The following is a 54,124-nucleotide window of genomic DNA, read 5'->3' on the forward strand; positions in this document are numbered from 1 at the left end:
TTCCTTGTTGCGATCCTCAGGTATGCGGCCGATGCCGGCAGTAATCAGGCTTTCGACGCCGATTTCGGTGACCGGCTGTCCGAACAGCAGGATCTCCCCGCTGCTCAAGCCGGTAAGTCCGCTGACGAGATGGCTGAGCGTCGCCTGGCCATTGCCGGAGACGCCGATAATGCCGAGCGTTTCGCCGGCATGAAGCTGCAAGCTGATTTCCTTCAGCCGCTCCTGGCCGCTGTCGTAAACGGTGACGCCGACGGCTTCGAAGACGACAGCACCGGGCGTTGACGCCTCACGCACGGGGCGTGTCACCCGCCTGCCGACCATGAGTTCTGCGAGCTCGGACTTGCTGGTCTGACCGGTCAGCCGTTCGGCGACGACCTTTCCGCCGCGCAGCACGACGACGCGGTCAGCTGCGCTGATCACCTCGTCCAGCTTGTGTGAGATGAAGATCAGCGACAGCCCCTGCCGCGCCATTTCCCGAAGCGTCCGGAAGAGACGTTCCGCCTCGATGTTGGTCAGCACCGCCGTCGGCTCGTCGAGGATCAGGATGCGGGCGTCGTTATAGAGCGCCTTGAGGATTTCGACGCGCTGCTGTTCGCCGACTGAGAGATCGCCGAGCCGGGCATCGGGATTGACGTCGAGGCCGAAGCGCGAAGAGATCGACAGCAGTTTAGCACGGCCGGCCGCCTTCTCCGACTTCCAGGACCAGAGCTTTTCCGTTCCCGTCATGACGTTTTCGAGCACCGTCAGGTTCGGCGCCAGGGAAAAATGCTGGTGCACCATGCCGATGCCGGCGCGGATCGCCGCCCGCGGCCGGCCGGCCGGCAATTCGGTGCCCTCGATATGGATCGTTCCCGCATCCGGTACATAGTGGCCGAAGAGGATGCTCATCAATGTCGTCTTGCCGGCGCCGTTTTCGCCGAGCAGCGCCAGCACTTCGCCCTTGGCGAGGCTCAGCGAAATATCCTCATTGGCCTGGATGGCGCCAAAGCGCTTGCTGATGCCGGCAAGCTGAAGCACGGGAGCTGATGTCATGGGGCAAGTCCCGCAATGGCATGGGGATGGATCCAACGTTGCTCGGCTTCCAGCCGCGAGGCAAGGGCAAGCAATATGGGTTCCCCGCCCATTGGTGCCATTAGCTGAAGGGGAAGCGGCATTGCGTCCGCATCGTGTCCATAAGGCAGGGTCAGCGCCGGAAAGCCGGATATATTGGCAAGGCAGGCGAGCGGCGCAAAGCGCGCCATGCGGTTCAGATGCAGCTCCGTTTCGTGATGATCGGTCGGAAAAGAGCCGATCGGCAGCGGCGCTGTGGCAAGCATGGGTGTGAGCAGGCAATCGATGCCATCGAACAGCCGCCAGAGATCATGGCTGACATGCGGCATGGCGCTGAGGGCCTGCCAGAGCGCGGTCGGCTCAAGCGCTGCCCCACGCGCCGCAAAGGCGGCGGTCAGCGGCTCGGCTTTCGAAACGTCGAGATGCAGGCTTTCGACGAGCCATGCCAGATTGATCGAAATGATATCTGCGAAAATGGCGGCACTTGCAGCGACGCTTGCTGCAAGCCGCTCCCATTCAACGGTGACGATCTCATGCCCGTCCTGTTCGAGGCTGCGGGCCGCGGCTTCGACGGCTTCCTGGCGTGCCGGCTCGGTGGGGAAATCGCTGCTGGTCTGCGTCAGCAGGCCGATGCGCAGGTGGAGTTTTTCGTTCTTCTCGAGGGCCGGTTCCGCATAGGGACCGGCGGGTTTTCCGCGCAAGGCTTCGAAGATCGCACCTGCGTCGCGAACGGAACGGCAGACGGCGAGCTCGCTGGCGATGCCGCCGAGATGATTGACGAAACCCGGACCGCCGGGAATGGCGCCGCGGCTGGCTTTCAGGCCGACGAGCCCGCAGCATGCCGCGGGCACGCGGATCGAGCCGCCGGCATCCGTTGCGTGGGCGATTGCGACGATACCGGCTGCGACGGCCGCAGCCGCACCGCCGGAGGAACCGCCCGCCGTGCGGGAGGGATCGAGCGGATTGCGACAGACGGGCCCGCGCACCGGCTCGCTTGCAAGCGAGAGGCCAACTTCCGGGCTGGTGGTAAGGCCAAACAGGCTGAAACCGGCCTGCCGGAAGCGCGCCGCGAGGTCGGAATCGGCCGACGGATCGAGCATCCCGTCGAAGAGCCGCGAGCCGGCACGAACGGCCAGCCCCTTGAATGGGCCACCGAGATCCTTGGCAAGCGTCGGCACGCCGGCAAAGCGCCGGGCGGAGAAAGTGGCGGGATTGTTTCTGAATTCGCGATCGAGCGCAGCGGCATCCGCCGTGCCTAGCGCTTCGTCGATATGACAGATCGCGCCAAGCGCCTCGTTGGCCCTGGCGGCTGAAATCGCCTGCTTCATCGCCTCGGCACAACCAAGTGCATCGCTCCTGATCCGGGCGGCGAGCGCAATCGCGTCGCCGCCCGGTATCGAGCCCTTGCTTGCATCAGTCCCGTTCATGTGGATGCCGGCTTATTTCGGCTCCTCGGGCATGATGGGCACTTCGAAGGCGCCGGACTTGATGGCGGCGCGCTTGGCCTCCATCGCCGCTTCGGCGTCCGCCGGTGCGACGCCCTTGACGTAGACGATATCGCTGCCGCCTTCCTTCATCAGGCCGAAGCGCGTGTAATTGTTGCCGGTCGGCTTGCCGGCCTTCACATCGGCGATCGCTGCATTGAGGATCGGACGGAAGCCCCAGATGGCGTTGGCAAAGACGGTGTCCGGATAACGCGGCGTATAGTCGATCAGCGAACCGACGGACTTGATGCCGCGCTCCTTGGCGGCGTCCGCCGTGCCGATACGTTCGCCGAACAGGATGTCGGCGCCGGCGTCGATCTGGGCGAGGCCCGCTTCGCGCGCCTTTGGCGGATCGAAGAAGGTGCCGATGAAGGCCACCAGATGCTTTGCGTCCGGGCGGACTTCCTTCACGCCGGCGGCAAAAGCGTTCATCAGCATGTTGACCTCGGGGATCGGCAGCGCGCCGACCGAGCCGACGATGCCGGACTTTGTCATTTTACCGGCGAGCATGCCGGCGAGATAGGCGCCGTCATGGTTCCAGGTGCCGAAGACGCCGAAATTGTCGCCCGATGCTTCGCCGCTCGAACCCAGCATGAAGGCGGTTTTCGGATAATCGGCAGCAACCTGGCGGGCTTCCCGCTCGACGGCATAGGCCTCGCCGACGATCAGCGCGTTGCCCTGTTCGGCATATTCGCGCATAGCGCGGGGATAGTCGGTGCCCGAAACGCCTTCCGAGAAGACATAGTCGATCACGCCTTCGGAAGCGGCATCCTGCAGCGCCTTGTGCAGACAGGAATTCCAGGCATTTTCCACCGGCGAGGCATGGATGCCGGCAACTTTGAGTTTTTCCTGCGCCCAGAGCCTGGGTGCAAAGGCGGTCGCGCCGAGTGCCATGCCGGAGGCGAGCACCGTGCGGCGGGAGATAGTGATCTGATTTTTCATGAGTTCCCCTCTTTTTTACCAGATGGATAAAACTCTATGGATCGCCCAAAATTGTGTCAAGTAATGCTGCTGCGCAAAAACTAGACAATGGTTATGAGCGCCCGCGCTCTGAGGCCAGAGAGAGGAGAAAAGGCCCGCTATTATTGGTGCTGCATGACACTCAAGCCGCCGTCGATCGTCAGGCAAGTGGCATTCATGAAGCTGCATTCGTCCGAGATCATGAAGACTGCGGCCATGGCGATTTCCTGCGGCGTGGCGATACGCCCACCCGGATGCAGCTTCATCGTATCGGCCTTGGCCTTTTCCGGATCGGGGAAACTGTTCCAGTAATCGATGACCTTCTGGGTCGAGACGTAGCCGGGAGCAATCGCGTTTACCCGCACGTTTTGGGGGGCATATTCGATGCCGAGAGACTTGGTCATGCCGAGCAACGCATGTTTGGCGAGCGGGTAGGGGAAGGTGTGGGGAATGATGGTGAAGGCGTGCGTCGAGGCGATGTTGAGGATCACCCCGCCGCCTTCCGAAATCAGGTACGGCAGAACCGAACGGCAGCAGTGCCAGGCGCCCTTGAGATTGATGTCGAAGCAGCGCTGCCACTCTTCGTCCGTCGTCTGCAAGGGTTCGGCAAAGACGTTGACGCCGGCATTGTTGACGAGGGCATTGATGCTGCCGATCTGCTCTTCCGCCTTGCCAACGGCCGCCTCTATAGCCGAAACATCGCTGATGTCGGCCGCCTGAAAGCCAAGTACAGTGCCCTTTGATGCGAGTGCTGCGGCTGTCTCTTCGAGCAGCGTTTCATCGCGGTCGACGAGGAAGAGGCGGGCATCCTCGGCGGCATATGCTTCAGCGATCGCCTTTCCGATCCCTTGCGCGGCACCCGTGATGAAGACCCGTTTTCCGGAAAGGCGGTTTGTCATCGTCTGTCTCCTCTTTACGCTCGTTCTCTTGTGATCAGGATATGGCCTGCGGCTGCAGGCGGATCGAGCCTTCCAAGCTTTCGCCCGGCTGCAAGACCTTGAGATCGCCCAATCCGGGAAGATTATGCCCGTTGGCGAGATGGGACATCGGTTCGAAGCAGAAATAATCCTGGCGGAATCCGGGGTCGAAGCGCTCGTCCGACAGGAAGACGACCGCGTGGCGGAAGATCGGGTCTGCCGCCAGGTCAAGCGCGGCACGGCTCTCGGGCCAGGTAATGCGCGCATTACCGCTCCAGCCCTCGAAGCCGTTATTGATCCAGCGCCGCGGCAGGGGCGCGGGCTGCGAGAAATCGAGATCGGCAGGGATCTTGGCCGGTTCGCCTGGCAGCCAGCCCTCCGTCTCGGTCCAGAAGCGCTGTGCCTTGGCAAGAAGCGTCGTCTGTTCCGTTAACGGAAAGAACGGATGCCAGCCGAGCCCGAAGGGCAGGGCCGCCTCACCGGTATTCTCCACGCTCATATGCAGCTTTAGCCCCTTGCCCGACAATCTGAAGCTCTGCTTCGCCTTATAACTGTATGGCGAACCGTCCGCCCGGTGGCGGAAACCGAGCTCAGCCTCTGTGGCACTCTCGGAAAGAAGCGCCCAATCGGCCAGCCAGCCATCTCCGTGGAGGTAGTGTGGGTCCCAGAACGTGTTCGGCTGAAGGCTGTAGTCGCGTCCTTCGAAACTGAAGCGATTGTTCCTCACCCGATTGCCGAAGGGCACGAGCGGATAGCAGGCCGACGACAGTGCATCGACGTCATCGGCTGCCGGCCTCAGAAGCGGAATTTTCCGGCCATCCCGCATCCAGGAGAAATCAAGGAGCACACCGCCGGCCGTCGAGAGACGGGCCGAAAGTGCACCGTCCTGCAAATCGATGATCGCCATGAAACAATGCCTTCCCCACGGATCGAGGCTGATCCGGACTGAGGCGGCACCCTATAATCGGTCGATTGATTGTCAATATAGATAGGATTTATTTTGCATATCCGGCGGCGTTCGAGCCTAAGTTTCTGGTGATTTCGGCGAGTTGAGCCACGCCAATATGAATTTAGTCGGCTTTTCACCCGCTGAATCGCATAAATAATCATACATAAATCTTGACTGGTATGATGTTTCTTTTTATTCAATGGCTGCTGCCGAGTGAGCGGCAGATCGAGATTTTAGGGAGAGAGATTATGCGCTTCTTCAAAGCAGCCATCCTCGCTGGCGCCTTTGCCGTTCTGGCCGCCGGCTCCGTCCTGGCGGAGGATGTCAAGATCGGTTTCATCGTGAAGCAGCCGGAAGAGCCCTGGTTCCAGGACGAATGGAAATTCGCCGACCAGGCCGCCAAGGAAAAGGGTTTCACCGTCGTCAAGATCGGTGCCGAAGATGGTGAGAAGGTCCAGTCGGCGATCGACAATCTCGGTGCGCAGGGCGCTCAGGGCTTCATCATCTGCACGCCTGACGTCAAGCTCGGCCCCGGCATCGTCGCCAAGGCCGCCGCCAACCAGCTTAAGCTGATGACGGTCGACGACCGTCTGGTCGGTGCCGATGGCAAGCCGCTGGAAGACGTGCCGCATATGGGCATTTCCGCTACCAAGATCGGCGAAGGCGTTGGCCAGGCAATCGTCGACGAAATGAAGAAGCGCGGCTGGGACATGAAGAATGTCGGCGCAATCCGCGTCTCCTATGACCAGCTCCCGACCGCCGTCGATCGCGTCGAAGGCGCGATCTCGGTGCTGAAGGCCGCCGGCTTCCCGGCTGAAAATATCTATGACGCGCCGCAGGCAAAGACCGATACGGAAGCAGCGCTCAACGCTGCGACGACCGTTCTCAACAAGCATGCCGACGTGAAATACTGGGTCGCCTTCGGCCTTAACGACGAGGCCGTGCTCGGCGCCGTGCGTGCCTCGGAATCGGTCGGTATCCCCACCGACAACATGATTGGCGTTGGTATCGGCGGTGCGGAATCGGCGATCAACGAGTTCAAGAAGCCCTCGGCCACCGGCTTCTTCGGCACGGTCATTATCTCGCCGAAGCGCCACGGCTATGAGACCGCGCTCGACATGTATGACTGGATCGCCAACGGCAAGGAGCCGGCAAAGGTGACGTTGACCTCGGGTTCCCTGGCGTTGCGCGGCGATTATGAAAAGGTTCGCAAGGACCTCGGCATCGAATAATCATCCCCTGATAATTTCATCCCGGCGGCATTTCAGGCCGCCGGGTTCATTCCCGGTGGAGCGATGATGGCTTTCCTCGAATTCCAAACCATTTCCAAGGGCTATCCGGGCGTTCAGGCGCTCTCCAACGTCTCCTTCGGCGTCGAAAAGGGCGCCGTACATGGTCTGATGGGCGAAAACGGCGCCGGCAAGTCCACCCTGATCCGCGTACTCTCGGGCGACCAGTCAGCCGACGAAGGTAGCATTCTCATCGATGGCGTCGAGCAGAAATACAGCTCCGTCCGCGATGCCTTCCATGCCGGCGTCATCGTCATCCATCAGGAACTTCAGCTCGTTCCGGAACTGACGGTTGCCGAAAACCTCTGGCTTGGTCGCTTTCCAGGCAAGGCCGGTGTCATCAATGGCAAGACGCTGATCGAGACGGTGAGCGCCAGGCTCGACGAGATCGGCATCGACGTCGATCCCACGGCAAAGGTGTCTTCTCTTTCGATCGGCGCCCGCCAGATGGTGGAGATCGCCAAGGCCGTCATGCTCGATGCGCGCGTCATCGCGCTCGACGAGCCGACCTCGTCGCTATCCTCGCGCGAAAGCGAAATCCTGTTTTCCCTGATCGGCAAGCTGAAAGCCAAGGGCATCGTTATCCTCTATGTCTCTCATCGCCTCGACGAGATCTTCCGGCTCTGCGACAGCCTGACCGTCCTGCGTGACGGCAAGCTTGCCGCCCACCATCCAAAAGTCGCCGAGACGACGCGCGAGCAGATCATCGCCGAAATGGTGGGGCGTGAGATCAACAATATCTGGGGCTGGCGCGAGCGCCCGCTTGGCGAGACGCGTCTTGAGGTCAAGAACCTCGCCGGCTCGAAGCTCCGTAACCCCATCAGCTTTTCCGTCCGCAAGGGCGAAATACTCGGCTTCTTCGGCCTGATCGGTGCCGGGCGAAGCGAAATGGCGCGCCTGCTCTACGGCGCCGACCGCCGTCATCAGGGCAGTGTTGCGATCGATGGCGTTGCTGTTTCTCCCAACAATCCGAAGGCGGCGATCAATGCTGGCATGGTTCTCTGCCCGGAGGACCGCAAGTTCGACGGCATCATTCAGGGCCGCTCGATCGAGGAAAATATCGCGATCTCCTCGCGCCGGCATTTCTCGCCCTTCGGTGTTCTGAACCCGAAGAAGGAGGCCGCCGTCGCCGACCAGTTCATCGCCAAGCTTCGAGTGCGTACGCCCTCGCGCAAGCAGGACATCATCAATCTCTCCGGCGGCAACCAACAGAAGGTCATTCTCGGCCGCTGGCTCTCGGAACAGGGTGTCAAGGTGCTGGTCATCGACGAGCCGACGCGCGGCATCGATGTCGGCGCCAAGTCGGAAATCTATGAAATCCTCTACGAGCTCGCAGCCGGCGGCATGGCGATCGTCGTCATCTCAAGTGAACTGCCCGAAGTCATGGGCATTTCCGATCGCATCATCGTCATGTGCCAGGGCCGCGTTGCCGCCGACGTGGCGCGCGCCGATTTCAACGAACGCAGCATTCTGACCGCGGCCCTCCCCGACAAGAATGCCGCCGGTACCATCTAATTCAGGAACAGCAGTGATGAACGCGTTGAAAAAAGTCCTTCTCGGCGAACAGGGTCTGGTAGTGATCTTCGCGATCGCTTTCGTGATCGTCTCACTGACCGTGCCGAGCTTCCTGACCGAACGCAACATGCTGGGCCTGCTGCAGTCGGTGGTAACGATCGGCATCGTCGCCTGCACCATGATGTTCTGCCTTGCCTCGCGCGACTTCGACCTTTCGGTCGGCTCGACCGTCGCCTTTTCCGGCATGATCGCCGTCATGGTATCGAACGCGACCGGCTCCATTCCGCTTGGCCTGCTGGCAGCGCTTGTTTGCGGCAGCATCGTCGGCGTCGTCAACGGCGTCGTCATCGCCCGTTTCCGCATCAATGCGCTGATCACGACGCTCGCGACCATGCAGATCGTCCGCGGTCTGGCGCTGATCGCCTCTGACGGGCGCGCCGTCGGCATCAACGATCCGGCCTTCTACCAGCTGGCGCTGTCGCGCTTTTTGACGGTGCCGACGCCGATCTGGATCATGGCTCTGCTCTTCATCATCTTCGGCTTCGTCTTGAACCGCACCGTCTTCGGCAAGAACACGCTGGCGATCGGCGGCAATCCGGAGGCTTCGCGCCTCGCCGGCGTCAATGTCGTCACCATGCGCATCTGGATCTTCGCACTGCAGGGCTTCGTCTGCGCCATCGCCGGCATTCTGCTCGCCTCGCGCATCACGTCCGGCCAGCCCAATGCGGCGACCGGCCTGGAACTCTCCGTCATCTCGGCCTGCGTGCTCGGCGGCGTGTCGCTTGCCGGTGGCCGCGCGGCGATGACCGGCGTCATCGTCGGCGTGCTGATCATGGGCATTGCCGAAAACGTCATGAACCTGCTCAACATCCAGGCCTTCTATCAATATGTGGTGCGCGGTCTTATTCTTCTGATCGCCGTCCTGCTCGACAATATGCGCTCGTCGGCTGCCGGGCGCGGCAGTCGCGCGTGATGACCAGATTTCTTGGGAGAAGCCCACTGAGCCTATTGTTGCACATTGATGAGAAAGCATGGCGCTGCTCATGGTGACAACGAGACCAGCGGTACGGGGGACGTTATGAGCACGCGATCAGGACTTCTGCGAACGGGGACTACGTCAGCCAACCTGGAACAGGGGCGGCGCACGGTGCGCGAGGAGCTGTTGAAGAAGCTCATCGGGCAGATCGTATCCGGTGACATTGCCGAAGGCTCGCTGTTGCCGAACGAAGCGGAGCTTTCCGAGGTCTATGGCGTCAGCCGCACCAGCCTTCGGGAGGCGATGCAATATCTGTCGGCTCTCGGCATGATCCGCTCCCGCACGCGTGCCGGCACCAGCGTGCTGCCGCGCGAGAACTGGAACTATCTTGATCCGATGGTCCTCGATGCGACGCTCGAATTCAGCGACGACCGCAGCTTTTACGATTCGCTCCTCGATGCCCGTCAGCTTCTGGAGCCCGCAGCAGCCGCACAGGCGGCTGCGAACGCCACAGCCAAGCAGCTCGCCCAGATCGCCGAAGCCTTCGAGGACATGGTGGCCGCCAACGCCCGTGACAACGAGGCCTGGAGCCAGGCCGACCTCGAATTCCACACTGCCATCATCAATGCCAGCGGCAACTGGGTGTTCCGCCAGTTCGCCACCGCCATCCGCGCTGCCCTGCTCGCAAGCTTTCGCCTGACCAACCGGGCAAGCCAGAGCCATGACTATGCCATCGCCCGGCATCAGGATGTGCTCGACGCCATCCGTATGCGGCGGCCCGATGCGGCGCGTTTTGCCATGGAGCAGCTGATCGGCACGGCGCGGATGGAGTTGAGCGACGCCTTGCGCGTCGGCAAGCCGGGCAAACAGGAATAGGCGCCCGTCTCCCGCCGGGGTAAAGGAACATTCAAAATTCCATCTGCCGACAGAAAGTATATTAAGTTTGAAGTCCTTTTGCGGATTCGCTAGTAACTGGGTGTAAACTCGGCTGCTTGAAAGGACGATGGGCGCGTGGACGAGACCGAAAAACTGCAAACGCACAGGCGCGGCTCCGGCGTATCGACGGTCTATGAGACGCTTCGAAACGAGATCATCGAGCTGAAATTGCCGCCGGGCAGCCCGATCGATGAACAGCAGCTGTCGGATCGTTTTGCGCTGTCGCGCACGCCGATCCGCGAAGCCTTGGTGCGGCTTGCAGCCGAAGGTCTGATCACCACGCTCACCAACCGCGCGACGATCGTCTCGAACATCGATTTCCTCGGCCTGCCGGAATTTTTCGACGCGCTGACTTTGATGTACCGCGTCACGACGCGACTTGCGGCTGCCAATCACGCCGAAGGCGATATCGCCGCCATCCTTGTGCAGCAGAAGGCTTTCGAGGCTGCGGTCACCAGCCGCGATGTGCTCGGCATGATTTCGACCAATCGCGACTTCCATATCGCGATCGCCCAGGCCGGCCGGAACAGATATTACGTCGAGCTTTTCACCCGGCTGCTGGATGAAGGTCGCCGCATTCTGAGGCTCTACTATTCCTCCTTCAACGATGTGCTGCCGCGCCAATATGTCGGCGAGCACGAGGAGTTGATCCAGGCGATCATCAATCGCGACGTCACGCTGGCCGACAGCCTGGCATCTGCCCACGCTGATCAGATTGTCGGCCAAATCCGCTCCTACATCACCGCCGATTCCCGCCAGAACGCGAAGCTGGCGCTCTAGCCGCCCGCAAAATTCTCGCACCACAAGAGCAGTGCCTCGTTCAGCACTGAAGGAAAATTGCATCCTGTATTTTTCTTGTCGACAAGAAGTCGGCAAGATGCTAAATGCCTCGTCAACCCCGCTGTCCGGGGAGTTTTCCAGAGAACGAGAGATTGGCGATGACTGATTCCGTATTCCAAGGCTGCATCCCGGCGCTCATGACGCCATGCAATGACGACCGCACCCCAAATTTTGACGCGCTTGCCCGCAAGGGCAAGGAACTGATCGACCTCGGCATGTCCGGCGTCGTCTATTGCGGTTCGATGGGCGACTGGCCGCTCTTGACCGACGAGCAGCGTCAGGAAGGTGTCCAGCGCCTCGTCGAGGCAGGTGTTCCCGTTATCGTCGGTACCGGTGCCGTCAACACCAAGTCGGCCGTCGCCCATGCTGCGCATGCTGCGGCTGTGGGCGCCAAGGGATTGATGGTCATCCCCCGCGTGCTGTCGCGCGGTTCGTCCGTTTCGGCCCAGCGGGACCATTTCTCGGCGATCCTTGAAGCGGCCAAGGGCCTGCCGGCAGTCATCTACAACAGCCCCTATTACGGCTTTGCGACGCGCGCCGATCTGTTCTTCGATCTGCGTTCGCGCTTTTCGAACCTCGTCGGCTTCAAGGAGTTCGGCGGCAAGAGCGACATGACCTATGCGGCCGAAAACATCACGTCGGGCGATGATGCGCTGACGCTAATGGTTGGTGTCGATACCGGCGTCTACCACGGCTTTGTCAATTGCGGCGCGGGCGGGGCCATCACCGGCATCGGCAACGCGCTGCCGAAGGAAGTGCTGCATCTCGTTTCGCTCTGCGAACAGGCAGCCAAAGGTGATGCGGCCGCCCGCAGCGCCGCCCGCGAGCTCGAAGAGGCGCTGATGGTTCTGTCGACCTATGACGAAGGTCCAGATCTCGTGCTGCACTACAAGTATCTGATGGTGCTGAACGGCGAGAAGGAATACACGCTGCATTTCAACGAGACCGACAAGCTGAGCGACTCCCAACGCCGTCACCTCGAAAACCAGTATCGCCTGTTCAAGACCTGGTACGCTGCCCGTTATCCGAACGCTGCCTGAAGCTGTCAGGAACGCTCCGGCCTCGCAGCTTGCCTGCGAGGCCGCTCAAAGAAGGCGCGCCCCACCAGGTGAGCGCCGCGCGCAGGCAAATGGATTGCTGTTGGTTTTGCCGCTGGAGACGGGGTCAGTTCGCCACATCGGTGGCGGCCAGGGAGTGGATCAGCATCGTCAGATCGCGTCGGATCTTCAGATCCGTGATACGCTCGATTTCCCTGGCAAGATAGGCTGCCTCGTCCTCGACGCCAGCGCTCGCCTCGGTTTCGATGCCGTTGATGAACCAGCCGGCATCCACCTTCATGAAGTCGCATAACCGCAGCATGACCGCGACGGACAGGCGGTTTGTACCATTCTCGTATTTCTGGATCTGCTGAAACGCGACGCCGATATGCGCAGCGAGTTCGCTCTGGGTGAAGCCGCGAGCGGCGCGCACGGAGCGTAATCTCTGGCCGATTGCCAAATTCAGTTCCTGATCTTTCATGCCTATCCTTGAGAATACTTCCGTCGACTGCAGATCTTGCAGGTTCTCTTTACATGATCGGCTTTTGAGATCCACCTCCATCTGTCAAAAGCGTCAGTTGTTCTTTGAGTTGGCGCTGTTCCCTCTCGGACAGATGCGCGATCTCATTTTCGACGAAGCTCGCAATGGCGCGTGGGTCGTCGCCATACCGGCGTGCCCCTTCCGCGCAGAGAGCGATGATGGTTGCCATCGGATTGGCAGGGTCCGTCATTTTTGAAATCCCCCCTGAAATCTTCGTCCTTCGCGCCGCAGTCGTTCTGCGGTTGAAGTGGGTTGTGCAGTAAAAGAGGCCGACCGATGGTGAACAAATATCCCAATCTTCGATGCCAAGTCGCAACGACCCCGGACCATGTTCGGGATGCGATGATCTTGAGAAGCATCTGCTTTGTCCATGAGCACGGTATCTCGCCCTCCTTCATCTTCGACGGTAATGATCACCAGGCCACGCATTTCGTCTTTTATGATGGCGAAGAGCCGGTTGGTTCGCTTCGCATCCGCTGGTTCGCCGACTTTGCCAAGTATGAACGAACCTGCTTCCGCGAAAAGTACCGACACCCTTTTACGGTTAAGCGTTGCATTCAGATGACCTTCGATCATGTCGCGCGCAAGGGCTATACGAAGGTTCTGACCCAGGCCGAGCAGCGTCTCGCGCGGCTGTGGACCATTCTATTCGATCTGGAGATCGTCGACAGCCCGCCGGTGGAAATCGCCGGCCATCCGGAGCCCTATCTGACCGTTGTCGGCACGATCCCCGCGTCATCTGATCCGATTACCATGGAAAGCAGCAGCGCCATGCTGTTGCGCATCGAAGGTCAATGGGACGCGCCGAGTTCGTTTGAGACAGCATAACAATGGCAGGTTTTGACAACGCGGGCGACATGTCTGCAACGGCTGCGCTGCAGGAGGAAATTCTCACGCGCACGAAACTACACACCGAAATGGTGCGTCGTCTCATCAATGATCCGACAGTGCAGCCGCTCGAGCTCGCCGGCTTCCTGGAAGATGTCGCGAATGCCTATCTTTCGATCTCCGAAGAGCTCAGCCAAATTGTGAAGGCGGCGGAGGAGCGATAGTTTCGAGCATTTTGCGCAAGCTCTCTTCCTGTTCGTGCCGCCCGGACGGGAAGGTCAATCTGCTTTCGAAAGACGGGTTGGTCCTGAAAATATCGACGATCCAGTCATAGACGGCGGCCACCGGTCTCGATTGCCGGCGATTGGCAACCGAGGTCAGATAGACGGGCAGGGCGACATGCACGCCGAGTTCGAGCGGTACGAGTTCGGGATCTGCGAGCACGTAATTGCCGAGCAGCCCGACGCCTGCGCCGTTGCGAACGAGAGCAAAGTAGGCAAGCGAATTCTCGCAGTTGTGGGTCTGGTGGCCGGCTTCGACGAGGCCGCGCCAGCCGTCCCAGATCTCGCGTTCGGAAGCATAATAGTTGCACTGCACATAGACATGCTGGGAGATGAACTGGCGCTGCGGAACGCCGGATTTCTTTAGATAATCACGGCTGGCGATCGGAATGAGATGAAGGGTGCCGATCTCGACGCAATCGACATCCGCCCTCGAAATCGGAGAGAGCGAGATCATCAGATCGGCCTGGTTCTTCTCGAAATTGACGAGCGACACCTGTTCGCGAATATCGAGATTGAGGCGCGGATAGTTGTCGTTCAGCCGGGGCACAGCGGGAGCGACGATGGCGACGGCAAGGCCGGAGGTCACGCTGACGGCAACCCGTCCGGTGACGGCGTCCATCTCATCCTTCAGGTCGTTGGAAAGGGAAAACAGCTGGAAATCGAGCTCTGCAACCTGGATTGCGAGCTTGCGCCCAGTTTCTGTCAGCGTGACGCCGGAAAAGGTCGAGATGACGAGTTGCGAACCGATCTGGTCCTGAAGGCGCTTCACATCACGGCTGACGGTCGGCGCACTGGTGCCGAGAAGCTCAGCGGCTTGAGCAAAGGAAGGGCTTTTGGCGACCGCCAGAAAGGTCCTGAGTTCGCGCCAGATCGGCCGCGAAAGCAGGCCTCTGATTTCAAGTGGCGATTTATCCAGATCGGCGCGTTCGCTGCCGAATGGAAGAGGAGGGAAGGCTTTGTTCACGACCGCCTCGCGTATAAGTGGAGACGCAACAATATACTTAATCGGGGATTACGGGCAATTGTGGAAGAACGATAGCTTATAGGCCTTGAGAAGTCGCAGTTAACGATCGCGAGCGTCCATCCCGCTCGCTGGTTCCTTCGAAATACTACTCATAAGGTGTTTATTTCAATTCCAATATTTCAATAAAGTGACGTTTAGTTGGTGGTTTAAATCGATATAATCTGGTCATTTACGCAACTGATGGGGTGTGTTAGCGTTTTTGCGGCGGGCAAGATTCGATTTCAACATTCCGTTTCGGGACTGATGCAAGGCGGACCTGCCCGATTGCGAAACTTTCGCCAAGCTCGGAGGCAAATCAAGGCGATGGCCGATGGAATTTCTGATATGATTGATAGCAATGGGCCGGTGGGATTCCTGCGGCTCTTCCGTCTTGTTTCTGCGGCAAGAGATAGTGCTTCATCACTGGAGCTCATGGATCTCGTGCGTCTGATGGATATGGCGCTCATGCAGACGGCGCTCGACTGGGAAGGGCTTGATGCCGAAAACCTGGATGAGCGCGCCTTCCTGAATCTCATCCGGGAGAAGCAGCAAATCGCTCACCAGACGCATATCCATGCCGTTCAAATTGAAATGGCATGATTACTGAGGGGATTGCAACGCCTATAGCCAGGTCGAAATTCCGTCAGACAAAAGACTAACGAGAGAATTCGTGGCACGGTTGAGCGAACCGAAATGGAAAGTCTGATGGTGCACCGGGTGATCCATTCTCAGGTTATTCCGAGGGCTCGGCGATAACCAAACTCGATGAACGAGGCTCGATGATTGAAGAGGTTCGAGCGATTTTGGAGGCTGGCGCGCCAACTGTAGTGCCGCCTGAGGTCGGCGGCTTCAGCTAGGCGATTGGCTTTTTCTTACCCTGTCTCGTAATTCTTTATCCCGGCATGGCGATTGGTTGATCGCCGGTCGAAACGCGGACGTAGCCAATCAGTTTTTTGGCGAGGGGAGGGATAGACCTTCGTTGCTTCGCCATCGATTTTGCGGACCATTTTTGTGGCGTTCACAGATAAGGATGCGTGAAAAGGACCGGTTGCAAGCGTGTTTTAGGTGTCGAACAGCGGCCCGCCAGACTCGAAATACGACCGTGGACGAGCAACGGAGCGTCCGGATAAGCAAAGGCGCGTCAGCGGGCTTCTGCGGCGGAAATGCCGGAAAAACAGCGGTATCGGTGATAGCTGAAGAAGGGGGAGCCTGCCAAAAGAGCGCTGACGCCCAATCCGCGCGAGAGGCGTTCCGATGGTATGCGCCGACGCACGCGCCGGAGCAGCGATTAGGTGTTGCCAAGACAGCGCACATACACGCGCAGGTCCTCCTGCTTTGTCTTGTTCCCGAATATTTCTTGATTTACTCGCGGACCTGGTGGAGAAGGCGCCATCAACCTCACTCTTCAATCCCTAGGAGAGTATTAGAGAACTGTCGTGAACGCGAAAATTATCTTAGGTTTTATTACAATCGCGGCCCTAGCCGGCTACGACAGCCTGGGTCTCGATGCTAAGTATCTGGTTTATTTCCTTATTTTCATAGCCGCTTTTTTTGTCGGCTCCTGGTTTGACTCAATCGGACAGGACGAAGAGGAATAGCTTCTGCCAGGTGGTGCCACGCCCGGTTTTATGTCTTTATCACGCCGATACTTGATCTACATCAGCACGACGCCGAATTAGCGAGCGAGCTGGCGCGTGATAGTCTAGTTAGTCCCAAAATCCTCCCAAGAGACGCAGTCGCGGATAGGTGACCCGCGGGAGAGAACGCGTTCTCGCAGATTTCGCGCGCCAGGATTCGTCCTTGCAGCTCGCTGCGCTATCGAAAATTGTCCGGAAATCCCGTATTTTACGGAAAATGGAGTATGCCAATGACATCGACTGTCACTGCTGCCGCTGTCAAACAACGCTTCGTCGCGCTTGTCCGCGCCAAGGCCCATCGATCGGCAAGTCGTAGCGATTAGCTATACGTCCGATGTCAAATTTGCATTCTGAAGATCGAAATCAATCTACCATCGATAACCTATACGGAAATAAGCGGGCCGGCGGTCGAGCCCCTTCAAGAGCAGCGATCTGACTAGCGCCTAATCAGTTGCTGTCGCGGAGAAGCAGACGCTTAATAATGAGTCGACTGAATCGACCCGAGAGAGGTCACCAAGTTGATCAAATCCCGCATGTTTATAGCTCATCTGCCGCCATGACAGGCAGTTGGCGAATTTTATTCGCTTCTGCTCGGAAGTGAGCGGAATCTCCATCGCGCCATTGGCATGCAGCCGTGTCTTCTGGAGCACGTCGCCATTTCTTAACGACAGGGTGACGATGTGTGGAAGACGTTCGTGCCCACGCTCCTCTTCGGCCGTGTAGGCGTGCATGCTGATCCTCTGCATCAGGGCCTGACGGCCGGGATTTTCGAGTGCAGCCGCTGTGAAATCCGCAAGCGAAAGTGAGCCTTTCTCCAGCGCGGTCGCTAGGCAATATTGCATCGAGAAACGCGCCTGCATCGAATCTGCAGGAGAGGGGTAGGCAAGGTTTTTCACGGCTGAAATGCCGACCTTGGTGTCGATCGCTGCGATGTCCTCAGGGTCAAGCGCGTGCTCCTGGACGAGATCTAGAAGCGCATCGATCGCCCGATGTGTCGAGGCGCAGCACGGATGAAGTTTCGTGACGAGGCCGCGGCTTTCTATGACAGGCGTCTCGTCAGGCTGCCAATCCGACCAGCCCCGTGCCTCGTCACCGCCGAATAGGTCGAGAAAGCCTTGTGGCCGTTCCAGAATGTCGAGACGGCCCGCGACTCCCGATAGCGCCAGCATCGCCGCCTCGACCGCGTTGCGGGCGGCGAGGCCTGCATGGATCGGTTTGGCGCGTGTTCCGAACTGACCTTTCGGCCCGCCCGCCATCGATGTCGCAAGGCTCATCGCCTGCGCCATTTCATCGATGCCGGCCCCGAGAAGATGCGCCACGCCCGCAGCCGCGCCGATCGCGCCGACGGTCGACGTGCCGTGCCAGCCCCTGTTGTAATGGGATGGATTGACGCCGTAGCCGACAGCGGCCTGGGCCTCCAACCCGACCAAATAGGCGTCGAGGAATTGAATGCCGCTGACAGCGCGGTCGGCGGTCGTCACGGCCATGAGCGCGGGAACCAGAACGGCAGATGCATGCGCCCGCGCCGGGTGAAAATTGTCGTCGAAATCAAGTGCATGGGCGGCTGTCCCGTTGACCAATGCGGCGATCGAAGGCGTTGAATGCTCTCCAGTCACCAGCACGCTACTCCCTCCTGGACCTGCACTTGGAAATGCCTCGGTCACCGCAATAACGCTGTTGTCCTCGGCGCCAGCGATCATGCATCCGAGTGTATCGATAACGGCATCTGCGGCCTTCTTCCGCGCCGAAGTCGAAAATGTTGCCCGCCGGGAAAGCGCGCCTGCGATATTAAGAAGAATGCCGGTCATTGACGAATGTCTCTCGCTGCGATTGCTTGAGCGCAAAATGTTCGAAGCCGGATCAAACCGCAATCTTATGCGGTTTCCGGATAGGTCTAGCGAAGGTGATGCAGTCCATGGTGAAAGCGACAAGCGCGGCGATTAGCCTGAAGCATATCGAGGCATATGACGCGATCGCTGCCACTGGCTCCACGGTCGCGGCCGCGCTCGAACTCGGCATTTCCCAGTCGAATGCAAGTCGACTCCTGCAGCAGCTGGAAGATTATCTCGGGGTTCGCCTTTTCGAGCGCGACAAGAACCGGCTTGCCGCCACCCGCGAGGGCCTGCAGCTCGGGCCGGAAATCCGCGCCATATCGGATCGTCTGCGGGCCTTGAAGACGGCGGCGATCGAGCTGGAGAAGGGCCGGTCGCGCGACATGCTTCTGAGGATTGCATTTCCGGGCAGCCTGTCATCCACGCGGACGCCAAAGATGATCTGCGATTTTATGGTCGCGAACGGTCCGGTTCGCGTCGAACTTGCCTCGGGAAGCTATCTTGCGATCGAGCGCATGGTGGCTGATGGCGAGGCCGATATCGGTTTTGCGCGCCTGCCGCTTGCCACGCCTGGCCTGAAGCAGGAGCGGCGCTTGCCGTCACGGATCGTCTGCGCCCTGCATGAAGATCACCCCCTTGCCGGTCGCCCGTCGCTGACGATCGCCGAGCTGAAGGGCCACGATCTCATCGTGCTCAACCGCGAAAGGCCGGTCCGCCACCAGATCGAGGCGCTATTCTATCAGCATGGAATCCGGCAGCGACCCTTGCTGGAAGCCCATTCGGTGGCGAGCGCCTGCGCCCTGGCCGCGGAAGGACTGGGGATCGCACTGGTCGGCGAGCTGATCGCACGCGAATATGCCCACAAGCCACTACGCTTCTTGGCGCTTGAGCCAGATCTGCCGGTGACCTATTGCCTGATCAGCGGCGAAAAACACCCGCTTTCGAAGACCGCTGCCCTGTTTCTCGAAAACATCGCCGGCTGGTCATGAGGGCGAGATTTGAAATGGGGGCGAGCGGGCAATGAACATCAGGCAGCTGGAAGTCCTGCGCACGCTTCTTGCGACCGGCTCGACGATCGCGACCGCAAAGGCGATGGGGCTCAGCCAGTCCGGTGTCAGCCGCATGCTGCAGCAGCTGGAAAGCGATCTTTCGATCTCGCTTTTCGTGCGCGACCGGGGACGGCTGATCGCGACGCCGGAAGCGGCGGTTCTGGCGCGGGATGCGGAAAACGTACTGCTCGCCGTCGAGCGCATGGCCGGCCATGCCGAGGATTTGCGCAACGGCGCACAGGGGCCGGAAATCGTCCGGATCGGCCTGCCGAGCAGCATGTGGGAAAATTTCGCGCCCGCCATGCTGATCGATTATATCCGCGATTTTCCCGGCGTCCGCATCGAGACATTTTTCGAAACGACGACGGCGATCAACCGGCTGGTCGAGGAGCGCGTCATCGATATCGGCTTTTTGCGCATGGAGGGTGAAAGCGGGCCGGGCATCGAAATCGACAGGGTGGCGACCGGGGAAAGTGTCTGCGTCGTGCCGCAGGACCACCCGCTGGCCGAACTCGAAGAAATCACCGTTAAGGATTTGCGCAACGTGCCGCTGATCCTGATCGGCCGCCAGCGGCCGAACCGCATGGCGCTGGATCAGGCGTTCAAGCGGGCGGGCGTCAAACAGATGGTCAAGATCGAGACCCATACGAACAGCTCGGCCTGTTCCTATGTCGCCCATGGTCTCGGTGTGACGATCATCAGCAGCTTTTACGCCAATCTCTACCGCGACCTGCCGGTCGTGCAGCGGCCCTTCCTGCCCCGTTCGAAACAGGAATTCGGCTTGGCGCGTGCAAGCGGCGTTCCTTTGTCCATTGCCGCGCAGGGGCTCAGCGATGCCTTGAAAAAGCAGATACTGCTTTCGCAAAAAGCCGTTTGATATCGTGAGTATGGTGTTCTGATTCACGGTACGGGCCTTGCCCGTCACGGCTGCGGACTCTGCATAGACATATGACGAAACTGCATAATATTGCGCGCCTTTCTTCAAACCATCATAGTCTCATTCAACGAAACCGATGGTGTCCGAGGGAAAAGCGGGCGCCAATCGTGGGGATAAAATGCTGAGATTCATCCTGAGCCGTCTTCTGATGGCGCTTCCGACGATCGCGCTCGTCTCCGTGACGGTCTTTGCGCTGATCCGCTTCATTCCCGGTGATCCCGCAGCGCTGATGCTTGGCGACATGGCGCAGCCCGACCAGATCGCTGCCATGCGCACCGAGCTCGGCCTGGACCAGTCCCTGCCGCAGCAATTTGTCATCTGGGCCGGCAATGTCCTGCAGGGGGATTTCGGCAAGTCGATCGTCAATGGCGAGGCGGTTTTGCCGCTCGTCGCGTCGCGCTTTCTTGTCAGCGCCGAGATTGTTGTGTTTGCGGTTCTGCTGGCGAGCCTGATTGCGGTGCCGGCCGGTGTCATCGCCGCCTGGAAGCAGAACAGCCTGACCGATCTTGCGCTGGTCGGCACGGCAACGGTGCTTCTGTCGATCCCGACCTTCTGGCTCGGCCTGCTGCTGCTCCTGTTTTTCGGCCTTTCGCTCGGCTGGCTGCCGGTCCTCGGTTACGTCTCGATCGGCGACAATCTAGCGGGTGGCCTTCTCTATCTCGTGTTGCCGGTGATGACGCTCGTCATCCACGAAATGGGTGTGCTGATCCGCATGGCGCGGGCCTCGACGCTGGAAGTGCTGCGTCTCGACTATATCACCCATGCCCGCGCCAAGGGGCTTTCCGAAGGCGCTGTCCTCTGGCGTCACACGTTCAAGAATGCCTTTGGCCCGACCTGGACGATGATCGGCCTGATCCTCGGCAACCTGCTCGGCGGCATTGCGGTCATCGAGACGGTGTTCACCATTCCAGGCCTCGGCCGGCTGATGGTCGACAGCATTTTTGCGCGCGATTACCCGGTGATCCAGGGATGCCTGCTGTTCGTGTCGCTGTCCTATGTCTTGGTCAATCTCGTCATCGACCTGCTCTATCCCCTGTTCGATCCGCGCGTGGTGGCCGAATGAAAAAGTTTGCTCTCAACGGGCTGATCGGCGGCATTCTCGTCGCGGTCCTGCTCATCACCGCCGCGATCGGTCTCGTCTGGACGCCCTTCGATCCGATGAAACTCTCCTTCACGGCGCGCCTTGCCGCGCCGAGTGCCCAGCACTTGCTCGGCACCGACGAATTCGGCCGTGACGTGCTGAGCCGCCTGATGATCGGCGCCCGCGCCAGCGTCTGGATCGGCGCCCTGACGGTGTTCTTCGCTACGCTCTTCGGCGCGCTGATCGGCCTCGTCAGCGGTTATGCCCGCGGCTGGGTGGATGGCGTGATCATGGCGGTCAACAACGCGCTTCTCGCCTTTCCCGGCATTCTTCTGGCGCTCGGACTGCTCGCGGTGTTCGGTGCCAATCAGTACGGCATCATCTTCGCGCTCGGCATTGCCTATACGCCCTCCATGGCGCGTGTCGTGCGCGGAGCGGTCCTGTCCGTGCGCGAGCGGGAATTCATCGAAGCCTCGCGGGTCATGGGCAATGGCGAGCTCTATACGATGTTCCGGCATGTCCTGCCCAACTGCCTTGCGCCGATCACCGTGCTCGCCACCTCCATGTTCGGCTGGGCCATCCTCTCGGAAAGCGCGCTGTCCTTCCTCGGCCTCGGAGTTCCGCCACCGGCGCCGACCTGGGGCAATATGCTGGCGGCGGGCCGCCCGCTCATCCAGCAGGCTGTGTGGCTCGGCCTTTTCCCCGGCCTCTGCATCGCGCTGACGCTGCTCGGCATCAATCTTCTGGGTGACGCGCTCCGCGACAAGCTCGACCCGCGCATGAGGGGCTTGAAATGACCAACGAACCGCTCATCACCGTTCGCGACCTGTCGCTCGAAGTCGCAGGGACAGGCCATCAGGTGGTCAAAGGCATCAGCTTCGACATCGCTCCCGGCGAGATCTTCGGCATTGTCGGTGAAAGCGGCTCGGGCAAGACGCTGGCGACCCGCGCCCTGATCTCGCTTCTGCCACCGGCGATCCGCGTCACCGGCGGGTCGGTCACCTACAAAGGCAAGGATGTCATGTCCATGCCGGATCGGGCGCTGCGCCGCCTGCGTGGTGCCGAGATCGGCGTCGTCTTCCAGGAGCCGATGACTTCGCTCAATCCGTCGATGACGATCGGCGGGCAGCTGGAGGAGGGGCTTGTCCTTCACACGAAGCTTTCGCCGGAAGAGCGCCGGACCCGCATTCTCGACATGCTCCGGCGTGTCGGCATCCGCGATCCCGAGGGCGCGCTTACCGCCTATCCGCACGAATTTTCCGGCGGCATGCGCCAGCGCATTATGCTTGCCTGCGTCATGCTGCTCAAACCGGCGCTGCTGATCGCCGATGAACCGACGACAGCGCTTGATGCCGTCATCCAGCGCGATGTCATGGAACTGATGGTCGAGCTGACGCGGGCCGAAGGCACGGCCGTGCTTCTGATCAGCCACGACTTGCCAATGGTCGCACGTTACACGAGCCGTATCGTCGTCATGGAAAAGGGCACGATCGTCGAACAGGGCCGCACCGAGGATCTGCTCGATGCGCCGCAACATCCCTATACGAAAAAGCTCCTCTCTTCGCTGCCCTTCCGCGGTGCTGCGCGTGTGATCGAAACGGCAAAGGCGCCGATGGTCTCGGCGCAGAATATCGTCGTCGATTACCCGGGCCGCAAATCGCTGTTCAAGACGGCAAAGCCGAAGCGCGCCCTGCATGGCGTCAGCATCGAGATCCATGAAGGCGAGGTCGTGGCGCTGGTCGGGGGGTCCGGTTCCGGCAAGACCACGCTTGGACGCACGATCGCCGGCCTCGTCCGGGAAAGCGAAGGCGAGATCCGCTTCCAAGGCCGCACCCGCGACGCGGACTGGACCGATTACCGTCTGAACTGCCAGATGGTGTTTCAGGATCCCTATTCCTCGCTCGATCCGCGCATGACCATTCTGGCCCTCGTCGAGGAAGCCCTGCGGCTGGTGCCGGGCCTCGACGCGGCTGCCAAGCGTAAGCGCGCACTGGAGACGCTGGAAGAAGTCGGGCTCGGTGCCGATTACGCCCAGCGTTATCCGCACGAACTTTCGGGCGGCCAGCGCCAGCGTGTGGCGATTGCCCGCGCCGTTGCGCGCCGGCCCCGCTTCTTGATCGCCGACGAGCCGGTGTCTGCCCTTGATGTCACGGTGCGGGCACAGGTTCTCGACCTCTTCTCCGACCTGCAGAAGCGCTACGGCTTTTCCTGCCTGTTCATCAGCCACGATCTCGGCGTCGTCGAACAGGTGGCCGATCGGGTCGTCGTCATGCAGGACGGCCGGATCATCGAGGAGGGCGACCGCGATACGATCTTCGACCAGCCGAAAGAGGCCTATACGCGCCGGCTTCTCTCGGCCATTCCCGCCCTCGATCAGAACGACAAGGGCGGCGTGACACTGAAATGGCGCCTGGAGAACTGAGATGCGAGCTGAGATGGATACGATATCCAGTGCCAAACCGGTCGCTGGGATGCTGGCGGAAATCTGCGACGCACAGCCGTTCGTGACGCGGTTTTCGGTCCGCAACCTTCTGAGCGGCGAGACGATCGAACGCGGTGCAGACGAGGAGACGCCGTCTGCCAGCACGCGAAAAACCTCGATCATGATGGCGGCCCTGAAGGCTGTCGAGGACGGTCGTCTCGATCTTAACGAGGCGATCACCTACGAGGCGCGCTTTGCCGAGGAAGTGGCAAGCGGCATGTTCCGCTACCTGACGCCGGGTATCGTCATTTCGCTGCGCGACGCGATTACCGGCATGATGGTCTTGAGCGACAATGTCTGCACCAAGATGGTGTTCGAGCGGTTGACGCTGGAAGAGGTGGATGCCTATTGCAAGTCGATCGGACTTTCCGGCACCCATCACCGCTTCCTCATCCCGCCGCTGGCATTGTCGCCGGACCATACGCTGAAATCTGTGACGACGACGACGGCGCGTGACCAGACGGCCCTTCTGCAGATGATCCTCGATGCACAGTCCTCGGGGGATGTACGCCAAAAACTAGGCGTCTCCGGTGAGCTGGCGGCCTATGCGTTCCAGACGCTGAAGAACCAGATCCTGCGTTATGCCATCCCCTCGCGCCTGCCGTTCGGCACGGTCGTCGCGCATAAGGGCGGCACGGGCAAGCGCGGGCGGATGGATGCCGGCATCGTCTATCGGGATGGCGCGCCCTTCTACATCATCTCGGCTTTCACCGACGATGTACCGCAGGTGATGCCGGGTGGCACGCCGGGCTACACGATATCGCTCGAAACCATCGGCAGGCTGTCGCGCGCCTGCTGGGACGGATTCTCCAGATAAAGATGAACGATCAAAAAGAGGGTAGAACAGTGAAAAAGCTTCTTCTCGCAGGCGCCGCCCTGCTCGCCTTGGCAAATGCATCTGCCGCGCGTGACATTACGGTCGCCCAGAGCTCGGACCTGCGCAGCGCCAATCCCGGCGTCAACCGCGACGGCAATACCGATGGCGTCATCCTGCACATCGTCGAGGGCCTCGTCGGCTACAATAACAGCGGCGAGGTGAAGCCGCTGCTCGCAAAAAGCGTCGACATGTCGGCTGACGGCCTGACCTATACGTTCAAGCTAAGGACGGACGTGAAATTCCACAACGGCAAGCCGATGACGGCCGACGACGTGGTGTGGAACTGGAACCGGTACCTGAAGCCGGACACGAAATGGACCTGCCTCAGCGATTTCGCCAAGGGCGGCGCCGCGGCTGTGGCCGATGTGAAGGCGACCGATGCCTCGACCGTCACCATCACGCTCGAAAAGCCTTCCGCCGTCTTCCTCGGCCTCATGTCACGCCCGGAATGCGGTTATACCGGCATGATCTCGCCGGAAAGTGTTGCCGCCGATGGCAGCTTTGCCAAGCCGATCGGCACCGGCCCCTTCATGTGGGACGAGTGGAAGAAGGGCGAATATATCCACCTGAAAAAATTCGCCGACTATGTCTCGCCGGAAAATGACGGCAAGCCGGACGGAATGGTCGGCTCGAAGCGGCCGCTCGCCGATGGCATCAAGTTCATGGTCATTCCTGATCCGTCGACCATCAAGGCGGGCCTTGAATCGGGCGTGCTCGACACGGCCGAAGTTTCGCCGGACCTGATCCCGGAAATCAAGACGAACCCGAAAATGCAGCTCATTGTGGCGCGCAACAACGGCAAGAACCTCTTCTATATCCAGACGCGCGACAAGGTTCTGAGCAATCCGCATATCCGCCGCGCGATGGCAATGGCGCTCGATCTGGACGAGCTCGTCGCCGCCGCTTCGAACGGCACCGGCGAGGCGAACGGCTCCATGGTTTCGCAGGACAGCGTCTATTTCGACGAAACCCAGAAGAAGCGCCTGCCTTACGATATCGAGGCGGCGAAGAAGGAACTGGCCGCTGCCGGCTACAAGGGCGAGCCGATCTCCATCATCGCCAACAAGCGCGGCAACGTGCCGAGCTTCCCGGCAGCCGTGATGGCGCAGGCCATGATGCAGCAGGCCGGGCTCAACATCCAGATCGAGGTTCTGGACTATGCGACGCAGGTGGATCGCCGCCGTTCCGGCAATTACCAGGTCATCTCACAGTCCGTTGCGCCGCGCCTCGACCCGGCACTGATGTATTCCTTCTATGTCGGCGACAAGGACAAGAATGCCTCGCTGATGTGGGATGATCCGAAGGCCGTCGAACTGATGAAGGCCGCCTATGTCGAGGCCGATCAGGCCAAGCGGCAAAAGCTGTTCGACGAATTCCACGAACTGATGCTGAAGGAAATGCCGGGCATCTTCCTCTATGACATGGTCGACGTCTGGGGCGCGGCGAAGACGCTTAAGGGGCAGCCTGTCTGGCAGTCCAACGCCCGCCTCTGGGAAGTCTCTGTCGACTGACCGCATGTCCGCGCCATCGGCAAACGATGGCGCGGCTTCTTTTCTTATCGCCAGAAGCAGCAGCGGCGGCATCGCCACTGAGCGAGAACCTTTGCCCGTTTCAGGGCTTCGTTTGAGGAAATGCCATGAGCCACGACTCCGTGAACGCGATTGCCGCCCGGATCGAAGAGATGAAACCCGACTTTGCCCGGCTGAGCGACAGGATATGGGATTTCGCCGAGTTGAAGTTCGAGGAGCAGCGCTCTTCGGCGGTTCTGGCCGAGGTTCTGGAGGCAAACGGCTTCTCGGTGTGCCGCGGCGTTGCCGAGATGGAAACGGCATTCATCGGCGAGATCGGCTCAGGCAAGCCGGTGGTTGCCTTTCTCGGCGAGTTCGATGCGCTGGCCGGCATGAGCCAAGTCGCGGGCCTCGCAAAGGCTCAGCCGCTTGACGTCGATGGCACGGGCCATGGTTGCGGCCATAATCTTCTCGGCGTCGGATCGCTGATGGCGGCAATCGCATTGGCGCAGCACCTGAAGGAAAACGGTCTGTCCGGCACCGTGCGTTATTATGGTTGCCCCGGAGAAGAGGGTGGTTCCGGCAAGACCTTCATGGTGCGCGCCGGCCTTTTCGATGATGTCGATACCGCGCTCACCTGGCATCCGGCCCCCTTCAACGGCGTCCGCTCTACGAACAATCTCGCGGTCATCGAATACTATTACCGTTTCAAGGGTATGGCGGCGCATGCGTCGAATGCTGCTCATCTCGGCCGTTCGGCGCTGGATGCCGTCGAACTGATGAATGTCGGGGTCAATTTCCTGCGTGAGCACATGCCGCAGGATTGTCGGGTCCATTATGCGATCACCGATGCGGGCGGCAAGGCTGCGAATGTGGTTCAGGCAAAGGCGGAAGTGCTTTACTTGATCCGGGCACCGGAAATGCCGCAGGCATTGGATCTCGTCGAACGTGTCCACAAGGTGGCACGCGGTGCCGCGATGATGACCGAGACCGAGGTCGAGATCGTCTTCGATACGGCAGCGACCAATCTCCTGCCCAATATCGCCCTTGAGACGGCCATGCATGAAAACATGGTTTTGCTTGGCCCGATCCGTTTCGACGAGGCCGATATCGCTTTTGCCCGGTCGATCCAGGACACGTTTACCGACGAGGCGATCAAGAGCAGCATCCGGCTTTACCAGATCAAGGGCGATGCCTTTTCCCACGCAAGGGTCGATGGCTCCACCCCGCTGCATCTCGGCCTCAGGGATTTCGAAAGGCAGTCGCATTTTCGCGCAGGTTCGACCGATGTCGGCGATGTCAGCTGGGTTGTGCCGACGGCGCAATGTTGGACGCCGGCCTGGGCGATCGGCACCAATCCGCACACATGGCAGGTTGTTGCACAAGGCAAGAGCCCGGCGGCTCACAAGGCGATGGCACACGCCGCCAAGACGCTGGCCGCGACGGGGCTATCTCTGATTGAATCACCTGAGCTACTGGCTGCGGCGAAACACGAATGGGCCGAGAAAGCCGCGGGAAGGGCATATGTCTGCCCAATTCCACATCACATCAAACCGGCAAAGCCGTGAGTCATAATTGGTCCAAGATACATTTGACGTTGGCTCTATGATCGGCTTTCAAAGCACATGTGCTAACTAATGACACAGTACCCTGGGTGGAGGTTGAAAACACCAGAAATTCAATGATTTCCTTTTCTTGTCTCGAGATTTCAGGGTCACATCCGTTCAAGGCGAAGGCGGCGCCTCTCAGGTGCGCGCGAATTCTAGCAGCGGCGCGATATTATGGTTGTCGGCTGCGCGAAGGGCCGCGGCGTAGCGAGTGCTTAATTCACCAACGTCGGCGAGCGTTCCACCGCCCCAACTGAAACGCTCGCCGCCAAGACGTTCGACCAGAAGGTCAGCTGCCAAGCGAGCGTGACGACCATTTCCGTTTGGAAAGGGGTGGATGGCGACCAGGCGATGGTGAAACCTGATGGCCACCTTTATTGGGCTCAGGTTTCAATCGGTCATTCCTTGACTTTCAATCGGTCATTATCATAGTTTCAAACGGTCATCAAAGGAATGAAGCTATGCCGCTGTATCCAAGGCTCGTTGAGCAACGCATTGCCGACGCCATGTTAGATACGCGGGTCGTGCTGATCGTGGGTCCTCGCCAATCCGGAAAAACGACGCTGGCCAAGAAGATGGCCAACGAGGGGATGGAGTATTACACGCTGGACAATGCGACGACGCTCAACGCCGCGCGACGGGATCCAGTTGGCTTTGTAAGAGGAATGGATCGCGCCATTCTCGACGAAATTCAGCGCGCTCCCGAGCTGTTGTTGGCGATCAAGGAAAGCGTGGATACCGACGAGCGTCCAGGGCGTTTCCTCCTGACCGGCTCAGCCAATCTCATGACGCTGCCACGCGTGGCAGACTCGCTCGCAGGGCGCATGGAAGTCGTCCGATTGCTGCCGCTCGCTCAAAGCGAAATTCGAACGGCCGCTGGAAGCTTTTTGGTCGACGCCTTCCGAAACGAAGCTAAAGCCGGAGAACCAATCATCGGCGGCGACCTGATGGCTGCGGTTCTGGCAGGTGGGTATCCCGAGGCACTAGATCGCAAAAACTTAAACCGCAGACAGGACTGGTATGCGGATTATATCCAAGCGATCGTTCAACGCGACGTTCGCGATGTTGCGCAAATCGAGCAGATCGCGCAGATGCCGCGTCTGCTACGCATACTAGCAGAACATTCGGGACAACTCGTGAACTATTCCGGAATTGGCTCCGTCATCGGGATGAACCACATCACAACGCAAAAATACGTTGGCATATTCGAGAGCCTATTCCTCGCCAGAACGATCCAACCCTGGTTTTCCAACAAACTGAAGCGCCTGACCAAGACCCCCAAAATACATTTCCTCGATTCTGGTCTTCTCGCCTCCCTTCGTGACCTCTCTCTCGAGAGACTCCGGGATGACAGGGGGCCGTTCGGAGCGCTGCTGGAGACTTTCGTCTTTGGCGAGATCCTTAAACTCGCAAGCAGCGGACAAACCCGCTTTGAGTTTTCGCACTTTCGTGACAAGCAGCAGAACGAAGTCGATATTGTCATCGAAGACAGAAGAGGGAGGGTCGTCGGTATCGAGATAAAAGCGGCAGCATCCGTCTCAACTTCCGATTTTTCCGGATTGCGAATGTTGGCCGAAGCATGTGGGGAGCGGTTTGTTTCAGGCATTGTCCTGTACGACCATGACAAGGTGGTCCCGTTCGGGGAACGCCTGTCCGCCGTACCAATTTCGGCGTTGTGGCGTTAGCGCGTGGGAATTTCTCTTCAGTTCCAGACTCGAACATCCATGAAGCTTCGACCGCTTCGATAAAAAATGGGTCTCCGGTTCATATCCCTGCAAGGCGACGTATCGGCGTCTCAGGTCCCACCAACAGCCTTTCAAGACTGAGGTCGACGCCTTGGACCCGGTTATGACGAGGAGCCCCGCACTTGCCGGGACATTCCTCGCCGTTCGAAAATGCCGCTTGAGGCGGATGGGCCGGCGTCCATCGAAAGATGCGGCTTGTATGTCGGCCGGATGCGAACAGGATTCCATGGTCGGCGGTGGTATCCCTGGCCGAGACCGCTATCTGCGTTCTCGACGAAGACGGAATTATTGTTCGGGAAGGAACCGCACCTTCTCATCCTGAGGACATCGCGGCATGGCTTGGGAAGCTGGACGTGGATTTTTCGCGGGTCGGTTTGGAAGCCGGAAGCACCGCCTCATGGCTATACAACGGGCTCAAATCACGAGGCTTGAACGCGATCTGCATCAACCCTCGACGGCTGCGAGCCATGACCAAAACCATGCCGATCAAGAATGACCGAAATGATGCCAGGGCGATTGCAAGCTGCATGCGGGTCGGCTGGGTCTCCATCGTTCACGTGAAGAGCGACGAGAGCCAGGAAATACGAATGCTTCTGACCAATCGACCTACCCTTCAGACGAAGCAGATTGATATCGAGAACGAGATTCGTGGCACGCTCCGGGGGTTCGGGATCAAGCTCGCGGGACGGATTACAGGCGGTCCGTTTGAAGCCCGTGTCTTGGAGGCAATCGAAAATCTGCCCCGTCTCGGCGCGATGATCAAACCTATGTTGATCGCACGAGCTGCTCTCCGCCAGCAGTGTGCTGTCCTCCACAAAATGTTGCTTGAAACGGTTAGGAAAGATCGTACCTGCCGTCGATTGATGACTATTCCCGGCGGCGGTCACCTACGTTACCACCATCGATGATCCAGCCCGCTTTGAACGATCTCGGGATGTCGGGCCACACCTTGGTCTCACGCCCAAGAAGTACGCCTCCGGTGAGACAGACCGAAACGGCGGCATCTCGAAAACTGGCGATTGTGATGCATCGCGTATGGGCGGACGGAACTGAGTATCGCTGGGGAGATGCCGCTGCATAAGCCAGATACTGCCGTGCTACGTTAGGCAGGATGATGTCCCGCAAGGACCTGGTGGAAGTGACTGCGCTGCAATCTTTGTATGAGACTACGCGCTAGGTAGACAGCAGCCTTCGACTATCGGACCACCATCTTGAGGTGATCAAGCATCGACCTCGTAGATAAGGGCGAGCCTCGCGGGTTTCAGCTCGCCTTCTATGCAGTTGGCAATATCTGCGCAAAATGACGGCCATCGTGCCGAACGGCATTCCTCTGCCTGCGCTGGCAAAGTTTGGCGGCACTCCTGAAGCGGCCGCTGTGAGAAACCGGGTTGAATAGCCGTTCGCAATCAGACAAAAGATTGCACATAGTGGCTATCTACTCGCTTGAGCTCGAACGGCGGACAATCTAGCGTATGGCGCTGATTGCGCTAGTCGAGCCGGAAGACGTCGGCATTGTCCTGGCGTTCGCAAGCCCTTGTAGGATGGATGGCGAAGTTTCCCGTCTGTGTCGAGGCACGAAACTCGATCTCGGCGATCAGGGTCGACTCGACCCAGACAATATCGGCACTTCCGGAATAGGGCAGGGGCGGCTGCTTTCGCTTCCATCGCAGCTGGTCCAGCATCTTCCGCAATCGGATGGCCTCGGCTTGCCTGAATCCCGTGCCGACACTTCCGACGTGGACGAGATCGGCTCCGCGATAGGCAGCAAGTACCAACGAGCCGAAGCCGGCAGGGGACGCCGATGACATCTCATAGCCGACGATGAGGAAAGCCTCGCTCTGGACGCATTTGATCTTAACCCAATCCTCGGTCCGGCCGGAACGATAGGGTCGATCGAGGTGTTTGCCGACGATGCCTTGCAGGCCGAGACAGCAGACATGCTCAAGCAGGACGGCTGGTTCGGTGTCGAATGTTTCCGACAGCCGAGCTCTGCGTGAACTGGCAGATGGGCGATCTCGTAAATCATGGGTTGCGCGTGCCGAGCTTCAATGCAAATCGCAGGAATCCCTTCGGCCGTCAGCGCATGATAGAACCATGTCGACAGTGGACCTGTCTCGAAGACAACGAGCTACGCGTGCAAAGCGTGCTTGCGGATGATCTGCGATAGAATTTTCGGATCAGAAGGGCATTTCCCTCGCCAGATCCGTTTCCTATCCTCTCGGATCGAGACCGCAGTATTTTTCAACGAAACATCAAGCCCGATATATTGGTCCATGGTCGCCTCCCGTTTGATATGTAGGCCCGGTTCCAATCGTGAGCCCGTATTTCCATCCTACCGGGGGCAACCACCCATGTCAGATATTGCTGAGGCAATGGTTTTAGGGGAACCGTCCGCGATTACCCCATGCTCAAGAGCAAACCATGCCGGTATTCCTCCGCCATATCAGAAGATCACTAAAAGAGGGCGTGTCCTGAATTCCATCGCAGCAACGGCAGCAATTGCTCACCCTGCCGCTTGATCTCCTGTAAATACGGAGTGTCAGACAGAATGAAATGGGTAATGCCGAGCTCCCTGTATCTTCTCAGCGAGCCGGCGACGTCTTCAGCCGAACCGACCAGCCAAGTCGTGCCGGCACCACCGCCACCGAACTTGCCGGGAGTAGTATAAAGGTTGTCGTCCAGCACATCGCCTCGCTTGTGCAGATCGAGCAACCGCTGCTGGCCGACTGCACCTGCTTTGTGATCGTTCCAGCTACCGCTTTTGCCGTCGGCCATCTTGGCAACGCGCGCTTCCGCATCGGACCATGCCTTTTCCCTCGTGTCACGCACCAGGGTTGTTATCCTGAGTCCAAACTCCAGGGGCGGGAGATCGCGGTCCAAGTCCTTGCTGAGTGTATTCAAGCGTTCGATCCGCTCCCGTACGCCATCGAGAGGCTCTCCCCAGAACAACTGCACGTCGGCTTCTGTCGCCGACACTTGTTCAGCCGCCTCTGATGCGCCGCCAAAATAGATCTTGGGATGACGGCGCTCGATGCGCACATCAAGCCGTGGCGCAGCGGTAGAGCCGGTTACCTGGAAATGCTGTCCGTGGAATGTCACATTCTCCTCGGTCCATAGCCGGCGGACCAGTCGCATGAATTCCTTCGTGCGTGCATAGCGCTGAGTCTGGTCGCCTTCCTCGTCGCCATAGGCGGCGAGGTCGTCCTGACCGGAGACGATGTTGACCCGAACCCGGCCGCCAGTCAGTTGGTCAAGCGTTGCGGCAGCGGAAGCGAAGTTCGCAGGCCGCCAATAACCAGGTCGGGCAGCGATCAAGGGTTCGAATGTGGTGGTGCGTGCAGCAAGGGCTGCTGCGATCGTAAAGGTGTCGGGGCGGCCCCATCCGGTGCCAATCAGAGCCCCTTTCCACCCATGCTCTTCCAGTGCAACTGCGTGTGCCGTTATCGCTTCCAGACTGTTGTGATTTTCGGCGGCGGCATCGCCTCTATGGCCCGCCTTGACGTCGTTTGGAATGTACCACAGGAATTCGGAGCTATTGGTCATGGTTGTGCCTGGATCGTTCGGATCGGATCGTGGAAAGTCGCAAAATGATCAGGCCGTAACGCGGTTTCGCAACCGGCCTTCTTCAAGCAGGATTTTGACCGTCCGCGCCGCATTGGTGCGCATTTCGACGGCAGCGTGGTCGGAATAAAAAGCGTTGTGGGGCGTGATGACAAGCCGCCCGGCAAGCCAGTCCTCATGGTCTCGCCACGCAGACAAGAGGGGATGGTGGCCCGGTGGCTCCTGTGTCAGCGTGTCGATCGCCGCTGCCGCAAGATGACCGCTGCGCAAAGCCGCTTCGAGCGCGTCGAAATTGCTGAGAAGTTCTCCGCGAGCGGTATTAACGAGGATTGCCCCTGGTTTCAGCCTTTCAAGACCCTCGGCATCCAGCATGCCGCGGGTATCGGCTGTTGCCGGACAATGCAGTGTGACGACATCTGACTGGGCGAGAATGTCGTCAAGGCGGTCCACACGCTCATAACCGACAGCCTTCTCATGGCCGGGCGGCTGACCTGGATCGTAGCCGAGGATACGGAAACCGAACGGCTTCAGACGGTTGACGACCGCGGTGCCAATCCGGCCGACGCCAATGATGCCGACGGTTGCGCGGTTCGACCGGGAAAGCGGTTTGAGGCTGTGGACCTGCCAACCGGATGTATAGCCGCGAGCACGGGCATCATGTTCCCAGAGGCGGCGATGGAGCGAGAGGATCATTGCGATCGCGTGATCGGCAACTTCTTCGGTGCCGTAATCGGGATTGTTGGCAAAGGGGATGCCGGCATTTGCCAATGCCGCAAGATCGATCTTCTCGTAGCCGACGCCATAGCGGACCACGCCGCGGCAGCGATGAAGGTGAGAGATACTGCGCGAAGTCAGCCGTGCGCCCCAGACCATCAGCGCGTCAAGTCTTGCCAGGCGATCGGCGTCAAATAGCGTCTCGTCTGTGGTCGCGAAAAAATCGATCTCGATATCACGACCCAGCACTTCGGCTTCTAGGTCGGGATGACCGATCATGTGATCGGTGATGCCGACGATATATTTTTCCTGTGTCATTGTCGTTTGCCAGCCATGCTATCGCGTCATACCCCATTTCAGAATCGTGCGCCTTTCCAACTGCCGGAACAGGACATTCTCGACGAGGAGACCCAGCAGGATGACCGTCATCAGGCCGGCGAACACCCGGTCGGTGTAGAGCTCGTTGCGGTTCTGGAAGATGTACCAGCCGAGCCCGCCACGGCCCGAGGATGCGCCAAAGACGAGTTCCGCGGCAATCAATGTCCGCCACGCGAAGGCCCAGCCGATTTTAAGGCCCGCGATGATCGACGGCAGGGCTGCCGGCACAAGAATAAGGAAGACGTAGCGCAATCCGCGCAGGCCATAGTTGCGGCCCGTCATGCGCAGGGTCTCCGGCACACTGGTGAAGCCCGTATACATGTTGAGAGCAAGCGGCCAGAGCACCGAATGGATCAGCACGAAAATAAGACTTCCCTGGCCGAGCCCGAACCACAGAAGCCCGAGCGGCAGAAGTGCGATCGGAGGCAAAGGATTGAGCATGGAGGTCAAGGTCGACAGGAAATCGCGCCCGAGTTGGCTGGATACGGCGAGCGACGTCAGGACGAATGCCAAAACGACCCCCGCGACATAACCTTTCAGCAGAATATCGATGGAGTTCGCTGCGCGGCCAGGCAAAACGCCATTGGCAATATCGTCGAAGAAAGCTTGAAGTGTCTCCGTGAATGACGGCAGGAGAAGGTCATTGCCCTGAATTCTTGCGACAATCTCCCATAAGATTGCGAGAAAGATCAGGAGAAGACCTTTTCGCAGCCATGCCTGCTGCCAGAGTCGCCGCGGCAGCGACGCGCGCCGTTCGATGGAGCTTCCGGCGATTGGCTCAGGCATCAGCTCGTATTCAGGTCGGATCGGCGGCGTCGGCCGTATTATAACAGGGCCAGCGGTAGCAGTGTCACGCATGATCGCTTTCCGTTGCAATGGGCGCCTCGTCAAACAGAAGGCGATGAATGCGGGTTGCGGCTGCCTGAAACTCAGGGCTTCCGCCGCTTTGCAGGTCCCATTCATGGCTATTGATCTCGGCACGCATGCGGCCCGGATGCGGAGACAACAGTGCGATCCGATTGCCGACGACCAACGCCTCTTCGATGGAATGGGTGACGAAGAGCAGGGTGAAGCGGACTTCTTCCCACAGTGCCAGGAGTTCTTCCTGCATCTTGCGCCGGGTCAGCGCATCAAGCGCTGCAAAGGGCTCATCCATCAGCAGGACACGTGGCTCCATCGCAAGGGCCCGTGCGATTGCAACACGTTGCTTCATTCCTCCCGACAAAGCGTTCGGATAGGCCCCGGCAAAACGAGATAATCCCACCTTTTCCAGATAGTAGTCAGCTCTTTCGAGAGCCTCTTTTCGGCCAAGGCGACCGGAGACCCGAACAGGAAAGGCCACGTTCTCTCGAATGGTCTTCCAGGGCGGTAACTGGTCGAACTCCTGAAAGACTACCACACGATCCGGTCCCGGTCCGTTGACCGGACGACCATCCAAAAGGACCTGTCCTTCAGTCGGCGCAATAAAGCCGCCGACGGCCTTTAAGAGGGTGGATTTGCCGCAGCCGGAAGCGCCGAGTAGAATAAAGCGATCCGCTTCCCAAACATCGAAGCTGACATTCTGCGTCGCGCGCACGATCCGTCCGGGCGCCGCATATTCCAATGTAACACCCTTCACCGAAAGAAGCGGTGGTTGCGTTGAGGGGGCCGCGCGGCTCAAGGCTTCGGTGGATGTGCCGTCCATTCTATCTCGCAAATCTTCTGCGCGGCCTATAGGGCCGCGCTATCGCAGGATCAGGTTTATCCGATAAATGTCAGCTGCCGTTATCGCCCTGCGCTTCCGGGAAGAAGTAGTCCTTCCAGGACCCGGCCTCATTTTTCAGGACGCCGATCTTGTAGAGTTCCGAAGCGTATATGAAAGTGTTTTTGGGCACGATCGAAAAGTCGTTTTCCGGATCGTTGATGATATCGAGGACGAGTTTGGGCGAGAGCTTCGATTTCTGCTCGCGGATAAAGGTATCGGCGGCTTCTGTCTTGTGCGTGCTGATCCAATCCGCGGCATCACGCAGCGCTGCATAGAAGGCAGCATAGGTCTTGGGATTTTTGTCATGGAAAGCGCTGGTGGCATAAAGGACATTGAAGGTCGCCGGCCCTCCAAGAATATCATAGGAACTGATGACCTTGTGAACTGCCTTGTTGCCCTGCAGCGCCTGATAATAGAAGGGTGCCGAGGAGAAGTGCGAGTTCACTTCCGTTCCGCCTGAAATCAGTGCCGCGGTTGCGTCGGGATGCGGCAAGCTGATGGTGATATCGTCGAGCTTCTGGAACTTGTCCTTGCCAAAGACCTTTGCAGCTTCGATCTGAAGCGTGCGGGACTGGAAACCAACGCCGGCCGCAGGCACCGCGATCCGGTCGTCCGGCCCAAAGTCTTTCAACGAATGGATATTTGGATTGGTCGTCAGCAGGTAGTTGGGCTGGGCGCCAAGTGCTGCGACCAGTTTGACGTCCTGATGTCCCTTGGTTCGGTCCCAGGTGGTGAGCGCCGGCGGCACGCCGGCGGCTGCGATATCGAGATTGTCGGAAAGAAGCGCTTCGTTCATTGCCGTTGCGCCGGACACCGTTGCCCATTCGACCGTTATGTCGAGACCGGCTTCCTTGCCATGTTTCTCGATGAGCTTCTGATCGCGGACGACATCGAGCGTCAGGTAGGAAATCCCAAACTGCTGCGCGATGCGGATCTTGCCCTCGGCCGCAGCTTGCCCGGGCACCAGCATGGCGATGAGACCGAGAGAAGCCGCAACTGGGAATAACGCATTAGGCCAATTGAGATGGCGGCGGCTTTTTGAAATTTGACGCTGCGGCATGCGTGCTCCTGTATCAGGCGTTGCGGTGTCGAAAAGCCATGCATGCGCACAGCTCTTCACGCACTCCCCCGGAAGAGGTGCGTGAGATCAGTCGAGGGTATTAATCTCGACCAAATCGATCAACATGCTCGCGTTTCGTTTTCAGGCACGCATTGAGATCAGAATCCTTCGAAAGCCCCTATTTTTGCAAATTAATCGGCGCGCCTCGTAACCACGCCGGTGGCAAATTGCCGATACCTGCGTTTGCGAGCGCCTTTGTGTTGGAGCGTTTCATTCGGCCGCGGCACGATTGGCCTCGCCGATCGGCAAGAAGGTGCCAATCTCGTCGATCGCCTCGCCGATGCGTTTGAGGAGTTGTTCTGATGAGACGGTGTAATCGACAAAGTCACGATCCGACGCGTAGACCGCGGTTGGCAGCGTGTGGGCCATGAAGAACCCGAACAATGGGCGAAGCTGGTGCTCCACCATCAGCGCGTGGCGATCGCCGCCGCCCGTGGCCGTGATGAGGATCGGTTTCGACCGTAGCTCATGAGGATCGATGAGATCGATCAAATGCTTGAAGAGACCCGAGTAGGAGCCCTTATAGGTCGGTGCGCCGATGATAAGGATGTCGGCATCGACAATCTCTTGAATGACATGGTCAGCCCTGTCGTCGAGCTGTTTGCGCCAGAGAGCAGTACCAAGCGATGGTCCGACATCGACCATGTCGTAAGTCACGCTATCAAAGCCGTAGCGATCGCTTGCGCGTCCGGCGACATGCTGCACGAGCGCCGTGGTTTTCGAAGGCCGGCTGAAGCTGCCCGATATCGCAACGACCCTAGGGGTTCCCATATCTTTCCTTTCGATCGGCTTGCTTTCCGCAGGCACGCCGAGCGCTGCGCCATCGGCGATGACGGGATAAAACTCGCCAATATCTCGTGTACCTGGGGGACGGCCATCGATCGCAAGCCTCGCCGCAGCCTTCTGGAAGGCCGCGTTGAGAGGTGCTGCAACCCCGTGAATTCGTCCGAGACGGACGATTTCACCGTTCAGATAATCGACTTCGCTTGAAGTGCCGCGGGTGAAACTTTGCCAGGTCGATTGCTGACCGGGCTTGATGCCACTCTCTGGCGCGACCCGCCAGGTTGAGATGTCGATCTTCCATTCCGAGGGCGCTGCGGGATCGTATCCGGCGGCTAGGAGAACGGTGCGTGCCTCTTGCGCCAGGCTGGCTGCGGCTTTTGAGCGGACTTCGGGAGGACCTGCGAAAAGCTCGACGGCATTGGTGACGTTGTGCTCGAGCTTGGCCGCCTTCCATCGCCGGATGTCGGAGCGCGCTTCGGCCAGGTAGCCCGCCTTTGCAAGATCGGCGACGATCGACGAAGCCGTGTCGTCGAGCCCTTCCGGGTAGCGGCCGAGGGCGACGATGCCGACATTCGGCTCGCCTCCGACGACGACCTCGCCGGTGACGGTATAGCGCGCCGGAATGCGGATACTCGCCGCATAGACACGATCGAAGCGCCGCAGCGCAATGTCTTCCGCAGCCAGCCCGTTTTGCAACGTCACGAGTGGCAGTTCGGATGCAAAGCCTGCACCCTCGACCTGCCGCCAGGCCCAGAATTCTGTGGTCGCTTCGACATCCTGTGCCTTGACCGCAAGGACCAGAATATCACCCGGGCGAAGCGCCGGTGGCGAAGCCGTGTCGGCGGTGTTGAGCCGGAGCATACTGTGTCCGTCCGGCCGGCGATACGAGAGACCGCGGGCGGCGATATGGGCAATCTGGGTGCCGCGACCAACGAGCAAATAGGGGATGCCATGCGTCTCGAACTCGGCCGCGAGGCTAGCGCCGACTGCACCGGCACCGATGATGATGTAGCGTGTCATGATCAGGCCGTCTTCAATGCCGTGAGATTGACCGGAGGTGCCAATGGCGCCGCCCTTTCGCTCTTCCAACGTTCGAAGGCGGCGCGCCCGAGAATGGAGATTGACGTGTCCTCCTGCGGGGCATGGACGAGCACCGACTGAATGTCCCTGAAATGGCGTTCCAGCCCCAATTCGTTTCCGAGGCCAGGATTGCCGATGCCGCGCACGGCAATCTGCACCGCGTCGCGCAGCTGCCGGCCGGCAATAAATCGGGCTCTTATGTGCTTTTCAGCGTCGGCATGATTGTCCTTCAGGGCATCGAAAATGATCTGCCGGGCACCGGAGACCAGCAGATCGATTTCACCGGAGAACGTCACGAACCGTTCGGTGCGGGCGATCGGATGGCCAAGGTTTGTAGGAACACGCTCATGCGCAAAACGGATGAACGCCTCCTGAGCAGCTTCAGCCACCCCAAGATAGAGCGCGGTCAGCGCCAGCGTGATTGCCGCATGGGCACGGTTGTCCTGCTGCGCAACGGAGGGGTCAACAAGATCGATGACATTCTCCAGCGGGATTTCCACATCGGTGTATTCGACATCGTGAGATCCGGAGGCGCGCATGCCAAGGCTGTTCCAGTTCTCGATGACGCGAATGCCCGGGTGCTTGTTCGGCACGACAAATGTTCCGACGCGGGCCTTCGCCTCATCGGTGTGTGCCCACACAAGAAAATGGGTCAGACCGTGTGCGCCTGTGACGAAGCGCTTGCGGCCGGTGATCGACCAGCCGGATGCGGTACGCCGGGCAACCGTCGCCGGCAGGCCGCCACGGGCCGGCGAGCCAAGTTCCGGTTCGACACGCGCGGCATTGAGCAGCAGCGGATGCTGCTTGGTCTGAGCAAGCAGGCGCTTGTAGAGGTCCTCGGGCCAATGGTTTTTGGTTGCCTGGCCGAGGTGGTTGAAGATCGTCATGGCGCTGATCAGGGCGACCGATGGATCACCGCGGCCGAGGGCCGCAAGGATCGTTGCGGCCTCGTGGAGCGTTGCGCCGGCGCCGCCATATCTCGCCGCGACAGTGCTTTCGAGCAGGCCGCTTTGATGAACCGCCCGGATGCCAGTCCAGGGAAAATCCCCGGTCCGGTCCGCCTCGGGAGCTGCGTCCGCAAGAGCGCGCGTCGTCGCGCTCAGCAGGCTTGGATCGAAAGCCGTATCGCGCGCGATCATCAGGCGGCGGCCTTCTTCTTTGCCTCTTCCCGCTCGCGGATGCCTTCGCGCACCAGCGGCAGAATATAGCGGCCGTAATCGACGGCATCGTTGAAATTGTCGTAGCCGCGGATGGAGATCAGGTCGGCGCCGAGATCGATATAGTCGAGGATGGAATCGGCAATGGTCCGCGGTGATCCGACGAGCGCGGTGGTGGCGCCGGAGGCATTGGTCGCCGTGACCGTCGGATACCAGAGGGCGCGATCGTGAACGTCGCCACGCGCGGCAATATCAAGGAGGCGCCGCGATCCGACATTGGCCGGGCGCGGGGCGGAGGGCGGGGCGCGATGAAGGCCCTTTTCCCGGTTGTCCTTGAGACGGTCGAGCACCCGGTGGGCCTTTTCCCAGGCCAGTTCGTCGGTTTCCGCGACGATCGGGCGGAAGGTCACCCAGATACGCGGGCGGTCCGTCCTGCCTGCCTTAGCCGCCTCGGCGTAGATGCGTTCGATCTGTTGCTTGGTTTCCGCTAGCGGTTCGCCCCATAGCCCGAAGATGTCGCCGAGCGAGCCGCCGATCCGGTAGGCGGCATCCGACGATCCGCCGACAGAGATGGGGATGGTGCCATTCGTGGGCCGCACTGCGCTGCGGAACTGCTTGAACTGGTAATATGTGCCATCGAAATCGAAGGGCTCAGTCGAGGTCCATGCGAGGCGCAGAATACGGATATATTCCTCCTGCCGCTCGTAGCGCTGCTCCTTGTTGAGGAAGTCTCCCTCGCGCGCCTGCTCGTCATCGCTGCCGCCCGCAATGAAGTGGACGACGACGCGGCCGCCGCTCAATTGATCGAGAGTGGCAAGCGATTTGGCCGCGACCGTCGGGTACACCGTGTTGGGCCTGAGCGCGACGATGATCTTGATGTTCTTCGTGTGCGCCAGAACTGTGGCGCCAAGGGTAAAGGGATCGAAGGAGGACGATGAGTAGGGGATTAGCGTGTAGTTGAAGCCGTAGTCGTCGAGGGCGCGCGCGTAGCGCTCGAGATAGCGTGGATCGACCGGAGCGTCCGGGATGGGATGGAGGTCGTTCGAGGCGTTGGGAAAGCTGACGCTGATGAATTCCGCGGACATGGGAGCTCCTCTGATTGTCGATGGTGGTCGAAGGTTAGGTGGCAGACATAGGACGAGGAAGACAGGTCTTTCTATTTCCACTGAAACTATAGAAAAATATCTCTAATTCGCGGCTGCCGGTGTTTGAGATCCAGTGTAGGTTCTACCAGTCCGGCGACCAGCCAAGGCTCGGGGCAAGGGTCCCGGCAAGGTCGGTGAGCAGCTGGATATTTTCGGCAAGGCCGAAGGCCGGCGGCAGGAAGAGAACGATTTCGTCGGCCGTAGCGAGCCCGGGATCAGCAAGCACTGCCTCGATCACCTGATCCGGTGTGCCGTGGAAAACCGGCGAAATCTGGCTTCCCGGCGGTTGGTTGGTCCGCGAGCTCGGCTCAAGAGCGCCTTTCGGTCGCGATGCGGCGATACCCTGAGTGCGGCGCTCGAGATCATAGGCTGCGTATTTCTCCCGCAGCTCCGGCGTCGAGCCAACCAGGACCGAAGCCGCCACGGCGACGGGCGGCGGCTCGCTTGTCCACTGCTTCCGCCAGTTGGAGCGGAATGCCTCGATGCAACGGGCCTGGTAGCTTCCGAAGCTCTCGCCCTCGGCGTGGTCGTGCTGTACGGTTCCGGCGATCAGGCCGATGCCGAGTTCGGCGGCCTGGATCGCGGACCCGAGGCTAGCGGAACCTTGACGGATGCGTGAGCGAAGCGTCGGACTGTGCGGTGTTACCCTCAGCTGGCTGCCTTCCGCGGCCCCTTGGCCAGATTCCGCGACGGTGTGCAGAACCTCGCCTGAGATCGCGGACAGAAAGCGCGCCTGACGGCGCTTGGCTTCCGTCCTGGCATCGCTCTCGACCGTGCCGAAGACGGCATCGAAGGCTGCGTTGGCGCCGGTCGAGATCGCCAGTTCCAATCTGCCACCAATCAGGAGGTCGGTGGTGCCTGCGGCTTCCGCCAGCAGGATAGGGTCCTGATAACGCATTGGAATGACTGCCGAACCCAGGACGATATGGCTGGTATGCTGGCCTGTCGCGGCGAAGAAGGGCAGAGGCGAGGATAGATAGTGATCGAAATGCCGCTGATAGGCCCAGCCTGACTGATAGCCCAGGCGTTCGGCGGCCTTGAAGAGCTCGATTCCCTCCCGCAAACCATGGGTTGGGCCGGATTCATCGTTGAACGCGACACGCGTGTTGAACCCGAGGCGCTTCTTCGGACGGAATGACGCTGACGGTGTCGGGGCGGGGGCAATCACGCTCATGCGATCTTTTCCTCATTGAAGATCTGTCGCTGCTGCAGGGGCTGGCTTCGCGCAAAACGCGCGGCCCCTGACGGGATCGATTCCAGCAAAGAGCGGGTATAGGGCTGCCGGGGCGTGTCGAAGATCTCTCCGACAGTACCGTGCTCGACGATGCGGCCGCGCTGCATGACCGAGACCGTGTGAGCAAGCTGGCGCACCAGCGCCAGGTCATGCGACACGAAGATATAGGTGAGGCCGAGCTTCACCTGCAGCGAAAGCAGCACTTCAACGATATCGGCCTGAACGCTGACGTCGAGCGCCGAGGTAGGCTCGTCAAGCACGATCACATCGGGTTTCAGGACGAGCGACCGGGCGATAGCAACGCGCTGGCGCTGGCCGCCGGACAAGGCGGCGGGCTTTCGGAACAAGAGATGCTCGCCAAGCCCCACATCTGCGAATGCCTTGCGCACCGCGAGTGCCCGTTCCTGGTGTGTCCCTATCTTGAAGCGGTCTAGAGGCTCGCGCACGATTTTCTCGGCGCTCCAGGTCGGGTCGAGGGACGTGAACGGGTTCTGATAGACAAGCTGCAGGTGCCGCCAGATAGAGCGAAGCTGCTCGGGGGACCGGCCAATTACCTGTTCGCCGCCAACGGCGATCTTTCCAGTGTCGGGCTGTTCAAGCCCGAGCAGAAGCCGGATTGCCGTTGTCTTTCCGGATCCGGATTCCCCGACTAGCGCATGCGTCGTTCCCGCCTGAACCTCGAACGAGACGTCGTTGACGGCGGTCAGAACCTTGCCGTCGACGGTGAAGTTCTTCGTTACGCCGCTGACCTCGATCTTCGGTGTCTTTTCGCGCCTCGCGACAAGGTGCCGGAAACCGGGCTCTCGCAACGGCCGGTACCGGTCAGGATTGAGTGCCGGCACATCCCCATGGAGCTTTCTGGCGTAGGACGAGGAAGGGGCGGAGAATACCGCAGCCGTGTTTCCGGCTTCCTGGATGACGCCGTCCTTGAGGACGACAATGGAATCCGCGCGCTCGGCTGCGATCGCCAGGTCATGGGTGATCAGGAGAAGGCTGATTTGCAGCTCCTCCTGCAACTTCGACAACAGGTCGAGAATACGCTTCTGGATCGTCACATCGAGTGCGGAGGTCGGCTCGTCTGCGACCAGCAGCGACGGTCGCGGCAGAACGGCGAGCCCGATCAGAACGCGCTGGAGCATGCCGCCGGAAAGCTGGTGGGGGTAGGAATCATAGACACGCTGCGGATTGTCGAGCCCGACCTGCGCAAATGTCTCCAGAATGAGCGCCTTGCGAAGCGGCCTGTCCGGTTCGTCCAGGAGTGCGGCAGCTTCCATTGCCTGCGCGCCGACGGTGCGAACCGGGTTCAGGGAGTTGCCCGGATCCTGCGGCACGAAGCCGATCCTGCGTCCCCTGAATGGGCGGAAGCGGCGCTCGGGAAGCCCCAGAAGCTCCTGGCCCTCGAATTCGACGCGGCCGGAGGCGTGTCCCTTTGCGGGAAGCAGCCGCAGGACGGCGCGGGCGATGGTGGATTTGCCCGATCCGGATTCGCCGATCAGCGCGAGACTTTTGCCGCGTCCAAGCTCGAAGCCGACATTGGTCACGACCCTGTGGGTGCCGTAGGCTACCGACAATCCTTCGGCCCGCACTAACGGGGACGATGGGCGATTCAAAAACGTGGTCAGTCTGTCTTGCGGAGCCATCGGCTGATCCTGTTTACAGAGAGAACGGTTGCGATCGTGACGAGGGCTGGGGCGTAAACCAGCCAGGGCCATTTGAGGTAATCCTTGCCGATCGAGATCAGCAGGCCCCAATCGGAAGCAGGCGGCGGGTCGCCGTAGCCAAGGAAGGCAAGGCTGGCGATCACCAGGATGGAATCGCCGAACTGCAGGACGGCAAGCGGAAGCACCGATCGCGATGCGTTCGGCAGCACGTGGCGCCACAGAATGTGCCAGCGCGAGCCGCCGAGAAGGAAGGACGATTCCACGAATGTCGCAGCCCGTGTCTTGATGACTTCGGCGCGCATCACCCGGGCAAAAAGGGCGACGGCGGAGACGCCTGTTGCGATTGCCGCATTCGTCGTGTCGAAACCGATTGCGGTGACGACGATCACTGCCAGCAGGAATTTGGGGATTGCCAGCAAGACATCGACGAGGCGGGCAAAGACCGTGTCCACCCAGCTGCCGAAGAAGCCGGCCAGCAGTCCGATAATGCCGCCGGCGACAACGCCGATCACGACCGCGATCAGCGCGCTGGCTACCGATGAGGCCGTGCCATAGATGACACGGGCGTAAAGATCGCGGCCGAGATGATCGGTGCCGAACCAGTGCGCCGCACTTGGGCCGAGCAGCTTCTGGGCGGGGGTGCCGTTCACCGGATCGTAGCTTGTGAAGAGGCTAGGCGCCAAGGACCAGGCGATCGCCAGAGCGACGACCAGGAACGAGAGGATGACGACCGGCGGCACACGCAGGCCCGTCAGACGACCGACCAGCGTCGTGGGCGTGAAAGAAAGAGAGGCGAGCGTCATGGGGTCACCGCCTTGGAGATCGGGACAGAGCTGTCATCAGTGGTCGTCGGCCGACGCTGCTGCGTGCCGAGGAGCTTCACGCGGGGATCGAGCAGCGGGTAGGTCAGGTCGGCGATCAGGTTTACGACAACAAAGACCACCGCCGCGAGCGAAACGACCGCCTGTAGGACCGGCAGGTCCTGGGTGCTGACCGACCGCTGCACCAGGCTGCCGAGCCCATTTCGGCCGAACACGGTCTCGGTAATCAGCGATCCGCCGAGCAACTCGCCGATCGTCAGAGCGACGACAGTGATGACGGGCAGCGATGACGGCTTCAGCAGGTGCATGACGAAGAGCCGCATCTGGCCGAGCCCGCGTCCGCGTGCGACGGCGGCATAGTCCTGGCCGGACTCATGGTCGAGATTGACAATCAGGACTTCGGCAATCTGCGCGGAGATCGGAATGCCGAGGGCGATCGCTGCGAAAAGCGTTGCCCAGAAGCTGTCGGGCTCGATGACGCGAAAGACGCCGAGCTGGAAACCGAAGAGGTGGATCAGCACCAACCCGATGACGAAGTTCGGAACCGACAGGAACAGCGAGGGAAAGCCGCGCAGCAGGCCCTGTCCGTAGCGTCTGGGCAAAAATTGTGTGCCGTAAGCGATGATCGCTGCCAGGAAAAGCGCGACCGCAAGGCCGGCCGAGGCAAGCACGAGCGTTGATGGCAGAACCTCGCCGATCAGCGTCGCCACCGGCCGGTTAGTCCGCATCGACAGGCCGAGGTCGCCGGTCACGAAGCCGGAAAAGGCGTTCCAGAGCTGCTCGGGGATCGGCTTGTCCAGTCCCTGCGCAGCGATGATCTCTTTGATTTCATCCGGCGTGAAGCCGTTTTGAGGGTTGTTGAGAACGTTTGTGATCGGATCGCCGGGCAGGATGCTGACGACGACAAAGGTGAAGACATAAGACAGCAGGATCACGACGATCGCCTGCAGCAGCCGCTTTCCGGCGTAGTTGAAATAAGCTTTGCTCATGCCCATCACCTCTGTGTCTGTCGATTGGCCGGGCTATTCGCTCTTCGTTGCCGTGTAGTAGCTGGCATAGGCGACGCCGTTGTAGACTTCGCCCTTGAGCTTCGGCGACTGCACGTAGATGCGCTGGACGATCTGCGTTCGCGGAATGAAATAGCCCTGGTCGAGGGCGTATTTCTGCAACTCGTCGAGAAGAGGCTTGCGAGCTTCGATGGAGCCGGCGCCGGCGATCTTGTCGCGCAAATCGTTGAGGGTCTTGTCACTCTCGTCGAGCGCAAACCAGTTCTCGCCATTGTTGGCGTTGGTGAGGATGCCGGCGACGGTGCCGGCGTCGATGAAGGAGCGCGTCACCTCATAGGCCGGCACTCCGGCGCCGCCATACTTGACCTTCTGGCCGAAGGTGACGACGTCATAAGCGCGAATATCGACCTTCCAGCCGATCTTGCCGAGTTGCTGCGAAATCAGTTCGTCGATCGACTTCGATGTCGCGAGGTAGGGGTTCGAGTTCAGCGTCAGCAATAGTGGCTTGCCATCCTTGACGCGTATACCGTCCGGACCCTTCTTCCATCCGGCCTCGTCGAGAAGCTTCTCCGCCTTGTCAGGATTGTAGGCGAGGAGTGCGCTCTGGTCGGTCGCGCCGGGAACATTGCTCTGGATGAACGACGTCGCAAGCTTCCAGTCGGGCGTATAGACGGTGTCGATGATTTCCTGGCGATTGATGCCTGCCTGAAGTGCCTGGCGAACCTTCACGTCGTCATAGGGGGCAAGCTTGGTGTTAACAGCCCAGCCGTTGACGAAGCCGAGATAGCGGGGCGTCGCCACAGTGAGGCCTTCCGACTTCAGAGATTCAAGCTCCTGGGGCGATGCGTTATAGGCGACGTCCGCCTGGCCGGACTGGACTGCCGCAACGCGCAGCGATGGTTCCGAAACGAGCTTGTAGGTGATCGTATCGAGATGGGCAGGGCCAGTCTGGCCGACCGCTGCCGGCCCCCAGTTGTAGTCCTTGCGCTTGGCGAGCTTGACGTAGTCGCCTTCCTTCCAGGACTCGACGACATAAGGGCCGCTGCCGGATGTCCTGCTCAGGTCCGCCTGGGCGCTTGCCGGCGAGGCGATGGTCTTCGGGGAGATCAGGATCGAGCCGTGGTAGCCGAGTGTCGGGATGAAGCCGAGGGTCGGCTTCTTGAAGAAAACTTTCACGGTTGTTGCATCGACCGCTTCGGCGTGATCGTAGGTTTTGGGGAAGAGGCCGATCGGATTGATACCCTCGCTTTTGCGACCGGCGTACCAGATGTCGAGATTGGCAACGACGGCCGCCGCATCGAGCGGGCTGCCATCGGAAAAGGTTACGCCGGTCTTCAGATGCAAAGTGAACTCTGTCGCATTGTCGTTCTGCTCCCAGCGGTCGGCGATCCACGGGCTGACCTTGCCATCGGCATCGACATAGAGAAGCTTGTCGGTAACATGGCCCCAGATATGGCCCTGAAAGCTGGAGATTGCGCTGTTGTTGGGGATCCAGGTGTCTCCGAGGGAGTCGATCAGGAAAACGACGTCTCCGCCATCATGCGCTCCGTCCTCAGCCACGGCCGGGGTTACACCAGCAGTCGCGACCAGAGCGGCAAATGCCAGTGCAGAGGCGGCGGTCAGCAGACGACGCCGGGAAAAAAGGGAGCGGAAAGAGCGGTCGTTCATGAAGCGGTCCTGTTTGGTTGTCGGGCTATCACGAACAGGAGCCTATGGGAGCGGATCGGTTTCGAGAAAGACTGGTTGTTCTTTTTCTATCAAATTTGTAGATTATTTTATCGGCGCGATCTGAAGCACGAGGATCAGGATTTCCGGTCACCGCTCGGCCGCTAAAGGTGTTGCCAGTGCCGGTCCATTACTCGATGAACGCCATTCCGTCGAGAATGCGCACGGGTGGCAATTCTCCGGCATAGCGCTCGACATCGACCTTCGTCAGCTGTCCGGTCGACGCCTGTGCAAGTTGCGAGGTGCCCGTATCGCGGGTCAGGATATTCGGGTTGCCGTGAATGCACATGGCGATCTCGGCACCGGTATCATCAGGCTCGAACCAAGCCCCGGTGGCAAGCTGCATCACACCAGGTTTCACATCGGCACTGATCACCGCAGCCGCCAGGCAGTTGCCGCGGGCGTTGAACAGCCTGACGATATGGCGATCCGAAATGCCACGCTCGGCTGCATCGGCCGGATTGATTCGCACCGGTTCGCGGCCATTGATCTTGGTAGAGCGGCTGAAGTCACCATAATCAAGCTGGCTGTGAAGGCGCGAGTGCGGCTGGTTGCAGATGAGATAGAGGGGATAGCGGCTCTCCGCCGCCTCCCTCGTCGGTTCCGGTTCAAACCAGCGCGGATGGCCCCGGCAATCGTCATAACCAAAGCTCTCGATCGTTTCAGAGAAGATTTCGATCTTGCCCGATGGCGTCGGCAGCGGATTGGCGCCCGGATCGGCCCGGAATGCGCGCGCTGGGCCACCATCGTCCGGCTTTATCGGCAGTTGCAGTTCGCCTTTCTCCCAGAACGTTACGAAATCCGGCGCCGGGTGACCAGCGGCGGTGAGTGCCGCACGTGTTGTCTCGAATAGGAAAGTGAGCCACTCGCGGCTCGACCGGTTCTCGGTGAATTCGCCACGCTTGCCGAGGCGCTCTGCAATATCCGCGAATATCTCGTAGTCGTCGCGTGCCTCGCCGACCGGTTCGATCAGCCTCTTCATCGCGATCATCATCGAATCGCGATCGGCCGCACCGATATCGTCGCGCTCAAGCGTGGTGGTCGCGGGCAGGACGATATCGGCGTGGCGTGCCGAGGACGTCCAGGCCGTTTCGTGCACGATGATCGTCTCCGGCTTCTTGAACGCCTGGCGAAGCCTGTTGAGATCCTGATGATGATGGAACGGGTTGCCGCCTGCCCAATAGACAAGGCGAATGTCAGGATAGCGCAAAGCCTGGCCATTGTAGTGGAAGGGTTCGCCCGGGTTCAGCAGCATGTCGGCGATCCGTGCGACGGGAATGAAATCCGGCACGGGATTGTGGAATTGCTTGAGCGTCGGCAGAGGAACGGCGAGCTGGCTTTTGCCGATATTGCCGAGCGCGCCGAGCGAATAGGAAAAGCCGCCGCCATCGAGCCCGATCTGGCCCAGCATGGCCGACAGCACGATCCCCATCCAGACGGGCTGTTCGCCATGGTCGGCGCGCTGCAGGGAGTGGCTTACGGTGATCAGTGTTCGGGCGTCCGCCATGTGCCGCGCCAGATCCACGATCGTATCGGCAGCGATACCGCAGATGCTGGCTCCCCATTGCGGGCTCTTCCCGATGCCATCCTCGTGCCCCAGCAGATAAGCCTCGAAGCGCGGATAGCCTGTCGTATAGCGGTCGAGAAATTCCCGATCGTGTCGTCCCTCGCTGACCAGGACGAAGGCGATCGCCAGCATGAGCGCAACATCTGTTCCGGGGATGACCGGCAGCCATTCCGCATCCAGGTCGGCAGCAATGTCATCCTTGAGCGGGCTTATGAGCACGAATCGCGCGCCGCGCGCACGGGCGCTGCGCAGCGCGGGGCGCACGACGTGCCGGCTGATGCCGCCGCCATGGACGTCGGTGTTCTTGACCGCCATGCCGCCGAAAGCAACGATCAGCTCGCTGCTGCGCTCGATCGCTTCCCAGGTAACGCTCTTTCGGTCGAAAGTGTCGTAAGGACCGAGCACATGCGGAATGATGACCATCGCCGCGCCCGAACTGTAGGTATTGACCGATCTGACATATCCGCCGAGCACGTTGAGGAAGCGGTGGATCTGACCTTGGGCATGATGAAACCGGCCTGCGCTGGACCAGCCATACGAGCCGCCGAAAATGGCGCGCGGTCCAGCTTCGGCGTGAACCCGCCTAAGCTCGCTGGAGACAAGATCGAGCGCTTCCGACCAGCTGACCTCGACGTAGCCGTCGCTCCCACGTTTCCCGGCATTGTCGGGACCGCTTTCAAGCCATCCCCGTCTGATGGCCGGGCGCCGGATGCGAGCTGAGCTATGGGCGATTGCGGGTAGATTGCCGAGCAAGGGAGATGGGTGAGGGTCGGCGGGATGCGGACGGATTTCGATCGCTTCGCCCTGATGCCGTCCAAAGAATGCGCCCCAATGAGAGCTGTGGGGTTTGAAGCCGTCCATCACACAGTCTCCCGTGAACAAGGCTGATAAGTTCGGCAACACTCACACCGGCAGGATCTTGCCTGGGTTCATGATGCCCTGGGGATCGATGGCGTGCTTGAGCAGGGCCATCAGCTCGACGGCGTCTCCGTGTTCCTGACGCAGATAGCCGATCTTGCCGGTGCCGACGCCATGTTCGCCGCTCGACGTGCCGCCGATGGAAATTGCGTGTTCGACCATCGCCTTGTTGATGGCCGCGACCTCGGCGAGCTCCGCCTTGTTCGCGGGATCGACGGCGAAGACCACATGATAATTGCCGTCGCCGACATGACCGAGAATGGCAGCCGGAACACTGCAGTCCTGCAACAATGCGCGGGTCCTGAGAATGCAGCCGCTGAGTTCCGATACCGGCACGCACACATCGGATGACCAGCCCTTCGCATTCGGTCTCTGCGACACGACTGCGTAGAAGGCGTTATGCCGGGCCTTCCATAGGCGATTTCGTTCCTCAGGCGCATTGGCCCATTCGAAATCCTTGCCGCCATGATCCTTGACGATATCAGCAACCAGTTCGACCTGCTCCTGAACCGACGCAGGAGACCCGTGGAATTCGAAGGCGAGTGTGTCTTCGATCTTAAGCGAAAGGCCGGAATAGGCGTTGGCGGCAGCAATCAGGCCGCGGTCCATCAGCTCCATGCGCGCGACCGGGATGGCAAGCTGCACGACCGCGATCGCGGCGCTGACCGCCAGCTCCACGCTCTCGAACGAGCAGAGGGCTGCCGAAGTGGTTTCCGGAACGCCGTGGAGCCGCAAGGTCACTTCGGCGATGATGCCGAGCGTGCCTTCCGAGCCGACGAAGAGGCGTGTGAGGCCATAGCCGGCGGACGATTTTCGCGCCCGACCGCCCGTGCGGATGACCTGACCCGTCGGCAGTACGACGGTCAGCGACAGCACATTCTCGCGCATGGTGCCGTAGCGCACGGCGTTGGTGCCCGATGCCCGTGTCGCCGCCATGCCCCCAATTGACGCGTTGGCGCCAGGGTCGATCGGGAAAAACAGGCCTTGGTCGCGCAGATGCGCGTTGAGCTGCTCGCGCGTGACACCGGCCTGGACGGTGCAGTCTAGATCCTCGGCGCTGACGCGAATGATCTGTGACATTCGCGAAAGATCGATTGAAACGCCACCGCGCACCGCGCTCAGGTGCCCCTCGAGCGAGGTCCCGGCGCCGAAGGCGATGACCGGCACGCCTGCCGCGGCGCAGAGCCGGACGGTTTCAGCTACGTCGGCGGTGCTTTGCGCGAATACCACGGCATCCGGGATTGCCGGCGTGTGATGGGATTCGCCGCGGCCATGCTGCTCGCGCAGTGCTTGCGAGATCGAGAAGCGATCACCGAACCTTGCCTGCAATTGGCTCGATAGCTCAACGGATAGGATGCCCATCTTTCACGTCCTCTGTCGTGTTGACCGTGCCAGCCGACATCGTGCCATGCCGTCACGATAAGGCGCGGATGCAGACTGATCGGCACCAAGTCTCACCAGGCTAGCTGTCAGACGGCGATCTTCTCGCCGTTCAGGTGGCGCTCAAGGAAAGGCAGGCTATCCTGCCCCCAGTAAAGTTCGTCTTCGTAGCGAAACGTCGGAAGGCCAAAGACGCCGGCGGCCCTTGCGCTTTCGATATTGGATCTCCAGATCGATTGGGTGGCCCCGGCCTGGGCGCGTTCTTCCAGCGTCGCCCCGTCGATCCCTACGGAACTGGCGATCGCCTGACGCACCTCGCTCCGGCCGATATCCGCCGAGTCGCTCCAGAATGCCGTCTGCAGCGCGCGTGTCAGCTCGAGCCAGTCCAGGCCGTCCTCGATGGCCGCGATGACCATGAAGCCGGCGGGCGTTGGATCGGACAGGGCAGCGCGATTTTCAAAGTTCAGCGTCCTGCCGCGCAGGAATGCCCAGCGCTTCAGGTCCTTGGTCCAGTAGGCGCGTCGGGCTTCCGGCCGATTACGCGAATAGATGCCGCCATTGTCCTCGATCAGAGAGATGACGTGCGGCCGGATCACCGCGCGATGCCTGGAGGCGAGTTCCGAGAACGGGTCAAGGCCGATGAAGGCCCACGGGGAGCCGATGCCGAAGAAGTAATCAATAACCTTTGCCATGTTCCGCCTGTTTAGGATTTCGTTGAAGGACGCGCTGCGTCGAACACGAAAAGCGCGCAGTCCCTGGCGGTGAGCACAGCTTGCGGGTCTCGCCCAACCGCAACTGTTGCAAGGGCGCCTTCATAGAGAAGAGAAAGATGAGCAGCCGGCTGGGCGGTACCGACACCTGCCCGTTCCATCAGCGCACGAAACATCTGACTGACGGCCGCCTTGTGGGCGCGCGCGACAATAACAACGCGTTCTGAATCGCCATGCTCGGCTACAGCGAGGGCAAACGCACATCCGCGAAACTCGGGGCTATCCGCCTTCTCATGCAGCCGCTTAAAGATAAGATCGAGCTGGTCCCGCGGGTTCTGGACTTCGTTCAGAACCTCTTCCAGCGAACGGATGACACGCTCGTGACGGTCCTGAAGATATGCCGCTACAAGATGATCTTTGGATGGAAAATGCCGATAAAGAGTCGCCTTGGCGACCCTTGTTTCCTCGATGATGCGGTCGATGCCGACAGCGCGGATGCCCTCGCGATAGAAGAGCGCGCCGGCGGACGCGAGGATATGATCTGAAATGGAAGCTTTCATCGAACTGCTTAGCTAGAGCTTATTTGACGCATGCCGTGAGCACGACATTGTAGTCGGATGCGTTTTAGAGACGCAATCCATTTCAAGAAAGACAGGTCATTCCTCTTCTGCCGAAGATGCAGGAATGTTTTTGCGTCGTGGCTTTGCCATAGTGGCGCCGGTTCAGTGTGCCGACGGAAGCGCCTGTCCAGCTTGCAGTGGCCGATGCCTTCCTAGCCTGGCTCAAACTCGAACGGCGCGATGCCCTCTGGGAAATCAAGGCCGCTGCGCGACGAGCCATTGCCCTTGTTTGCAGCGGCGGCCGACCGCGAGAAGGTCGCAATTGCCGAGCAGCAGGAGCCGGAGGTTGCGCTTCGCAAATGACGGACGGGCACAACGTCATTGAGGATTACAGCCATATCGGATTGACGCTCAGACAGCGTCCCGTCGCCTTCCTGCGCAAGGACTTGTCGGAGCGCAGCTCATCACATGTGCCGGGCGATGAATGCGCGGGATGGGCGGTGGGTTTATACGTCAGGTCTTGTGCTGGTGCGGCAGAAGCCAGGATCGGCCAAAGGCGTCATGTTCATCACCATCGAGGACGAGACGGATCCGGCCAACATCGTCGTCTGGCCCAGCTTGTTCGAAAAGCGGCGGCGCGTGGTGCTAGCGTCCTCGATGATGGGGATCAATGGCCGAATCCAGCGGGAAGGGGAGGCCGTGCATCTCGTGGCACAGCAACTGTTCGACCTTTCAGCGGACCTCGTCGGTTTGACTGATCGGGATAGCGAGTTCAAGCTGCCAACCGGGCGGGGCCACGAGTTTGCCCACGGCGACGGCGGGTCGGATTCGAGAGACGAAGCCGGTTGTCCCGCGGGACATGTTCACGCCCGATCTTCATATCCATACGCTGAAGGTGAAAAGTCGGAATTTTCAGTGACTTTTGGTTGGTGACTGGCGGTCGGAGGTTCGATTTGGTTCAAGGCGACCGTGTAGCATAGAGGTTCTGCCCCGCCATTTGCGGCAGCGATCAAAAACATTCGTTCCTAGCGGGAGCATGTCAATGCGCTCTACCCAACCGGCTTGCCACGTGCCGCAAGCTTGAGCGCTATCAGAAAAACAAGCGCCACAGACAGCATGAATATCACCCCCGACAAGGGTTCAGGTGAAGGGTGGAGTCTACCCGCTAGGGCCATCGAGTTGGGCGAGACGCCGGAGCAGGCGATAGAGCGTGAAGTACTTGAAGAAACCGGCCTTACGGTTATCCGCTCGGAAGTTCTGGCGGTATTTGGCGGTAGAGAGTTTCGATACACCTATCCGAACGGAGATCAGGTCAAATATCTGGTTGTTTTATTCAGATGCCTGATGCGCGGAGAAGCAGGCGGATATACGGATACCGAGACGATCCGCTTGAAATATACATCTTTCGATGAAATGCCGAAACTTGCTCTCCTTACCCAATGCAGCTTCTGTTCCCGAACATCGGTCAACCCAGTTTGCCTCAGTAGTCCGCTTC

48 protein-coding genes and 5 pseudogenes (1 of these 53 cut by a window edge) are annotated in these 54,124 nt (G+C 60.1%); 23 read left to right on the plus strand and 30 right to left on the minus strand.

From position 1 onward, the window contains the following. From AB4Z13_RS26835 to AB4Z13_RS26855, 5 genes are all read right to left on the minus strand, one after another. Positions 1–1,032, minus strand: partial view of an ABC transporter ATP-binding protein gene (locus tag AB4Z13_RS26835; RefSeq protein ID WP_442207271.1) — the 5' portion only. The gene continues 498 nt to the left of window position 1, outside the view; only the first 1,032 of its 1,530 coding nucleotides appear in the window; the start codon lies at positions 1,030–1,032; its stop codon lies beyond the left edge, outside the window. Further along, positions 1,029–2,477: an amidase gene (locus AB4Z13_RS26840; RefSeq protein WP_442207272.1), complete on the minus strand. Its 1,449-nt coding sequence runs from the start codon at positions 2,475–2,477 to the stop codon at positions 1,029–1,031. The genes AB4Z13_RS26835 and AB4Z13_RS26840 overlap by 4 nt, the downstream gene beginning before the upstream one ends. 12 nt (positions 2,478–2,489) lie before the next feature. Continuing rightward, positions 2,490–3,476, minus strand: a complete 987-nt coding sequence (locus tag AB4Z13_RS26845) for a BMP family protein (protein WP_442207273.1) — start codon at positions 3,474–3,476, stop codon at positions 2,490–2,492. A 140-nt stretch (positions 3,477–3,616) separates the two neighbouring features. Next, complete coding sequence (locus tag AB4Z13_RS26850) at positions 3,617–4,393, minus strand: SDR family oxidoreductase (protein ID WP_442207274.1); 777 nt, start codon at positions 4,391–4,393, stop codon at positions 3,617–3,619. Between the two features lie 34 nt (positions 4,394–4,427). After that, a complete protein-coding gene (locus AB4Z13_RS26855; RefSeq protein ID WP_442207275.1) occupies positions 4,428–5,318 on the minus strand; it encodes an aldose 1-epimerase in 891 nt (296 codons plus the stop codon). 290 nt (positions 5,319–5,608) lie between these two features. Between AB4Z13_RS26855 and AB4Z13_RS26860 the strand changes: the two genes are divergently transcribed. From AB4Z13_RS26860 to AB4Z13_RS26885, 6 genes are all read left to right on the plus strand, one after another. Next, the gene (locus tag AB4Z13_RS26860; RefSeq protein WP_113324318.1) at positions 5,609–6,592 is read left to right on the plus strand and encodes an arabinose ABC transporter substrate-binding protein; all 984 of its coding nucleotides are present in this window, start codon (positions 5,609–5,611) and stop codon (positions 6,590–6,592) included. A 66-nt stretch (positions 6,593–6,658) separates the two neighbouring features. Continuing rightward, entirely contained in the window at positions 6,659–8,164 is a 1,506-nt protein-coding gene (gene araG / locus AB4Z13_RS26865) for an L-arabinose ABC transporter ATP-binding protein AraG (RefSeq protein WP_442207316.1), read from the plus strand. Positions 8,165–8,180: 16 nt separating this feature from the next. Next, positions 8,181–9,137: an L-arabinose ABC transporter permease AraH gene (gene araH / locus AB4Z13_RS26870; protein ID WP_162748085.1), complete on the plus strand. Its 957-nt coding sequence runs from the start codon at positions 8,181–8,183 to the stop codon at positions 9,135–9,137. 105 nt (positions 9,138–9,242) lie between these two features. Continuing rightward, positions 9,243–10,016 (plus strand): FadR/GntR family transcriptional regulator, encoded by a 774-nt coding sequence (locus AB4Z13_RS26875; RefSeq protein WP_007825326.1) that lies wholly within the window; start codon positions 9,243–9,245, stop codon positions 10,014–10,016. A 135-nt stretch (positions 10,017–10,151) separates the two neighbouring features. After that, the gene (locus tag AB4Z13_RS26880; protein WP_442207276.1) at positions 10,152–10,856 is read left to right on the plus strand and encodes a GntR family transcriptional regulator; all 705 of its coding nucleotides are present in this window, start codon (positions 10,152–10,154) and stop codon (positions 10,854–10,856) included. 158 nt (positions 10,857–11,014) lie between these two features. Continuing rightward, the gene (locus AB4Z13_RS26885; protein WP_442207277.1) at positions 11,015–11,956 is read left to right on the plus strand and encodes a dihydrodipicolinate synthase family protein; all 942 of its coding nucleotides are present in this window, start codon (positions 11,015–11,017) and stop codon (positions 11,954–11,956) included. A gap of 124 nt (positions 11,957–12,080) precedes the next feature. On the opposite strand, the gene AB4Z13_RS26890 is transcribed toward AB4Z13_RS26885, so the two are convergent. Continuing rightward, entirely contained in the window at positions 12,081–12,434 is a 354-nt protein-coding gene (locus AB4Z13_RS26890) for a helix-turn-helix domain-containing protein (protein WP_442207278.1), read from the minus strand. Positions 12,435–12,483: 49 nt separating this feature from the next. Beyond that, complete coding sequence (locus AB4Z13_RS26895) at positions 12,484–12,684, minus strand: hypothetical protein (RefSeq protein ID WP_442207279.1); 201 nt, start codon at positions 12,682–12,684, stop codon at positions 12,484–12,486. A 152-nt stretch (positions 12,685–12,836) separates the two neighbouring features. Between AB4Z13_RS26895 and AB4Z13_RS26900 the strand changes: the two genes are divergently transcribed. After that, entirely contained in the window at positions 12,837–13,322 is a 486-nt protein-coding gene (locus AB4Z13_RS26900; protein WP_113182666.1) for a hypothetical protein, read from the plus strand. A gap of 2 nt (positions 13,323–13,324) precedes the next feature. Beyond that, complete coding sequence (locus AB4Z13_RS26905) at positions 13,325–13,546, plus strand: hypothetical protein (protein ID WP_442207280.1); 222 nt, start codon at positions 13,325–13,327, stop codon at positions 13,544–13,546. Here AB4Z13_RS26905 and AB4Z13_RS26910 read toward each other — a convergent pair. Continuing rightward, complete coding sequence (locus AB4Z13_RS26910) at positions 13,512–14,570, minus strand: LysR family transcriptional regulator (RefSeq protein ID WP_007825339.1); 1,059 nt, start codon at positions 14,568–14,570, stop codon at positions 13,512–13,514. The genes AB4Z13_RS26905 and AB4Z13_RS26910 overlap by 35 nt on opposite strands. Before the next feature lie 363 nt (positions 14,571–14,933). On the opposite strand from AB4Z13_RS26910, the gene AB4Z13_RS26915 reads away from it, so the two are divergent. Together AB4Z13_RS26915 and AB4Z13_RS26920 are read left to right on the plus strand one after the other, a co-directional pair. After that, a complete protein-coding gene (locus AB4Z13_RS26915; protein ID WP_113324327.1) occupies positions 14,934–15,209 on the plus strand; it encodes a hypothetical protein in 276 nt (91 codons plus the stop codon). 836 nt (positions 15,210–16,045) lie between these two features. Continuing rightward, complete coding sequence (locus tag AB4Z13_RS26920) at positions 16,046–16,207, plus strand: hypothetical protein (protein ID WP_442207281.1); 162 nt, start codon at positions 16,046–16,048, stop codon at positions 16,205–16,207. Between the two features lie 482 nt (positions 16,208–16,689). Here the strand turns inward: AB4Z13_RS26920 and AB4Z13_RS26925 are convergent, their stop codons facing one another. Continuing rightward, positions 16,690–18,054: an MmgE/PrpD family protein gene (locus AB4Z13_RS26925; RefSeq protein ID WP_442207282.1), complete on the minus strand. Its 1,365-nt coding sequence runs from the start codon at positions 18,052–18,054 to the stop codon at positions 16,690–16,692. Between the two features lie 107 nt (positions 18,055–18,161). Between AB4Z13_RS26925 and AB4Z13_RS26930 the strand changes: the two genes are divergently transcribed. The 8 genes from AB4Z13_RS26930 to AB4Z13_RS26965 all read left to right on the plus strand — a co-directional run bounded on the left by AB4Z13_RS26930 (position 18,162) and on the right by AB4Z13_RS26965 (position 27,580). After that, positions 18,162–19,067, plus strand: coding sequence for a LysR family transcriptional regulator (locus AB4Z13_RS26930; protein ID WP_442207283.1), 906 nt, complete (start codon positions 18,162–18,164; stop codon positions 19,065–19,067). A 31-nt stretch (positions 19,068–19,098) separates the two neighbouring features. Continuing rightward, a complete protein-coding gene (locus AB4Z13_RS26935; protein WP_442207284.1) occupies positions 19,099–20,004 on the plus strand; it encodes a LysR family transcriptional regulator in 906 nt (301 codons plus the stop codon). A gap of 178 nt (positions 20,005–20,182) precedes the next feature. After that, positions 20,183–21,127: an ABC transporter permease gene (locus AB4Z13_RS26940; RefSeq protein WP_310384008.1), complete on the plus strand. Its 945-nt coding sequence runs from the start codon at positions 20,183–20,185 to the stop codon at positions 21,125–21,127. After that, entirely contained in the window at positions 21,124–21,942 is an 819-nt protein-coding gene (locus AB4Z13_RS26945; protein WP_442207285.1) for an ABC transporter permease, read from the plus strand. The genes AB4Z13_RS26940 and AB4Z13_RS26945 overlap by 4 nt, the downstream gene beginning before the upstream one ends. Beyond that, positions 21,939–23,567: an ABC transporter ATP-binding protein gene (locus AB4Z13_RS26950; RefSeq protein WP_442207286.1), complete on the plus strand. Its 1,629-nt coding sequence runs from the start codon at positions 21,939–21,941 to the stop codon at positions 23,565–23,567. The genes AB4Z13_RS26945 and AB4Z13_RS26950 overlap by 4 nt, the downstream gene beginning before the upstream one ends. A 13-nt stretch (positions 23,568–23,580) precedes the next feature. Further along, positions 23,581–24,444 (plus strand): serine hydrolase, encoded by an 864-nt coding sequence (locus AB4Z13_RS26955; RefSeq protein ID WP_442207317.1) that lies wholly within the window; start codon positions 23,581–23,583, stop codon positions 24,442–24,444. Positions 24,445–24,473: 29 nt separating this feature from the next. Next, on the plus strand, positions 24,474–26,015 hold the full coding sequence (locus AB4Z13_RS26960) for an ABC transporter substrate-binding protein (RefSeq protein ID WP_442207287.1): 1,542 nt from the start codon (positions 24,474–24,476) through the stop codon (positions 26,013–26,015). A 125-nt stretch (positions 26,016–26,140) separates the two neighbouring features. Then, on the plus strand, positions 26,141–27,580 hold the full coding sequence (locus tag AB4Z13_RS26965) for a M20 family metallopeptidase (protein ID WP_442207288.1): 1,440 nt from the start codon (positions 26,141–26,143) through the stop codon (positions 27,578–27,580). Between the two features lie 177 nt (positions 27,581–27,757). On the opposite strand, the pseudogene AB4Z13_RS26970 reads toward AB4Z13_RS26965, so the two are convergent. Further along, positions 27,758–28,000, minus strand: a pseudogene (locus AB4Z13_RS26970) (Fic family protein); the annotation flags it as partial. Between the two features lie 80 nt (positions 28,001–28,080). On the opposite strand from AB4Z13_RS26970, the gene AB4Z13_RS26975 reads away from it, so the two are divergent. The 3 genes from AB4Z13_RS26975 (at position 28,081) to AB4Z13_RS26985 (ending at position 30,417) form a co-directional block, all read left to right on the plus strand. Further along, positions 28,081–29,304, plus strand: a complete 1,224-nt coding sequence (locus tag AB4Z13_RS26975) for an ATP-binding protein (RefSeq protein WP_442207289.1) — start codon at positions 28,081–28,083, stop codon at positions 29,302–29,304. 296 nt (positions 29,305–29,600) lie between these two features. Then, a complete protein-coding gene (locus tag AB4Z13_RS26980) occupies positions 29,601–30,272 on the plus strand; it encodes an IS110 family transposase (RefSeq protein ID WP_442207290.1) in 672 nt (223 codons plus the stop codon). Next, positions 30,265–30,417, plus strand: a complete 153-nt coding sequence (locus tag AB4Z13_RS26985) for a transposase (RefSeq protein ID WP_442207318.1) — start codon at positions 30,265–30,267, stop codon at positions 30,415–30,417. The genes AB4Z13_RS26980 and AB4Z13_RS26985 overlap by 8 nt, the downstream gene beginning before the upstream one ends. Before the next feature lie 434 nt (positions 30,418–30,851). On the opposite strand, the pseudogene AB4Z13_RS26990 reads toward AB4Z13_RS26985, so the two are convergent. From AB4Z13_RS26990 to AB4Z13_RS27085, 20 genes and pseudogenes are all read right to left on the minus strand, one after another. Then, a pseudogene (locus AB4Z13_RS26990) lies at positions 30,852–31,349 on the minus strand (non-homologous end-joining DNA ligase); the annotation flags it as partial. A 44-nt stretch (positions 31,350–31,393) separates the two neighbouring features. After that, positions 31,394–31,639, minus strand: a pseudogene (locus tag AB4Z13_RS26995) (IS110 family transposase); the annotation flags it as partial. A gap of 179 nt (positions 31,640–31,818) precedes the next feature. Further along, positions 31,819–32,907 (minus strand): LLM class flavin-dependent oxidoreductase, encoded by a 1,089-nt coding sequence (locus tag AB4Z13_RS27000; RefSeq protein ID WP_442207291.1) that lies wholly within the window; start codon positions 32,905–32,907, stop codon positions 31,819–31,821. A 48-nt stretch (positions 32,908–32,955) separates the two neighbouring features. Then, positions 32,956–33,957 (minus strand): C-terminal binding protein, encoded by a 1,002-nt coding sequence (locus AB4Z13_RS27005; protein WP_442207292.1) that lies wholly within the window; start codon positions 33,955–33,957, stop codon positions 32,956–32,958. 18 nt (positions 33,958–33,975) lie between these two features. Further along, positions 33,976–34,875 (minus strand): ABC transporter permease, encoded by a 900-nt coding sequence (locus AB4Z13_RS27010; RefSeq protein WP_442207293.1) that lies wholly within the window; start codon positions 34,873–34,875, stop codon positions 33,976–33,978. After that, on the minus strand, positions 34,868–35,701 hold the full coding sequence (locus AB4Z13_RS27015; protein WP_442207294.1) for an ABC transporter ATP-binding protein: 834 nt from the start codon (positions 35,699–35,701) through the stop codon (positions 34,868–34,870). The genes AB4Z13_RS27010 and AB4Z13_RS27015 overlap by 8 nt, the downstream gene beginning before the upstream one ends. 70 nt (positions 35,702–35,771) lie before the next feature. After that, the gene (locus AB4Z13_RS27020; RefSeq protein ID WP_442207295.1) at positions 35,772–36,821 is read right to left on the minus strand and encodes an ABC transporter substrate-binding protein; all 1,050 of its coding nucleotides are present in this window, start codon (positions 36,819–36,821) and stop codon (positions 35,772–35,774) included. Between the two features lie 270 nt (positions 36,822–37,091). Further along, complete coding sequence (gene msuE, locus AB4Z13_RS27025; RefSeq protein ID WP_442207319.1) at positions 37,092–37,652, minus strand: FMN reductase; 561 nt, start codon at positions 37,650–37,652, stop codon at positions 37,092–37,094. A gap of 144 nt (positions 37,653–37,796) precedes the next feature. Continuing rightward, positions 37,797–38,684: pseudogene (locus tag AB4Z13_RS27030) on the minus strand (ketopantoate reductase family protein); the annotation flags it as partial. Positions 38,685–38,686: 2 nt separating this feature from the next. Beyond that, positions 38,687–39,883, minus strand: a complete 1,197-nt coding sequence (locus tag AB4Z13_RS27035; RefSeq protein WP_442207296.1) for an acyl-CoA dehydrogenase family protein — start codon at positions 39,881–39,883, stop codon at positions 38,687–38,689. Continuing rightward, the gene (locus AB4Z13_RS27040) at positions 39,883–40,986 is read right to left on the minus strand and encodes an LLM class flavin-dependent oxidoreductase (RefSeq protein ID WP_442207297.1); all 1,104 of its coding nucleotides are present in this window, start codon (positions 40,984–40,986) and stop codon (positions 39,883–39,885) included. Before AB4Z13_RS27040 ends, AB4Z13_RS27035 begins: the two co-directional genes overlap by 1 nt. Before the next feature lie 142 nt (positions 40,987–41,128). After that, positions 41,129–42,220 (minus strand): LLM class flavin-dependent oxidoreductase, encoded by a 1,092-nt coding sequence (locus AB4Z13_RS27045; RefSeq protein WP_442207298.1) that lies wholly within the window; start codon positions 42,218–42,220, stop codon positions 41,129–41,131. Further along, positions 42,217–43,920: an ABC transporter ATP-binding protein gene (locus AB4Z13_RS27050; protein ID WP_442207299.1), complete on the minus strand. Its 1,704-nt coding sequence runs from the start codon at positions 43,918–43,920 to the stop codon at positions 42,217–42,219. Before AB4Z13_RS27050 ends, AB4Z13_RS27045 begins: the two co-directional genes overlap by 4 nt. Further along, the gene (locus AB4Z13_RS27055; protein ID WP_442207300.1) at positions 43,899–44,744 is read right to left on the minus strand and encodes an ABC transporter permease; all 846 of its coding nucleotides are present in this window, start codon (positions 44,742–44,744) and stop codon (positions 43,899–43,901) included. Before AB4Z13_RS27055 ends, AB4Z13_RS27050 begins: the two co-directional genes overlap by 22 nt. Continuing rightward, positions 44,741–45,751: an ABC transporter permease gene (locus AB4Z13_RS27060; protein WP_442207301.1), complete on the minus strand. Its 1,011-nt coding sequence runs from the start codon at positions 45,749–45,751 to the stop codon at positions 44,741–44,743. The genes AB4Z13_RS27055 and AB4Z13_RS27060 overlap by 4 nt, the downstream gene beginning before the upstream one ends. A 33-nt stretch (positions 45,752–45,784) precedes the next feature. Further along, a complete protein-coding gene (locus AB4Z13_RS27065) occupies positions 45,785–47,437 on the minus strand; it encodes an ABC transporter substrate-binding protein (RefSeq protein WP_442207302.1) in 1,653 nt (550 codons plus the stop codon). A 187-nt stretch (positions 47,438–47,624) separates the two neighbouring features. Next, entirely contained in the window at positions 47,625–49,922 is a 2,298-nt protein-coding gene (locus tag AB4Z13_RS27070) for a molybdopterin guanine dinucleotide-containing S/N-oxide reductase (protein ID WP_442207303.1), read from the minus strand. Positions 49,923–49,964: 42 nt separating this feature from the next. Beyond that, entirely contained in the window at positions 49,965–51,341 is a 1,377-nt protein-coding gene (locus AB4Z13_RS27075; protein WP_442207304.1) for an FAD-binding oxidoreductase, read from the minus strand. A gap of 107 nt (positions 51,342–51,448) precedes the next feature. Further along, on the minus strand, positions 51,449–52,051 hold the full coding sequence (locus AB4Z13_RS27080; protein WP_442207305.1) for a 2-hydroxychromene-2-carboxylate isomerase: 603 nt from the start codon (positions 52,049–52,051) through the stop codon (positions 51,449–51,451). An 11-nt stretch (positions 52,052–52,062) separates the two neighbouring features. Next, positions 52,063–52,629: a TetR/AcrR family transcriptional regulator gene (locus AB4Z13_RS27085; RefSeq protein WP_442207307.1), complete on the minus strand. Its 567-nt coding sequence runs from the start codon at positions 52,627–52,629 to the stop codon at positions 52,063–52,065. Between the two features lie 152 nt (positions 52,630–52,781). Between AB4Z13_RS27085 and AB4Z13_RS27090 the strand changes: the two are divergent. Together AB4Z13_RS27090 and AB4Z13_RS27095 are read left to right on the plus strand one after the other, a co-directional pair. Then, a pseudogene (locus AB4Z13_RS27090) lies at positions 52,782–53,548 on the plus strand (OB-fold nucleic acid binding domain-containing protein); the annotation flags it as partial. A gap of 197 nt (positions 53,549–53,745) precedes the next feature. After that, the coding region (locus tag AB4Z13_RS27095) for an NUDIX domain-containing protein (RefSeq protein WP_442207308.1) at positions 53,746–54,124 on the plus strand (379 nt) is incomplete at its 3' end.

Source organism: Rhizobium sp. YAF28, assembly GCF_052113285.1.
Lineage (GTDB): Bacteria > Pseudomonadota > Alphaproteobacteria > Rhizobiales > Rhizobiaceae > Rhizobium.

Coding starts and splice junctions, on each gene's coding strand:
- AB4Z13_RS26840 (WP_442207272.1), bottom strand. CDS start 2,477: ATGAACGGGACTGATGCAAGCAAGGGCTCGATACCGGGCGGCGACGCG.
- AB4Z13_RS26845 (WP_442207273.1), bottom strand. CDS start 3,476: ATGAAAAATCAGATCACTATCTCCCGCCGCACGGTGCTCGCCTCCGGC.
- AB4Z13_RS26850 (WP_442207274.1), bottom strand. CDS start 4,393: ATGACAAACCGCCTTTCCGGAAAACGGGTCTTCATCACGGGTGCCGCG.
- AB4Z13_RS26855 (WP_442207275.1), bottom strand. CDS start 5,318: ATGGCGATCATCGATTTGCAGGACGGTGCACTTTCGGCCCGTCTCTCG.
- AB4Z13_RS26860 (WP_113324318.1), top strand. CDS start 5,609: ATGCGCTTCTTCAAAGCAGCCATCCTCGCTGGCGCCTTTGCCGTTCTG.
- araG (WP_442207316.1), top strand. CDS start 6,659: ATGGCTTTCCTCGAATTCCAAACCATTTCCAAGGGCTATCCGGGCGTT.
- araH (WP_162748085.1), top strand. CDS start 8,181: ATGAACGCGTTGAAAAAAGTCCTTCTCGGCGAACAGGGTCTGGTAGTG.
- AB4Z13_RS26875 (WP_007825326.1), top strand. CDS start 9,243: ATGAGCACGCGATCAGGACTTCTGCGAACGGGGACTACGTCAGCCAAC.
- AB4Z13_RS26885 (WP_442207277.1), top strand. CDS start 11,015: ATGACTGATTCCGTATTCCAAGGCTGCATCCCGGCGCTCATGACGCCA.
- AB4Z13_RS26890 (WP_442207278.1), bottom strand. CDS start 12,434: ATGAAAGATCAGGAACTGAATTTGGCAATCGGCCAGAGATTACGCTCC.
- AB4Z13_RS26895 (WP_442207279.1), bottom strand. CDS start 12,684: ATGACGGACCCTGCCAATCCGATGGCAACCATCATCGCTCTCTGCGCG.
- AB4Z13_RS26900 (WP_113182666.1), top strand. CDS start 12,837: ATGATCTTGAGAAGCATCTGCTTTGTCCATGAGCACGGTATCTCGCCC.
- AB4Z13_RS26905 (WP_442207280.1), top strand. CDS start 13,325: ATGGCAGGTTTTGACAACGCGGGCGACATGTCTGCAACGGCTGCGCTG.
- AB4Z13_RS26915 (WP_113324327.1), top strand. CDS start 14,934: ATGGCCGATGGAATTTCTGATATGATTGATAGCAATGGGCCGGTGGGA.
- AB4Z13_RS26925 (WP_442207282.1), bottom strand. CDS start 18,054: ATGACCGGCATTCTTCTTAATATCGCAGGCGCGCTTTCCCGGCGGGCA.
- AB4Z13_RS26930 (WP_442207283.1), top strand. CDS start 18,162: ATGGTGAAAGCGACAAGCGCGGCGATTAGCCTGAAGCATATCGAGGCA.
- AB4Z13_RS26935 (WP_442207284.1), top strand. CDS start 19,099: ATGAACATCAGGCAGCTGGAAGTCCTGCGCACGCTTCTTGCGACCGGC.
- AB4Z13_RS26940 (WP_310384008.1), top strand. CDS start 20,183: ATGCTGAGATTCATCCTGAGCCGTCTTCTGATGGCGCTTCCGACGATC.
- AB4Z13_RS26945 (WP_442207285.1), top strand. CDS start 21,124: ATGAAAAAGTTTGCTCTCAACGGGCTGATCGGCGGCATTCTCGTCGCG.
- AB4Z13_RS26950 (WP_442207286.1), top strand. CDS start 21,939: ATGACCAACGAACCGCTCATCACCGTTCGCGACCTGTCGCTCGAAGTC.
- AB4Z13_RS26955 (WP_442207317.1), top strand. CDS start 23,581: ATGGATACGATATCCAGTGCCAAACCGGTCGCTGGGATGCTGGCGGAA.
- AB4Z13_RS26965 (WP_442207288.1), top strand. CDS start 26,141: ATGAGCCACGACTCCGTGAACGCGATTGCCGCCCGGATCGAAGAGATG.
- AB4Z13_RS26975 (WP_442207289.1), top strand. CDS start 28,081: ATGCCGCTGTATCCAAGGCTCGTTGAGCAACGCATTGCCGACGCCATG.
- AB4Z13_RS27000 (WP_442207291.1), bottom strand. CDS start 32,907: ATGACCAATAGCTCCGAATTCCTGTGGTACATTCCAAACGACGTCAAG.
- AB4Z13_RS27005 (WP_442207292.1), bottom strand. CDS start 33,957: ATGACACAGGAAAAATATATCGTCGGCATCACCGATCACATGATCGGT.
- AB4Z13_RS27010 (WP_442207293.1), bottom strand. CDS start 34,875: ATGCGTGACACTGCTACCGCTGGCCCTGTTATAATACGGCCGACGCCG.
- AB4Z13_RS27015 (WP_442207294.1), bottom strand. CDS start 35,701: ATGGACGGCACATCCACCGAAGCCTTGAGCCGCGCGGCCCCCTCAACG.
- AB4Z13_RS27020 (WP_442207295.1), bottom strand. CDS start 36,821: ATGCCGCAGCGTCAAATTTCAAAAAGCCGCCGCCATCTCAATTGGCCT.
- msuE (WP_442207319.1), bottom strand. CDS start 37,652: ATGGGAACCCCTAGGGTCGTTGCGATATCGGGCAGCTTCAGCCGGCCT.
- AB4Z13_RS27035 (WP_442207296.1), bottom strand. CDS start 39,883: ATGATCGCGCGCGATACGGCTTTCGATCCAAGCCTGCTGAGCGCGACG.
- AB4Z13_RS27040 (WP_442207297.1), bottom strand. CDS start 40,986: ATGTCCGCGGAATTCATCAGCGTCAGCTTTCCCAACGCCTCGAACGAC.
- AB4Z13_RS27045 (WP_442207298.1), bottom strand. CDS start 42,220: ATGAGCGTGATTGCCCCCGCCCCGACACCGTCAGCGTCATTCCGTCCG.
- AB4Z13_RS27050 (WP_442207299.1), bottom strand. CDS start 43,920: ATGGCTCCGCAAGACAGACTGACCACGTTTTTGAATCGCCCATCGTCC.
- AB4Z13_RS27055 (WP_442207300.1), bottom strand. CDS start 44,744: ATGACGCTCGCCTCTCTTTCTTTCACGCCCACGACGCTGGTCGGTCGT.
- AB4Z13_RS27060 (WP_442207301.1), bottom strand. CDS start 45,751: ATGAGCAAAGCTTATTTCAACTACGCCGGAAAGCGGCTGCTGCAGGCG.
- AB4Z13_RS27065 (WP_442207302.1), bottom strand. CDS start 47,437: ATGAACGACCGCTCTTTCCGCTCCCTTTTTTCCCGGCGTCGTCTGCTG.
- AB4Z13_RS27070 (WP_442207303.1), bottom strand. CDS start 49,922: ATGGACGGCTTCAAACCCCACAGCTCTCATTGGGGCGCATTCTTTGGA.
- AB4Z13_RS27075 (WP_442207304.1), bottom strand. CDS start 51,341: ATGGGCATCCTATCCGTTGAGCTATCGAGCCAATTGCAGGCAAGGTTC.
- AB4Z13_RS27080 (WP_442207305.1), bottom strand. CDS start 52,051: ATGGCAAAGGTTATTGATTACTTCTTCGGCATCGGCTCCCCGTGGGCC.
- AB4Z13_RS27085 (WP_442207307.1), bottom strand. CDS start 52,629: ATGAAAGCTTCCATTTCAGATCATATCCTCGCGTCCGCCGGCGCGCTC.